This is a genomic window from Kitasatospora sp. NPDC059462 (assembly GCF_042749955.1).
Lineage (GTDB): Bacteria > Actinomycetota > Actinomycetes > Streptomycetales > Streptomycetaceae > Kitasatospora.
Genome location: NZ_JBHYUU010000025.1, coordinates 1 through 57372, shown reverse-complemented (window position 1 = coordinate 57372; position 57372 = coordinate 1). Strand labels below are relative to the sequence as shown.

At 75.1% G+C, this 57372-nt stretch carries 47 protein-coding genes (1 of these 47 only partly in view); 14 read left to right on the top strand and 33 right to left on the bottom strand.

Annotated features, from left to right (window positions below; all coding sequences use genetic code 11):
* Both ACFXAM_RS10085 and ACFXAM_RS10080 read left to right on the top strand, forming a co-directional pair.
* Positions 1-479: the 3' portion of a ricin-type beta-trefoil lectin domain protein gene (locus ACFXAM_RS10085; RefSeq protein WP_380289366.1), read on the top strand. 265 nt of this gene lie to the left of the window's left edge; the window shows 479 of its 744 coding nt (coding positions 266-744); its start codon lies off the left edge, out of view; it ends in the stop codon at positions 477-479.
* A 59-nt stretch (positions 480-538) separates the two neighbouring features.
* Complete coding sequence (locus tag ACFXAM_RS10080) at positions 539-1285, top strand: ricin-type beta-trefoil lectin domain protein (protein ID WP_380289364.1); 747 nt, start codon at positions 539-541, stop codon at positions 1283-1285.
* A gap of 19 nt (positions 1286-1304) precedes the next feature.
* Here the strand turns inward: ACFXAM_RS10080 and ACFXAM_RS10075 are convergent, their stop codons facing one another.
* Entirely contained in the window at positions 1305-1907 is a 603-nt protein-coding gene (locus tag ACFXAM_RS10075) for a TetR/AcrR family transcriptional regulator (RefSeq protein WP_380289362.1), read from the bottom strand.
* Between the two features lie 146 nt (positions 1908-2053).
* Here ACFXAM_RS10075 and ACFXAM_RS10070 point away from each other — a divergent pair, with 146 nt between their 5' ends.
* Together ACFXAM_RS10070 and ACFXAM_RS10065 are read left to right on the top strand one after the other, a co-directional pair.
* Positions 2054-2722 (top strand): FMN-dependent NADH-azoreductase, encoded by a 669-nt coding sequence (locus ACFXAM_RS10070; protein ID WP_380289360.1) that lies wholly within the window; start codon positions 2054-2056, stop codon positions 2720-2722.
* 5 nt (positions 2723-2727) lie between these two features.
* Entirely contained in the window at positions 2728-3051 is a 324-nt protein-coding gene (locus ACFXAM_RS10065) for a DMT family transporter (protein WP_380289358.1), read from the top strand.
* 79 nt (positions 3052-3130) lie between these two features.
* On the opposite strand, the gene ACFXAM_RS10060 is transcribed toward ACFXAM_RS10065, so the two are convergent.
* The 13 genes from ACFXAM_RS10060 to ACFXAM_RS10000 form a co-directional block, all read right to left on the bottom strand.
* Positions 3131-3544: a type II toxin-antitoxin system VapC family toxin gene (locus tag ACFXAM_RS10060; protein WP_380289356.1), complete on the bottom strand. Its 414-nt coding sequence runs from the start codon at positions 3542-3544 to the stop codon at positions 3131-3133.
* A complete protein-coding gene (locus tag ACFXAM_RS10055; protein ID WP_380289354.1) occupies positions 3541-3768 on the bottom strand; it encodes a hypothetical protein in 228 nt (75 codons plus the stop codon). Before ACFXAM_RS10055 ends, ACFXAM_RS10060 begins: the two co-directional genes overlap by 4 nt.
* Positions 3769-3808: 40 nt before the next feature.
* Positions 3809-4600 (bottom strand): sirohydrochlorin chelatase, encoded by a 792-nt coding sequence (locus tag ACFXAM_RS10050; protein ID WP_380289352.1) that lies wholly within the window; start codon positions 4598-4600, stop codon positions 3809-3811.
* Between the two features lie 10 nt (positions 4601-4610).
* On the bottom strand, positions 4611-5522 hold the full coding sequence (locus ACFXAM_RS10045) for an ABC transporter permease (RefSeq protein WP_380289350.1): 912 nt from the start codon (positions 5520-5522) through the stop codon (positions 4611-4613).
* The gene (locus ACFXAM_RS10040; RefSeq protein ID WP_380289348.1) at positions 5509-6312 is read right to left on the bottom strand and encodes an ABC transporter ATP-binding protein; all 804 of its coding nucleotides are present in this window, start codon (positions 6310-6312) and stop codon (positions 5509-5511) included. Before ACFXAM_RS10040 ends, ACFXAM_RS10045 begins: the two co-directional genes overlap by 14 nt.
* A 165-nt stretch (positions 6313-6477) precedes the next feature.
* Complete coding sequence (locus ACFXAM_RS10035; protein ID WP_380289346.1) at positions 6478-7653, bottom strand: aliphatic sulfonate ABC transporter substrate-binding protein; 1176 nt, start codon at positions 7651-7653, stop codon at positions 6478-6480.
* 283 nt (positions 7654-7936) lie between these two features.
* Positions 7937-9262: a sulfate adenylyltransferase subunit 1 gene (locus ACFXAM_RS10030; protein WP_380289344.1), complete on the bottom strand. Its 1326-nt coding sequence runs from the start codon at positions 9260-9262 to the stop codon at positions 7937-7939.
* A complete protein-coding gene (cysD, locus tag ACFXAM_RS10025; protein WP_380289342.1) occupies positions 9262-10200 on the bottom strand; it encodes a sulfate adenylyltransferase subunit CysD in 939 nt (312 codons plus the stop codon). The genes ACFXAM_RS10030 and cysD overlap by 1 nt, the downstream gene beginning before the upstream one ends.
* On the bottom strand, positions 10197-10778 hold the full coding sequence (gene cysC, locus ACFXAM_RS10020; RefSeq protein WP_380289378.1) for an adenylyl-sulfate kinase: 582 nt from the start codon (positions 10776-10778) through the stop codon (positions 10197-10199). The genes cysD and cysC overlap by 4 nt, the downstream gene beginning before the upstream one ends.
* A gap of 57 nt (positions 10779-10835) precedes the next feature.
* Positions 10836-11537 carry a phosphoadenylyl-sulfate reductase gene (locus ACFXAM_RS10015; protein ID WP_380289340.1) on the bottom strand — a complete coding sequence of 234 codons (702 nt, stop codon included), beginning with the start codon at positions 11535-11537 and terminating at the stop codon, positions 10836-10838.
* Positions 11518-11697: a hypothetical protein gene (locus ACFXAM_RS10010; protein WP_350570673.1), complete on the bottom strand. Its 180-nt coding sequence runs from the start codon at positions 11695-11697 to the stop codon at positions 11518-11520. Before ACFXAM_RS10010 ends, ACFXAM_RS10015 begins: the two co-directional genes overlap by 20 nt.
* Positions 11694-13418, bottom strand: coding sequence for a nitrite/sulfite reductase (locus ACFXAM_RS10005; RefSeq protein ID WP_380289337.1), 1725 nt, complete (start codon positions 13416-13418; stop codon positions 11694-11696). The genes ACFXAM_RS10010 and ACFXAM_RS10005 overlap by 4 nt, the downstream gene beginning before the upstream one ends.
* Positions 13419-13617: 199 nt before the next feature.
* Positions 13618-13701, bottom strand: coding sequence for a putative leader peptide (locus tag ACFXAM_RS10000; RefSeq protein ID WP_310593185.1), 84 nt, complete (start codon positions 13699-13701; stop codon positions 13618-13620).
* A gap of 187 nt (positions 13702-13888) precedes the next feature.
* Here ACFXAM_RS10000 and ACFXAM_RS09995 point away from each other — a divergent pair, with 187 nt between their 5' ends.
* Together ACFXAM_RS09995 and rsgA are read left to right on the top strand one after the other, a co-directional pair.
* Entirely contained in the window at positions 13889-15190 is a 1302-nt protein-coding gene (locus ACFXAM_RS09995; RefSeq protein ID WP_380289335.1) for a YihY/virulence factor BrkB family protein, read from the top strand.
* A 278-nt stretch (positions 15191-15468) separates the two neighbouring features.
* Positions 15469-16590, top strand: a complete 1122-nt coding sequence (rsgA, locus tag ACFXAM_RS09990; RefSeq protein WP_380289333.1) for a ribosome small subunit-dependent GTPase A — start codon at positions 15469-15471, stop codon at positions 16588-16590.
* 85 nt (positions 16591-16675) lie between these two features.
* Here the strand turns inward: rsgA and ACFXAM_RS09985 are convergent, their stop codons facing one another.
* Positions 16676-17083, bottom strand: coding sequence for an ASCH domain-containing protein (locus tag ACFXAM_RS09985; protein WP_380289376.1), 408 nt, complete (start codon positions 17081-17083; stop codon positions 16676-16678).
* Positions 17084-17225: 142 nt separating this feature from the next.
* On the opposite strand from ACFXAM_RS09985, the gene ACFXAM_RS09980 reads away from it, so the two are divergent.
* Together ACFXAM_RS09980 and ACFXAM_RS09975 are read left to right on the top strand one after the other, a co-directional pair.
* The gene (locus ACFXAM_RS09980; protein ID WP_380289331.1) at positions 17226-18794 is read left to right on the top strand and encodes a DNA-3-methyladenine glycosylase 2 family protein; all 1569 of its coding nucleotides are present in this window, start codon (positions 17226-17228) and stop codon (positions 18792-18794) included.
* Complete coding sequence (locus ACFXAM_RS09975; RefSeq protein ID WP_380289329.1) at positions 18791-19303, top strand: methylated-DNA--[protein]-cysteine S-methyltransferase; 513 nt, start codon at positions 18791-18793, stop codon at positions 19301-19303. Before ACFXAM_RS09980 ends, ACFXAM_RS09975 begins: the two co-directional genes overlap by 4 nt.
* 109 nt (positions 19304-19412) lie before the next feature.
* On the opposite strand, the gene ACFXAM_RS09970 is transcribed toward ACFXAM_RS09975, so the two are convergent.
* The 6 genes from ACFXAM_RS09970 to eccD all read right to left on the bottom strand — a co-directional run bounded on the left by ACFXAM_RS09970 (position 19413) and on the right by eccD (position 25964).
* On the bottom strand, positions 19413-21653 hold the full coding sequence (locus ACFXAM_RS09970; protein WP_380289328.1) for a hypothetical protein: 2241 nt from the start codon (positions 21651-21653) through the stop codon (positions 19413-19415).
* A gap of 93 nt (positions 21654-21746) precedes the next feature.
* A complete protein-coding gene (locus ACFXAM_RS09965) occupies positions 21747-22160 on the bottom strand; it encodes a hypothetical protein (RefSeq protein ID WP_380289326.1) in 414 nt (137 codons plus the stop codon).
* 5 nt (positions 22161-22165) lie between these two features.
* Positions 22166-22471, bottom strand: coding sequence for a hypothetical protein (locus tag ACFXAM_RS09960; protein ID WP_380289324.1), 306 nt, complete (start codon positions 22469-22471; stop codon positions 22166-22168).
* A gap of 46 nt (positions 22472-22517) precedes the next feature.
* Positions 22518-22871, bottom strand: a complete 354-nt coding sequence (locus tag ACFXAM_RS09955; RefSeq protein WP_380289322.1) for a hypothetical protein — start codon at positions 22869-22871, stop codon at positions 22518-22520.
* 129 nt (positions 22872-23000) lie between these two features.
* Positions 23001-24461, bottom strand: a complete 1461-nt coding sequence (gene eccB / locus ACFXAM_RS09950) for a type VII secretion protein EccB (protein WP_380289320.1) — start codon at positions 24459-24461, stop codon at positions 23001-23003.
* A 129-nt stretch (positions 24462-24590) separates the two neighbouring features.
* Positions 24591-25964 carry a type VII secretion integral membrane protein EccD gene (eccD, locus tag ACFXAM_RS09945; RefSeq protein WP_380289318.1) on the bottom strand — a complete coding sequence of 458 codons (1374 nt, stop codon included), beginning with the start codon at positions 25962-25964 and terminating at the stop codon, positions 24591-24593.
* Between the two features lie 250 nt (positions 25965-26214).
* Between eccD and eccCa the strand changes: the two genes are divergently transcribed.
* Positions 26215-30279: a type VII secretion protein EccCa gene (eccCa, locus tag ACFXAM_RS09940; protein ID WP_380289374.1), complete on the top strand. Its 4065-nt coding sequence runs from the start codon at positions 26215-26217 to the stop codon at positions 30277-30279.
* 95 nt (positions 30280-30374) lie between these two features.
* On the top strand, positions 30375-33347 hold the full coding sequence (locus ACFXAM_RS09935; protein WP_380289316.1) for a hypothetical protein: 2973 nt from the start codon (positions 30375-30377) through the stop codon (positions 33345-33347).
* A 639-nt stretch (positions 33348-33986) separates the two neighbouring features.
* On the opposite strand, the gene ACFXAM_RS09930 is transcribed toward ACFXAM_RS09935, so the two are convergent.
* Entirely contained in the window at positions 33987-34727 is a 741-nt protein-coding gene (locus tag ACFXAM_RS09930) for a hypothetical protein (RefSeq protein ID WP_380289314.1), read from the bottom strand.
* Between the two features lie 688 nt (positions 34728-35415).
* Between ACFXAM_RS09930 and ACFXAM_RS09925 the strand changes: the two genes are divergently transcribed.
* A complete protein-coding gene (locus ACFXAM_RS09925; RefSeq protein WP_380289312.1) occupies positions 35416-38361 on the top strand; it encodes a BTAD domain-containing putative transcriptional regulator in 2946 nt (981 codons plus the stop codon).
* Here the strand turns inward: ACFXAM_RS09925 and ACFXAM_RS09920 are convergent.
* Complete coding sequence (locus ACFXAM_RS09920; protein WP_380289310.1) at positions 38350-38871, bottom strand: hypothetical protein; 522 nt, start codon at positions 38869-38871, stop codon at positions 38350-38352. The two genes, ACFXAM_RS09925 and ACFXAM_RS09920, sit on opposite strands and share 12 nt — an antisense overlap.
* 271 nt (positions 38872-39142) lie before the next feature.
* On the opposite strand from ACFXAM_RS09920, the gene ACFXAM_RS09915 reads away from it, so the two are divergent.
* Positions 39143-40129, top strand: coding sequence for an EamA family transporter (locus ACFXAM_RS09915; protein ID WP_380289308.1), 987 nt, complete (start codon positions 39143-39145; stop codon positions 40127-40129).
* Here ACFXAM_RS09915 and ACFXAM_RS09910 read toward each other — a convergent pair.
* The 3 genes from ACFXAM_RS09910 to ACFXAM_RS09900 all read right to left on the bottom strand — a co-directional run bounded on the left by ACFXAM_RS09910 (position 40080) and on the right by ACFXAM_RS09900 (position 45377).
* Complete coding sequence (locus tag ACFXAM_RS09910) at positions 40080-41528, bottom strand: SMI1/KNR4 family protein (protein WP_380289306.1); 1449 nt, start codon at positions 41526-41528, stop codon at positions 40080-40082. The two genes, ACFXAM_RS09915 and ACFXAM_RS09910, sit on opposite strands and share 50 nt — an antisense overlap.
* Before the next feature lie 121 nt (positions 41529-41649).
* Entirely contained in the window at positions 41650-44223 is a 2574-nt protein-coding gene (locus tag ACFXAM_RS09905) for a BTAD domain-containing putative transcriptional regulator (RefSeq protein ID WP_380289304.1), read from the bottom strand.
* 635 nt (positions 44224-44858) lie between these two features.
* On the bottom strand, positions 44859-45377 hold the full coding sequence (locus ACFXAM_RS09900) for a DinB family protein (protein ID WP_380289302.1): 519 nt from the start codon (positions 45375-45377) through the stop codon (positions 44859-44861).
* A gap of 380 nt (positions 45378-45757) precedes the next feature.
* Between ACFXAM_RS09900 and ACFXAM_RS09895 the strand changes: the two genes are divergently transcribed.
* Complete coding sequence (locus ACFXAM_RS09895) at positions 45758-46570, top strand: class I SAM-dependent methyltransferase (RefSeq protein WP_380289300.1); 813 nt, start codon at positions 45758-45760, stop codon at positions 46568-46570.
* A 108-nt stretch (positions 46571-46678) separates the two neighbouring features.
* Here ACFXAM_RS09895 and ACFXAM_RS09890 read toward each other — a convergent pair whose 3' ends face one another.
* The gene (locus ACFXAM_RS09890) at positions 46679-48679 is read right to left on the bottom strand and encodes a flavin monoamine oxidase family protein (RefSeq protein ID WP_380289298.1); all 2001 of its coding nucleotides are present in this window, start codon (positions 48677-48679) and stop codon (positions 46679-46681) included.
* A gap of 251 nt (positions 48680-48930) precedes the next feature.
* Between ACFXAM_RS09890 and ACFXAM_RS09885 the strand changes: the two genes are divergently transcribed.
* Positions 48931-50367 (top strand): non-ribosomal peptide synthetase condensation domain protein, encoded by a 1437-nt coding sequence (locus ACFXAM_RS09885; protein ID WP_380289296.1) that lies wholly within the window; start codon positions 48931-48933, stop codon positions 50365-50367.
* An 80-nt stretch (positions 50368-50447) separates the two neighbouring features.
* Here the strand turns inward: ACFXAM_RS09885 and ACFXAM_RS09880 are convergent, their stop codons facing one another.
* The 6 genes from ACFXAM_RS09880 to ACFXAM_RS09855 all read right to left on the bottom strand — a co-directional run.
* The gene (locus ACFXAM_RS09880) at positions 50448-51971 is read right to left on the bottom strand and encodes a M1 family metallopeptidase (RefSeq protein WP_380289294.1); all 1524 of its coding nucleotides are present in this window, start codon (positions 51969-51971) and stop codon (positions 50448-50450) included.
* A 176-nt stretch (positions 51972-52147) separates the two neighbouring features.
* Positions 52148-53029 (bottom strand): sulfurtransferase, encoded by an 882-nt coding sequence (locus ACFXAM_RS09875; protein ID WP_380289292.1) that lies wholly within the window; start codon positions 53027-53029, stop codon positions 52148-52150.
* A gap of 97 nt (positions 53030-53126) precedes the next feature.
* Positions 53127-54203, bottom strand: coding sequence for a class I SAM-dependent methyltransferase (locus ACFXAM_RS09870; RefSeq protein WP_380289290.1), 1077 nt, complete (start codon positions 54201-54203; stop codon positions 53127-53129).
* 119 nt (positions 54204-54322) lie between these two features.
* The gene (locus ACFXAM_RS09865; RefSeq protein WP_380289288.1) at positions 54323-55984 is read right to left on the bottom strand and encodes a beta-N-acetylhexosaminidase; all 1662 of its coding nucleotides are present in this window, start codon (positions 55982-55984) and stop codon (positions 54323-54325) included.
* A gap of 213 nt (positions 55985-56197) precedes the next feature.
* The gene (locus tag ACFXAM_RS09860; RefSeq protein ID WP_380289286.1) at positions 56198-56524 is read right to left on the bottom strand and encodes a hypothetical protein; all 327 of its coding nucleotides are present in this window, start codon (positions 56522-56524) and stop codon (positions 56198-56200) included.
* A gap of 153 nt (positions 56525-56677) precedes the next feature.
* A partial coding sequence (locus ACFXAM_RS09855; protein ID WP_380289284.1) for a polysaccharide deacetylase family protein occupies positions 56678-57372 on the bottom strand: 695 nt, incomplete at its 5' end.

Below are 57372 nucleotides of genomic sequence, written 5' to 3'. Positions count from 1 at the left end.
GCGACGGCACCGCGGTCGCGCCCTGCGGCGTCAACGAGACCGTGTCCTTCCCGTACGTCGTCCTCGGCCCCAAGCTCCCGCCGCAGCCCGCCGGCCCGGTCGGCCGGATCACCGGCTACGCGGACAAGTGCGTCGACGTGAAGGGCGCGAGCAGCTCCGACGGCACCCCCGTCCAGATCTACGACTGCAACGGCACCAACGCCCAGCAGTGGAAGATCGCGGTGGACGGCACCGTCCGGGCCTTCAACAAGTGCATGGACGTCACCGGCGCGGGCACCGCCAACGGCACCAAGATCCAGCTCTACACCTGCAACGGCACCGGCGCCCAGCAGTGGCAGGTCCGGGCCGACGGCTCGCTCCTCAACCCGTCGTCCGGCCGCTGCCTGGACGACCTCGGCTTCTCCACCGCCAACGGCAACCAGCTGGGCATCTGGGACTGCAACGGCGCGGCCAACCAGGTCTGGCACGTCCCGGCGTGACGGGCGACGCCGTGACCGCCGCCACGACCGGATCGACCGCCGCCAGAAGGGGCCCCGCCATGCGCCGTACCGCCACGCTGTTCGCCACCGCCGTGCTCGCCGGAGCCGCCGCGTTCGCCGCGCCGGCGGCCGGCGCGCAGCCCGCCTCCGCCGGCCCCGCGCCCACCGCGGGCCCGGCCGACAAGTGTTCCGTCACCCCCGAGGTCTTCGGCGCCCGCGCCACCTGCTCGGGCATCGACCCGATGCAGACCTGGGTGCTCGGGGGCACCTGTGTGACCTACCCGAGTTCCGGACTCCCGGTCTACTCGCAGGCGTGGAGCAGCGGCTGGGTCACCGGCAACACCACCGCCACGGCGAGCTGCCCGCCGATGGCGTTCCCGTGGTGGATCGACATCACCTTCGGCCCCGCACCCCCGGCCGGTCCGGTCGGCCCGATCGTCGGCTACGGGAACAAGTGCGTCGGGGTGAAGGACGGCAACACCGCCAACGGCACCCCCGTCCAGATCTGGGACTGCCTCGGCAACACCGCCCAGCAGTGGAAGGTCGCCGTCGACGGCACCGTCCGGGCGCTGGGCAAGTGCCTGGACGTCCAGGGCGGCAACGGCTCGATCGGCACCCCGGTGCAGCTCTACGACTGCAACGGCAGTGGCGCCCAGCAGTGGCAGCCGCGGTCCGACGGCTCGCTGTACAACCCGATGTCCGGCCGCTGCCTGGACGACTACGCGTACTCCACCACCAACGGCAACCCGGTCCTCATCTGGGACTGCAACGGCGCGGCCAACCAGGTCTGGCACCTCCCGGCCTGATCCGCAGGATGTGTCCTGGCTAGCCCAGGGCGCCGTGGGCCAGGGCGGCGAGGCCGGCCGCGATCCGGGCGGGGGTGACGCCGGCGTCGCGCTGGTGGCGGAAGAGCTCGGGGGCGAGCGGGGCGAGCAGCTGGTCGGCCAGGACCCCGGGGTCCGGCCGGCCGGCCTCGCGCGCCAGGTGGGTGACGTGCAGCCGCCAGAAGGCGTAGGCGCCGGTGCGGTAGCGGGCCGCGCCGGTCTCGGCGCCGAGCACCAGGTGGACGTGGGTCTCCAGCAGCTCGACCATCGCCGCGTAGAAGGCGGCCAGCCGGTCGGCCGGGGCGGCCGCTCCGCCCGGCTCGCCCGGGCCGAGCGGCGGGGCGCCGCGCAGCATCCGCTCCTGGAGGGCGCGTTCGTGCTCGTCGAGCAGGGCGCGGGCGATCGAGGCGCGGTCGGGGTAGCGGCGGTAGAGGGTGCCGCGGCCGATGCCGGCGGCCCGGGCGATGTCGTCCATGGTGACGGCGGCCGGGTCGCCCGCGGCGAAGAGCCGCTCGGCGGCGGCGAGCACCTTGGCCCGGTTGCGGGCGGCGTCGGCCCGTTCGCGGGGCGGCCGGCCGTCGGCCATCGGGAGCTCGGTCGTCATGGGCAGCAACGGTAGAGGGAACTGTGCCCCGGAGGGAAGTGGACACACTGTCCACTTCCCTCTAGCGTGGGGAGGGCCGGCAAGCGGACGCGACGTCCGCTTGTCCGGCCGCTCCGTCCCGCCCAGACCGCCCCCGGGGGTTCACCGTGTCCCACCTCCTGCACCTCGACAGCAGCGCGCGCACCGACTCCTTCACCCGCCGCCTCGGCGCGGCCTTCGCCGACGCCTGGCTCGGCGGCGGTGGCGAGGTCACCCACCGCGACCTCGCCGCCGACCCGGTCCCGCCGATCCGCGAGGGCTGGACCCGGATCTGCGACACCCTGCTGCGCGAGGGCATCACCGACATCGACCGCTACTCCGAGGCGGTCCGCACCGAGCAGGAGCGCGAGGCGTGGGCGGTCGTCCGGCCGCTGCTCGACGAACTCGTCGCGGCGGACGCCGTGCTGATCGGCGCGCCGATGTACAACTTCGGCATCCCGTCCGCGCTCAAGGCCTGGATCGACCAGGTCACCTTCCCGAAGATGGTGCTCGCGCCGCGGAAGTTCGTGGTCGTGGCCGCACGCGGCGGCGCCTACGGGCCGGGCACCCCGCGCGAGCCCTACGACCACAACGGCCGCTACCTGAGCGACTTCGTCCGCGGCCACTACGCGGTCGAGGACACCGAGGTGATCGCCGCCGAACTCGTCAACTCCCTGGTGGACCCGGCCCTCGCCGGGCGCGCCGTCCAGCACCGCGAGTCCGTCTCCGACGCCCTGTACCGGGCCGGCGAACTGGGCTCCAAGCTGGTCGGCTACCGCATCCCGAGGGAGGGCTGAGCGCCGTGCCGTGGATCTGGCTACTGCTGGCCGGGGCGGTGGAGGTGGCCTGGGCGCAGTCCATCAAGCCGACCGAGGGCTTCACCCGCCTCCCGCAGACCGCCGTGTGCTTCGTCCTCATGCTGGGCGCGGTCTACCTCCTCTCCCGCGCCCTCCAGGACCTCCCGGTCGGCACCTCCTACGCCGTCTTCACCGGCATCGGCACCATCGGCACGGTCCTGACCTCCCTCGCCGTCCGCCACGAGGTGCCGTCCCCCGCCGCCCTCACCGGCCTCACCCTGATCACCGCCGGCCTCATCACCGTCCACCTGGGCACGTCCACCCACTGACCCCGTCGCGCCGGCCCCGGGAACCCACGTCGCGCCACGACCCCGGGCCCCGGCGCGACGGCCTGTCCGGGCTCTTTCCTCAGTCGGGCAGGAGACGGAAGGCCGACGTGTGCCGGGGGCGGACGACGCTGAAGTGGCGGCGGTCCAGCGTCGCGATCTCGGTGAGACCAAGCCGTTCGGCGACGGCGACCACGGAGGCGTCGGCCGCGCCGAGCGGGAAGTCGGCGTACGTCTCGACGAGCTCGGCCATGCGCACGAGATCCTCACCGGTGATCTCGGTCTGCCGGAGCTCCCCGGCCGCGACGGCTCGCAGAAAGGCGGCCTCGGCCTTGCTGCTCATGTCGCGCTCGACCAGGTAGCACACCTCGGTGACCACGTACGGGGTGACCAGCAGCTCGCCGGTATAGCTGTCGAAGAACCGGGTGCAGCGCAGGTGGTTCGCGTCGGTGGCCGCCAGCGTGGCCACGAGGGGACCCGTGTCGACCAGGATCACTCGTCGACTCCCCGCAGCTCGGAGCGGATGATCCGCTTCGCCTCGGAGCCGAGGTCGGGGTTGGCACTCACCCCTATCCCGGTGAAGCTCAGACGGTGGCGTGGTGGGGTCTCGTTCTCGCCCACCAGGCGGAGGGCGTGGCGGCGGACTTCTTCGGCCTGTTCCGGGTCCAGCCGGTCGATGAGGTCATGGAGCTCGGGGTAGTGGTCGTGGGCGACACTCATGGCCTCACGATACTGCCGCCGACGTCCGGGCCGGGCGCGTTCAGGCGGTCAGGGCCGGGGGGCGGGCCGTTCGGGCGTGGGCCTCGTCGTAGCGGGTGAGGAGGAGGCGGGCGAGGTCGGGGGCGGGGGCGAGGGGGGCGGCCAGGTGGTCGGCGGCGGAGGCGGTGGCGGCCTCGGCGATGCGGTCGGGGAGCAGACCGGGGGCGAGGAGGTAGGGGGAGACGGCGATCCGGTGGACGGCGGGGGCGCGGCGCAGGGCGGCGACGGCGTCGGGGACGCGGGGGCCGGCGGCGGAGGCGTAGGCGACCTCGACGGCGGCCCAGCCGCGGGTGCGGCGCCACTCGGCGGCGACCGCCCGGGTGGCGGCGTCGGCGGCCGGGTCGGAGGAACCGGCGGCGGCGAGCACGACGCCGGTGCGGGCGCGCGCGGCGGGGGAGGCGAGCTCGGGCGCGGCCTCGATGAGCCGGTGGTCCAGCGCGGACAGCAGCAGCGGCGACGGCCCCAGCACGTCGGCGACGGGCAGGTCGGAGCCGGCCGCGCGCAGGGCGGCGGGGATGTCGTGCTTGGCGTGGAACGCCCGGTTGAGCAGGAGCGGGACGGCCACCGCGGCCGGGCCGAGGCGGTCCAGCACCTGCGGGATGCGCGGGGCGCAGTGGTCGAGGTAGGCGGTGGCGACGTCCAGGCCGGGCCGCAGCGCCCGCACTTGGCCGACCAGCGCGGCGACGACGGCGGCGTGCCGGGGGTCGCGGCTGCCGTGGGCGATCAGCAGCAGGGCGGGGCTGCCCGCCGCCACCGGGGTGGCGGGGGCGGCGGACAGCCGGCGATCGGTCATGCGGGGAGCCTCACTTGCCGCCGGCCAGCAGGCCGCGGTTGCGCAGGACCCGGCGCTCGACCGGGGTGAAGACCAGCAGTTCGATGGCGATGCCGACGAACAGGATGAGGATGATGCCGAGCAGCACGCCCGCCATGTCGGAGAACTCGCGCTGGTTCTCCAGGAACCGGCCGAGGCCGAGGCCCAGGTCGGGGGAGGAGGCGACGAGTTCGGCGGCCATCAGCGAGCGCCAGGAGAAGGCCCAGCCCTGCTTGAGTCCGGCCAGGTAGCCGGGCAGGGCGGCGGGCAGCAGGATGTGCCGGGCGCCGGTCAGGCCGGTGGCGCCGATGGTGCGCCCGGCCCGCAGGAACAGCGGCGGGACCTGGTCGATGCCCGCGACCAGGCCGTTGGCGATGGACGGGACGGCGCCGAGCAGGATGACCGCGTACATCATCGAGTCGTTGATGCCGAGCCAGATCACCGCGGCCGGCACCCAGGCGACCGAGGGCAGCGACTGGAGGCCGGAGAGCACCGGGCCGAGCGCGGCCCGCACCGGCTTGACCCGGGCGACGAGCAGGCCGATCGGGGTGCCGATGACGAGCGCGACCAGGAAGCCGGACAGGCCGCGCCAGACGCTGGTCCAGACGATCGAGAACAGCGTGCCCTGGTACCAGAGGTCCTCGGCGGCGCGCCAGACGTCCAGCGGGCTGGGCAGCTTGTACTCGGTGGTGACGTGGAGGCTGTAGGCGCCCTGCCAGAGGGCGAGCACCAGGACGACGCCCAGCAGCGGCGGCAGCACCTTCTGCCGCAGCGTCTCGGCGGTGGAGTTGCGCTGGGTGACGACCGCGTCCAGGGCGTCCAGCCCCGACCCGACGCCCGCGACGTCGGAGACGGTGCCCGCGTGGGCCGGCCCGGTCTTGGTGGTGGTGTCAGTGCTGGCCATGACGGCGGATCTCCCCACGCAGTTCTTCGGTGATCTCGATGGACAGGTCGGCCACGCCGGAGGACTCGATCCGGCGCGGCTGGGGGAGGTCGATGCGCCACTCGCGGTTGACCCGGCCGGGGCGGGAGGAGAGCAGCACCACGCGCTGGGCGAGCCGGACGGCCTCCCGCACGTTGTGGGTGACGAACAGGACCGACAGCTGCCGCTCGGCCCAGATCCGGGTGATCTCGTCATGCAGGACGTCACGGGTGATGGCGTCGAGGGCGGCGAACGGCTCGTCCATCAGCAGCACCTGGCTGCCCTGGGCGAGCGCGCGGGCCATCGCGACGCGCTGGCGCATGCCGCCCGACAGCTCGTGCACCCGCTTGTCGTAGGAGCCCTGGAGCCGGACGAGTTCGAGCAGGCGCTCGGCCTCGGAGCGGCGCTCGGGGCGGGGCACGCTGGCGAGCTTCAGGGCGAGTTCGATGTTCTTGCCGGCGGTGAGCCAGGGGAAGAGCGCGTGTTCCTGGAACATCAGCGCGGGGCGTCCTCCGGGCACCTCGATGCTGCCCGCGGTGGGCTTGTCGAGGCCGGCGACCAGGTTGAGCAGGGTGGACTTGCCGCAGCCCGAGGCGCCGAGGAGCGTGACGAACTCGCCCGGGGCGACATCGAGGGTGATGTCGTCCAGGACGTGCGTCTGCGCGCCGGGGCGGCCGAAGGACTTGTGCACGTGCGAGATCCGGACGGCGGGGGAGCCGTCGCGAGTGCCGACGCCGGGGGCGTCGTCCGAGGTGGTCAGTGCCGGAGTCATTCCGGGCACCTCCTGCGTGGTGTGGTCTGGCATCTGGTGTCAGGGAGAGGGCCGGGGTCCGGGCCCCCGCCCCACCCGGGCTCGGGGCATCGAGCGGGCATCGTTCCGGGCGGAGCGGGGGCCGGACCGCGGGGTTCCGGGCGCGGTGGTGCGGTCCTGCGGGCGCTACTTGGCGCCGAGTCCGGCGTCCGCGACGGGGCTCTGCCCCTTCTCCTTCAGCACCTTGTTGAGCAGGGTGAGGTCGTAGATGCCGTTCAGGTTCGGCTTCTTGAGCAGGCCGGCGGTGACGGCGTTGTCGGCCTCGGTCTGCAGCGTGGAGGCCAGCGGGTCGTCCAGGAAGTCGATGTCGGCCCAGGCCGGGTCGAGGATGGCCGGCTCCAGGGCGTTGCCGGCCTCCTTCTTGATCGCCTCGTTGGCGGTGGCCTTGGCCTTGTCCGGGTTGGCCTTGATGAAGGCGTTGGTGTTCACCGAGCCGCGCAGCACGGCCTCGACCACGTCGGGGTGTTCGACGAGGAACTTCTGCGAGACGATGATGTTGGTGATCACGAACTTCTTGTCCGGCCAGATGTCCTTCTCGTTGAGCAGGACCTTCGCGCCGAGGGTGACCAGCTTGGAGGCGGTCGGCTCGGGCACCCAGGCGGCGTCGATGGAGCCCTGCTTGTAGGCGTCCGGGGTGACCTTGTTGTCGCTGCGCACCACGCTGACGTCGCCGGCACCGGACGCGGCGTCGACCTTGAAGCCCTTGCCGGCCAGGTAGTTGAGCAGCGCCACGTCCTGGGTGTTGCCCAGCTGCGGGGTGGCGATCTTCTTGCCCTTGAGGTCGTCCAGCGAGGCGACCTTCTCCGGGTTGGCGACCAGCTTGACGCCGCCGGAGGCCGAACCGCCGACGATCTTCAGCGACTTGCCGTCGGACTTGGTGAAGCCGTTGATCGCCGGGGAGGGGCCGATCCAGCCGATGTCGATGGAGCCGGCGTTGAGCGCCTCGATCTCGGCCGGGCCCGCGTTGAAGACCTGGGGCTTGATCTGGGTGGCGCCCAGCTCCTTCTGGAATATGCCCTCCTGGAGGCCCACCAGCGGGGTGCCGTGGGTCAGGTTGGCGAAGTAGCCGATCTTCACCGTGTCGGCGGAGAGCTTGGCGCCGGAGGCGCCGGCCGAGGCGGCGGCGGAATCACCGGCGGGGGCCGCGGTGTTGGACTTCTTGTCGTCGTTGTTGGATCCGTAGCCGCAGGCGGAGAGCAGGGCGGCGGCGGTGAGGCCGGCCACGGCGGCCGTGGCGGAGCGTCTGATCCGGCCGGCGGCGGGGCGCACGGAGGTATGCGAAAGTGCCTGGTTCGGTGCCATGGGGTGAGTCCTGTTCAAGGACGGACCGTCAGGAAGGCGGTCCCGGGCGGACGTTCGGTCAAGGTCGTGCTTGCGGCACCGTGCGGGGTGCCGGGCAAGCCGGGCCGGGGGGCGGCTGCTGCGCCTGCTGTGGGGAGGGACAGCGGCCGGCCGGCCCGGTGACAGGGCGGTTCTCAGCCCTGTCGGCCCACACATCGCGTCAGGCCGCCCTGGCCGCTGCCGAGGACGCCGCTGCCGATGCGGCCGCCTTCCTTGTCCATGCCCGAGAATGCCTCGCTGGGCATCAGACCCAGTCCTCCTCGTCGGGGTCGTTGACGTCGGTGGTCCGTACGGTCTCGAAGGCCTCGCCCGCCATGCCTGCGGTGAGGGTGGTGCCGTCGGCCGGGTCGATCAGCAGGAACGAGCCGGTCCGGCGGTTGTCGCCGTAGCCGTCGAGCGCCAGCGGCTCGGCGGTGCGCAGCACCACGTGGCCGATGTCGTTGACGTTCAGGCCTTCGGCGCCGGAGCGCTGCTCCAGCGTGTCGATGTCGATCCGGTAGGTGATCTCCTTGACCAGCGCGCGGACCGTGCGGGTGGTGTGCTTGAGCAGCACCTTGTCGCCGGCCCGCAGCGGCCGCTCGTTGAGGTGGCTGACGGTGGCCTCGATGTCCTTGGTGGGGACGGGCGTGACGCCGGCCGCGATGAGGTCGCCGCGGGAGACGTCGAGGTCGTCGGCGAGCCGCACGGTGACCGACTGGGGGGCCCAGGCGATCGCGGTGGACCGGCCGAGCGCGTCGATGCCGGCGACGGTGGTGGTGTGGCCGGAGGGCAGCACGGTCACGGCGTCGCCGACGCGCAGCACGCCCGAGGCCAGCTGGCCCGCGTAGCCGCGGTAGTCCGGGTGCTCCTCGGTCTGCGGGCGGATCACGTACTGGACCGGGAAGCGGGCGGGCTCGACGCTCGGGTCGCTGCCGACCGGCACCGTCTCCAGGTGCTCCAGCAGGGTCGGGCCGCCGTACCAGTCCATGTGCGCGGACGGCTCGACGACGTTGTCCCCGGCGAGCGCGGAGATCGGCACCGCGACGACGTCCTTCACCCCGAGCGAGGCCGCGTAGGCGGTGAATTCGGCGGCGATGGCGGCGAAGACGGGCTCGGCGTAGTCGACGAGGTCCATCTTGTTGACGGCCAGCACCACGTGCGGGACCCGCAGCAGGGCGGCGACGGCGGCGTGCCGGCGGGTCTGCTCGACCACGCCGTTGCGGGCGTCGACCAGGACGACGGCCAGTTCGGCGGTGGAGGCGCCGGTGACCATGTTCCGGGTGTACTGCACGTGCCCGGGGGTGTCGGCGAGGATGAACCGCCGCCGGGGGGTGGCGAAGTAGCGGTAGGCGACGTCGATGGTGATGCCCTGCTCGCGCTCGGCGCGCAGGCCGTCGGTGAGCAGCGCCAGGTCGGGCGCCTCCTGGCCGCGGCTGCGGGAGGCGTGCTCGACGGCCTCCAGCTGGTCGGCCAGCACCGACTTGGAGTCGTGCAGCAGCCGGCCGACCAGGGTGGACTTGCCGTCGTCGACGGAGCCGGCGGTGGCGAAGCGCAGCAGCGAGGTGGCGTTGGTGTCCTGAGTGGTGCTCATTAGAAGTATCCCTCGCGCTTGCGGTCTTCCATCGCGGCCTCGGAGAGCTTGTCGTCGGCGCGGGTGGCGCCGCGCTCGGTGAGGCGGCTGGCGGCGATCTCGGCGATGACGGCCTGGATGGTGGTGGCGTCGGAGTCGACGGCACCGGTGCAGGACATGTCACCGACGGTGCGGTAGCGGATCAGCCGCCGCTCGACCGGCTCGTTCTCCTTGGGGCCGCCCCACTCGCCGGCGGTCAGCCACATGCCGTTGCGGGCGAAGACGTCGCGTTCGTGGGCGTAGTAGATCTCCGGGAGCTCGATGCCCTCCCGCTCGATGTACTGCCAGACGTCCAGCTCGGTCCAGTTGGACAGCGGGAAGACCCGCACGTGCTCGCCGACGGCGTGCCGGCCGTTGTAGAGCGACCACAGCTCGGGGCGCTGGCGGCGCGGGTCCCAGGCGCCGAACTCGTCGCGCAGCGAGAAGACGCGCTCCTTGGCGCGGGCCTTCTCCTCGTCGCGGCGGCCGCCGCCGAAGACGGCGTCGAAGCGGCCCTTCTCGATGGCGTCCAGCAGCGGGACGGTCTGCAGCGGGTTGCGGGTGCCGTCGGGGCGCTCGCGCAGCACGCCGCGGTCGATGAAGTCCTGCACCGAGGCGACGTGCAGGCGCAGGTTGTGCTCGGCCGCCACGCGGTCCCGGTAGGCGATGACCTCGGGGAAGTTGTGGCCGGTGTCGACGTGCAGCAGCGAGAACGGCACGGCGGCCGGCCAGAAGGCCTTGAGCGCCAGGTGCAGCATGACGATGGAGTCCTTGCCGCCGGAGAACAGGATCACCGGGCGCTCGAACTCCCCCGCGACCTCGCGGAAGATGTGCACCGACTCGGCCTCCAGCGCGTCCAGGTGGGACAGCGCGAAGGGGGTGTCGTCGGTGTGGAGCAGGCTGTCGGTCGCGGTGGTCATGCCAGGCCCCTCTCGGTCAGGAAGGCGTGCAGCTCGGCGGCCGACTCGGTGACCGCGCGGCCCTGGGTCTGGAGCCGCAGCTCCGGGTGCTCGGGCGCCTCGTAGGGGTCGTCGACGCCGGTGAGGCCGGAGATCTCGCCGGCCGCCTGCTTCGCGTACAGCCCCTTGACGTCGCGCTCGGCGCAGAGCTCGACCGGGGTGGCGACGTGGATCTCCAGGAACTCGGTGCCGTGCCCGGCGTGCCGCTCGCGCACGGCGGCGCGGGAGTCGGCGTAGGGCGCGATCACCGGGGCGAGCACCTTGACGCCGTTGGCGGCGAGCTTCTCGGCGACGAAGCCGATCCGGGTGACGTTGGTGTGCCGGTCCTCGCGGCTGAAGCCCAGGCCCTTGGAGAGGAACTCGCGGATCTCGTCGCCGTCCAGGACCTCGACCTTGTGGCCCTCGGCGCGCAGCCGATCGGCCAGGGCGAAGGCGAGCGTGGTCTTGCCCGCGCTCGGCAGCCCGGTCAGCCACACGGTGGCGCCGCGCTCGCAGGGGCCGGCCGCGCGGGCCGCCTCTGCGGCTCCGGCGGCGGCCAGGGTGTCGGCTGTGGTCACGGTGGTGTCCTTAGAACGGTGGTCGACGGATGGGGTGGTCTAGAGGTGGATGCCGCACTCGGTCTTGCCGGAGCCGGACCAGCGCCCGGCCCGGGCGTCCTCGCCCTCGCCCGGCTTGCGGGTGCAGGAGAGCGGGGAGCAGCCGACCGAGGTGTAGCCCTCCCACAGCAGCGGGTTGAGCAGCACGCCGTTGGCGTTGACGTAGGCGTCCACGTCCTCCTGCGTCCAGCGGGCGATCGGCGCGATCTTGACCTTGCGGCGCCGGGCGTCCCAGGCGACCACCGGGGTGCCGGCGCGGGTCGGGGACTCGTCGCGGCGCAGCCCGGTGGCCCAGGCGTCGTAGCCGCCGAGGCCGCGGTTGAGCGGCTCGACCTTCCGCAGCGAGCAGCAGAGGTCCGGGTCGCGGTCGTGCAGCCGCGGCCCGTGGCGGGCGTCCTGCTCGGCGACGGTCAGCGCCGGGGTGAGCGTGATGACGTTGACCGGCATGGTCGCCGCCACCGCGTCCCGGGTGCCGATGGTCTCGGGGAAGTGGTAGCCGGTGTCCAGGAAGACCACGTCCACGCCGGGGCGGACCGAGGCGGCCAGGTGGGCGACGACGGCGTCCTCCATGGAGGAGGTGACGCAGAAGCGGGGGCCGAAGGTGTCGGCCGCCCAGCGCAGGATCTCCTGCGCGGTGGCCTCCTCCAGCTCCCGGCCGGCCCGGGTGGCCAGCTCCTCGTGGTCAGTCGTCGTGCCGGTCACTTCGATTACCCCCGTTGGTCGGTGACAGCAGGCCGAGGAACTTCAACTGGAAGGCCCGGCGGCACCCGTGGCATTCCCAGGCGCCGTGCCCGGCCTCCGACGGGCGCAGGTCCTCGTCCCCGCAGTACGGGCAGAAGAACGGTGCGGCGCGCTCGCTCACGACAGCTGCTCCTCGCTGGCCCGGGCCGCCCACTGGGCGAAGCGCTCGCCCTCGGTGCGGTCCTCCCGGTACCGGGTCAGCACCCGCTCGACGTAGTCGGGCAGGCCCTCGCTGGTGACCTTGAGGCCGCGGACCTTGCGGCCGAAGCCGGCCTCCAGGCCGAGCGCGCCGCCCAGGTGCACCTGGTAGCCCTCGACCTGGTTGCCCTGCTCGTCGGTCACCAGCTGGCCCTTGAGACCGATGTCCGCGACCTGGATGCGGGCGCAGGCGTTCGGGCACCCGTTGATGTTGATGGTCAGCGGCTCGTCGAAGTCGGGCAGCCGCTTCTCCATCTCGTCGATGAGCGTGCGGCCGCGCTCCTTGGTCTCGACGATGGCGAGCTTGCAGTACTCGATGCCGGTGCAGGCCATGGTGCCGCGGCGGAACGGCGAGGGGGTGACCCGCAGGTCCAGCGCCTCCAGGCCGGCCACCAGCGACTCGACCCGGTCCTCGGGGATGTCGAGGACGAGCATCTTCTGCTCGGCGGTGGTGCGCAGCCGGTCGCTGCCGTGCGCCTCGGCGAGGTCGGCGATCTTGCCGAGCAGCCGGCCGTCGACCCGGCCGACGCGCGGCGCGAAGCCGACGTAGTAGTTGCCGTCCTTCTGCCGGTGCACGCCGACGTGGTCGCGCCAGCGGCCGGCGGGCTGCTGCGGGGCGGGGCCGTCGACGAGCTTGTACTTGAGGTACTCGTCCTCCAGCACCTGGCGGAACTTCTCGGTGCCCCAGTCGGCGACCAGGAACTTCAGCCGGGCGCGGTTGCGCAGCCGACGGTAGCCGTAGTCGCGGAAGATGCCGATGACGCCGCCGTAGACGTCGGCCACCTCGTCCAGCGGGACCCACGCGCCGAGCCGGACGCCGAGCCGGGGGTTGGTGGACAGGCCGCCGCCGACCCAGAGGTCGAAGCCGGGGCCGTGCTCGGGGTGGACGACGCCGACGAACGCGATGTCGTTGATCTCGTGGGCGACGTCCAGCAGCGGGGAGCCGGAGACGGCGGACTTGAACTTGCGCGGCAGGTTGGAGAAGTCCGGGTTGCCGATGAAGCGGCGCTGGATCTCCTCGATCGCGGGGGTGCCGTCGATGATCTCGTTCTCGGCGATGCCGGCCACCGGGGAGCCGAGGATGACGCGCGGGGTGTCGCCGCAGGCCTCGGTGGTGGACAGGCCGACGGCCTCCAGCTTCTGCCAGATCGCCGGGACGTCCTCGATCCGGATCCAGTGGTACTGGACGTTCTGGCGGTCGGTCAGGTCGGCGGTGTTGCGGCCGTACTGCTCGGAGACCTCGGCGACGGCGCGCAGCTGGGCGACCGTCAGCCGGCCGCCGTCGATCCGGACGCGGAGCATGAAGTACTCGGCGTCGAGCTCGTGCGGCTCCAGGATCGCGGTCTTGCCGCCGTCGATGCCCTCCTTGCGCTGGGTGTACAGACCCCACCAGCGCATCCGGCCCCGCAGGTCGGCCGGGTCGATCGAGTCGAAGCCCCGGTGGGCGTAGATCGTCTCAATGCGTGTCCGTACATTGAGACCGTCGTCGTCCTTCTTGAACTGCTCGTTGGCGTTCAGCGGGGTGAAGTGGCCCATGCCCCACTGGCCCTCGCCGCGGTGACGGGTCACCTTGCGAGCGGCGGCGGTGCGGCGCGCGGGGGCGCGGTCGGCCGGGGGCTCGGCGGTCTCGGGAGTGGTGGCCATGGTGAAGTCCTTCGGGGCAGGTGGCTCTGACGCCGGGTTGGTCGCTGGGCGTGCTCGGCGGTGCTGTACTGCTGTGACCTGCGGTTTTCTTGGTTCCGGGAGAGCAGTCGCGGTGGCCGGGCGGGCGCCTGCGCATCCGCTTCAGCGGGGATGGCGGGGGAGGTGGCGCCGGGTGCGGTGGGAGGCGGCGGGGTCGGGCTCAGGTCACCGGACAGATGGCGCTGGACACGCGAAGGAGATCGACGTGCAGTCGACCTACTAGGGTGGTTCCGGCGCTCGGCATGGCAAGAGATTCGCACGACGCACGACTCGCGGTCCACTAACGTCCGTATTGTGGATGCTCGGGTTTCGGATGCTGAGATGCCGGAGCGTTCCGGCCGCTCCCGCCGACCGGGCCCCCGCGAGCCGTCCCGGCGGCGCCCCGACCCGGGAGATCGGCCGGGCGGTCCCGGCCCGATACCGTTACCCCTGTGCAAGCAGCAGGCGAGACGACCAGGCCGAACCCCGAGCGGCCCTCCCGGCGTCGGGGCAAGGGCGCCCGGCGCCGCCGGGCGGCCAAGCAGTTCACCTGGCGGAGCACCGCCTGGGCCCTGGTCAAGGACACCACCAACACCTGTGTCGAGTACCGGGTCACCGGCCTCGCCGCGGAGGCGGCGTTCTTCACCCTCCTCTCCATCCCGCCGCTGCTGCTCTGCCTGGCCGGCACGCTCGGCTACCTGGACGACTTCCTCGGCGCCGGCACCATCGACAAGCTGAAGGCCGACATCGTCAAGGCGGCCGGCACCGTCCTCTCGGACTCCTCCATCACGCAGGTGGTCCAGCCGCTGCTGAAGCAGGTGTTCGACCAGACCCGGCCCGACCTGATCTCGATCGGCTTCCTGCTGTCCCTGTGGTCCGGATCCCGGGCGCTCTACATCTTCATCGACACCATCACCGTGATGTACGGGCTGGACGGCAGGCGGGGCATCGTCAAGACCCGGTTGATGTCGCTCGGCCTCTACCTCGGCGCGCTGGTGATCGGCTCGCTGGTGCTGCCGCTGCTGACGACCGGGCCCGAACTGGTGACCAACGCGGTGCCGGAGAGCGCCGAACTGCTCAACGCCGCCTACTGGCCGTTCGCGATCCTGCTGCTGATCGTCTCGCTGACCACCCTCTACCACCTCGCGGTGCCGGTCTCCACGCCCTGGCGCGAGGACATCCCTGGCGCGCTGGTCGCCCTGGTGGTGCTGGTCTTCTGCAGCGTGGCGCTGCGGCTCTACCTGGTCAGCTCGATCGAGGGCCACTCGGTCTACGGCTCGCTGGCCGCGCCGGTGGCCGTCCTGCTGTGGATCTTCGTGGTGGCGCTCGCGGTGCTCATCGGCGCCGCCATGAACGCGGCCATAGACCGCCGTTGGCCCACCCTGGAGACCGCCGACGCCCGCGCCGAGGTCGAGCGCGCCCACGAGGAGGCCGCCGCCGCGGTGGTCCGCGAGGTGGCCGCCCGGCGCGCCGTCGAACGGGCCCGCCGGGCGCGCGAACTGGGCCTCGCCGAGGGGGGCGAGGAGGAGTACTGGGAGGACGACGGCGAGGACGGCGACGTGCCCTCCGAGTACCCCGAGCGGTGGGCCGACGTGCTCGCCGCCGACAACGTCCGGGGCCGCCTGACCGCCCGCGGCGGCGGCCCGCACCACCGCCCCGCCCCGCCCCCGCCGGACAGCGACCGCCCGACCGCCCCGCCGCCCGAGTACCCGCTGCCGACCCGCCCCCCGCGCCCGCCGTGGGACCAGCGGTGAGCCCCGGCGGGGAACACCCCGGGGAAGAGGCGCAGGCGAAAAACCGGTTGGCAGGGTGGGGCCGGAACGCTAGCGTGTGAGCGTCCGGTTCGGGCGGCGTCGGCGCCGCCCGAGGAGAGAAAGCAGGAGGTGGGTCCCGTGGCCACGACTGTCATGACGGCTGCCCTGGGCAGCACCCGCATCCCCCTCTCCCTGCCGGCCGCCGGCTGACGTAGCCCCTCGCGCACGCAGCCGCAGCAGCCCGGCGGGATCACTTTCCTCCCGAAGGGCCCACTGCGTTGTTCAACGCTGCCTCCGTTTCCGCTTCCTCCGACAACACCGTCGACGCCTCCCCGCTGGCCGGCTACGGCTGGACGGCCGAGCTCGACGAACTGTTCGCGCCGCTCGCCGAGGCCGGGCTGGTCCCGGCCCGGATCGTCCGGGTCGACCGCGGCCAGTGCGACGCCGTGCTCGCCGACCCCGGCACCGGCGAGTTGCGCACCGTCCGGGCCGACACCCGGCAGGTCGGCGACGCCGACATGATCAACTGCCCGTGCACCGGGGACTGGGCGGCCGTCGACCTCTCGGCCGGGCTGCCCATGCCCGCGGTCGCGGCGCTGCTGCCGCGCTCCACCGCGATCATCCGCAAGGTCGCCGGCAAGCGCTCCGACGGCCAGGTGCTGGCCGCCAACGTCGACACCGTGGTGATCGCCGCCTCGCTCGCCGCCGAGCCCGACCTCGGGCGGATCGAGCGCTTCCTCGCCCTCGCCTGGGAGTCCGGCGCCGAGCCGGTGGTGGTGCTCACCAAGGCCGACCTCGTCGACGACGCCGACTTCATCCGGGCCGACGTCGAGGCCGCCGCGCCCGGGGTGACCGTGCTGGTGGTCAGCGCCGGGACGGGCGAGGGGATCGACGTGCTGCGCGCCTGCACGCCCGGCACCACCGCGGTGCTCGGGCAGTCCGGCGTCGGGAAGTCCACCCTGACCAATGTGCTCGCCGGGGCCGAGGTGATGGCCGTTCAGGAGGCCCGCTCCGGCGACCAGAAGGGCCGGCACACCACGACCACCCGTGAACTCGTCCCGCTGCCCGGCGGCGGGGTGCTGATCGACACCCCCGGCCTGCGCGAGGTCGGCCTCTACGGCGGCGAGGGCGTGGCGCTCGCCTTCGCCGACATCGAGGAACTGGCCGGGCAGTGCCGCTTCCACGACTGCCGGCACGACAGCGAGCCCGGCTGCGCGGTCCGGGCGGCGCTCGCCGACGGCTCGCTGCCGGAACGCCGGATGGAGAGCTACCGCAAGCTCCAGCGGGAGAACGACTGGATCGCCTCCCGTTCGGACGCCCGGCTGGCCTCGGCCCGGCTGAAGAAGTGGAAGACCATCACCAAGTCGATGCGCGCCGCGGGAGGTCCCGTGAAGCGGTGACGACCGGGCGTCGGGCGGGCGGGCCCCGGATCCGCCGGCCCGCCCGCCCACGGGCCGCCCGCCCACGGCCCGTCGGGCCGGCGGGTCAGCGGAGGTCGGCCACCAGCCGCAGCCGCTCCAGGACGACGGGCGTGCCGTCGTCGACGGTGAACGCCGGGTCGCCGAGCGCCGCGCGCAGCTCCGGGCCGTGCCAGAACCGCTCGTGCCCGGCCCGCCACTCGGCGACCGACGCGTACCCCTCGCCCTCGTCGAGGGCGTGCCGCAGATCGACCTCGCCGAGCGGGACGACGCGGACCTCCGTGGTCTCGATCACCGCGACGATCCGCCCGTCCGAGTCGGCCACCGCGCCGCGGCTGCCGGCCACGGGCAGGGGCTCGCCCTCCCGCTCGTACTCGGTCAGCAGTCCGGTGGTGCTGGTCTTGGCGCCGGACAGCACGGCGGCGACCAGCCGGTCCCGCAACGGTCCGGGGAAGGCGAACTCCTCGACCCGCAGCGCGGCGACCCGGGGGTCGTCCGCACCGGTGTAGGGCTGCTCGGACACGGGATCTCCTGGGGTTCGGGGGCGGGCCGTGCGCAGGCTATCCGGTCGGGGTGCGCGCGGGCGCGTGAATTCCCGGCCGGCGGCCCCGGCTGCCATGTCCGTTTTCCGCCAGTCCGGGGCCCCCGGGTGCCGCAGACTGGACAACGTGATCGACGACGACATCCGGTACCGCGCCGTGGACAGCAGGGACGCCCGTTTCGACGGCGTCTTCTTCACGGCCGTCACCTCGACGGGCATCTACTGCCGGCCGAGCTGCCCGGCCGTGACCCCGAAGCGCGTCAACTGCACCTTCTACCCCAGCGCCGCCGCCGCCCAGAGCGCCGGCTTCCGCGCCTGCCGGCGCTGCCGCCCCGACTCCGTCCCCGGCTCGCCCGAGTGGAACCACCGGGCCGACCTGGTCGGCCGGGCCATGCGGCTGATCGGCGACGGCGTCGTGGACCGCGAGGGCGTGGCCGGCCTGGCCCAGCGGCTCGGCTACAGCTCCCGCCAGCTCCAGCGCCAGCTCACCGCCGAACTCGGCGCCGGCCCGATCGCGCTCGCCCGCGCCCGCCGCGCCCAGACCGCCCGGCTGCTGCTCCAGACCACCGAGCTGCCGGTCACCGACATCGCCTTCGCCGCCGGCTTCACCTCGGTGCGGCAGTTCAACGACACCGTCCGCGAGGTCTACGACCGCACCCCCAGCGGGCTGCGCGCCGAGGTCACGGCCGGCCGCCGCACCTCCACCCCGGCCGGCGGCCTCGCGCTGCGGCTCGCCTACCGGGGCGCCGTGGACAGCGACCACCTCATCGACTTCCTCGCCCTGCGCGCCGTCCCCGGCGTGGAGGAGGTCGTCCCGGGCGCGCGCCCCGGCGTGCGCACCTACCGCCGCACCCTGGCGCTCCCGTACGGCCACGGCATCGCCGAGGTGGACGGCCTCGCCCCCGAGGACCCGGCCACCCGCGGCTGGCTCGACTGCCGGCTGCTGCTCACCGACCTGCGCGACCTGCCGACCTCCGTCCAGCGTCTGCGCACCCTGTTCGACCTGGACGCCGACCCGGTCGCGGTCGACGAGCAGCTCGGCGCCGACCCGCTGCTCGGCCCGCTCGTGCGGGCCCGGCCCGGGGTGCGCTCGCCGGGCCATGTCGACCCGCACGAACTGGCCGTGCGCGCCGTCCTCGGTCAGCAGATCACCGTGGGCGCGGCCCGCACCCTGGCCGGCCGGCTCGCCGAGAAGTACGGCGCGGCGCTGCCCGAGCCCAACGGCGGGCTGCGGCTGCTCTTCCCGACCGCCGCCGCCCTGGCGGCCGCCGCCCCGGAGGACTTCGCGATGCCGGCCGCCCGGCGCCGCGCCCTCACCGGCCTGTGCGCGGCCCTCGCCGAGGGCACCGTCCGGCTCGACGGCGGCGTCGACCGGGAGGAGGCGGCCGCCCAGCTGCTCGCCCTGCCCGGCATCGGCCCGTGGACCGTCGGCTACCTGCGGATGCGCGCCCTCGCCGACCCCGACGTCTTCCTCCCGAGCGACATCGGCGTCAAGCACGGACTGCTCCGGCTCGGCGCCCCGGGGGACCCGAAGTCCGCCGCCCTCGCGGCGGGGGCCTGGGCCCCCTGGCGCTCCTACGCCGTGCACCGCCTCTGGGCGAGCCTGGCAGACCCCGGTACCGGAACGGAGAACACCGCAACATGAGCACCACCGTCTTCACCTCCATGGAGAGCCCGTTCGGCCGGCTGCTGCTCAGCGGCATCGTGCCGGAGGGCGGCGGCCCGGCCGGACTGGCCACCGTGACCGCCCCCGGCCAGCGGCACGCGCTCGCCGAACCCGCCGACGACTGGGTGCACGACCCGGAGGCGCTCGCGGCGCCGGTCACCCAGCTCACCGAGTACTTCGCGGGCGAGCGCACCGGCTTCGACCTGCCGCTCGCCCCGGTCGGCACCGAGTTCCGCCGCCGGATCTGGGACGCCCTCGACAAGATCCCCTACGGCGGGACCGTCACCTACGGGCAGCTCGCCGACCTGGCCGGCGAGTCCCCGCGCGCGGTGCGCGCGGTGGGCGGGGCGGTCGGCGCCAACCCGCTGCTGATCATCCGCCCCTGCCACCGGGTCCTCGGCGCCAACGGCACCCTCACCGGCTTCGCCGCCGGTGTCGACCGCAAGCGCTTCCTGCTCGACCTGGAGAGCGGCACCTCGCTGTTCTGAGCCCCGGGGCGGGGCGGGGGGGGGGGGGCGGGCGCGCCCCCCCCCCCCCCCGGCGCGCGGCCCCCCCCCCCCGCGGGGGGGGGCGGGGGGGGGGGACCCCGGCCGGCGGTCAGCGTCCGATGACGCCTTCCACGGCACCGGACTGGGTGCCCCACACTTCCTCGTCCTCCGCCAGCCAGGTGGTCCGGCGGCGGTCCTTCTCGTTGCCCGCGCCACCGGCGCCGCCCATGCCGCCGCCCGGCGGCATCATCGGCGGCATCCCGCCGGAGGTGGTGGGCGTCTGCCGGCCGGTCAGGGCGGCCTGCTCCTGGGCCGCGGCGCGGGCGGCCCGCTCGGCGGCGGCGCGCTCGGCGTTGGCCTGGTCGACCGCGGCCTTGGTGGCGGACGGGTCGCCGCCGGCGGCCAGCGCCCGGTTGCTGAGGCCGCCGCCCATGCCGGTGATCATCGGGCTGCCGCCGAGGCCGAGCGAGCCCGCGCCGCCGTAGCCGCCGGAGCCGAGGCCCATCGTGTTGTAGGAGTAGCCGCCGGCGCCGAACTCATTGGGCGTCAGCAGGTCGTCCTCGCCGCTTCCGCTGCCGCTGCTCCCGGCGGAGTAGCGGTCGGCGAGCAGCTGCCGGTACTGCGAGACGGTGTTGCCCTGGCCGTCGCGCAGGATGCCGTCCGGGCCGATGGTGTAGCCGGGGCCGGCCACCATCGGGTTGCCGTTGGAGTCCAGGACGGGGTTGCCGCTCTCGTCGACGATCCGCCCGTCCTTGGTGATCACGGAGGTGGGGGGCACGACCACCGGCCGGTTCGACCCGGTCCCGCCGGGGAGCAGGCTGTCGGGCAGCGGGCCGTTGTTGAGGCCGGGGAAGGGGTTGCCGATCAGGTCGGGGCCGCTGCCCGAACCGGTGCCGCCGCTGCCGAGGTTGGGGCTCGGCGTACTGCCGCTGCCGCTGCCCCCGCTGCCGAGGTTCAGGTTCGGGGTGCTGCCGCCGCCGCTGCCGAGGTTCGGCAGGCTCCCGCCGCCGTTGCCGAGGTTGAGGTTCGGTGAGCTGCCGCCGCCGAGGCCGCCGTTCCCCCCGGTGCCGCTCCCGCCGCTGCCGCCGCCGGCGCCGGTGATGTCCTTGATGTCCGGACCACCGGGGATGTCCTTGGTGCCGGGACCGCCGCCGTCCTTGTCGCCCCCGCCGCTGCCGGTGCCGAACTCGTCGATCTTCTTGTTGATCTCGTCGATCTTCTTGTTCGGGTCGTCCGTGCCCCCATCCTTGGTGGGGTCCTTCGTCGGGTCCTCGGGGGCCTTCGGGTCCGGCATCATCAGCGGGAACGGCTTCAGCGGCCTGGCGGCGTTGGTGATGCCCGCGTAGTGCTGGCCGATCGCGGTCAGCGCCTTGTCGGCCGCGTCGTCCAGGACCTTCACGACCTGGGCGACCCAGATCTCCCGGGCCCGCTTGTCGACCTGCTTCCAGAAGTCGGCCGACGTGGGATCGCCGAACGGCGCCCCGGTCACGGTGATCCGCAGGGAGTTGAGCACGCCGCCGGCCTCGATCTGGCCGTAGGCGTCGGACGCGCCGTTGGCCGGGTCCTCCTTGCTGTGCCAGGTCGGGGTCCGGTCGCTCGAATTCACGATCTTCAGCGTCGCGCCCTTGAGCCCCTCCATCAGCGCCGCGGTGACCGCGTTCGTCGGCCAGGCCAGGGGCGTGTCCCACCAGGCCTTGAAGCCCGTCCACAGTGCCCGGATCTGGGTCTTGAGGGTCTCGTCCACCGGGCGCAGCAGGGCGTCGATCCCGGCCAGGCGGATCATCCTGTTGTCGGCGTCCAGCTCGTTGCGGAACGCCAGCAGCAGGGTCCGCAGGGCGTTCGCCGCACTGCCCTGCCAGTCGCCGTCCTCCTCCCCGATGCCCCTGACCCACACGGTCTCGATCTTGGAGATCCAGCCGTCGAGGAAGAAGCTGAAGTCCCGGAGGTTGTCGGCGGCCTTGGTGAAGAAGGCCGGGTCGAGCCGGTCGTTGGCCTTGACGGAGCCGTCGTAGAACTGTTCCAGCGGCTTGCGGCTGGCCGTCCACCCGGCGAACTTGGCGCCCGGACCGTCGAGGTTCGGGTACTGCACGCTGGTGCCGACGACGTAGCTGCCGTGCTTCACCGCCGAGCTGCCCCGCTCGCTGTAGGTGAAGTACCAGGCCACCCAGCTGTCGAGCTTCACGTCGGTGCCGTCGCCCGCGACGCCCTGCCAGCCGGCGTGGACCACCTGCTTGCGGACGTCGGTGTTGACCCACGGCTTCTCGTCGTCGACCACGTCCCCGCGCTTGGTCGGAGCCTTGTCGGCCGACGACCCGAGGAAGGTCAGCGCGTCCTCCCAGATGTACACCATGGCATCCCTCTCGCGGCCGTGCCCGACCTGGCGTGGCGCGGGGCCGGCCCGTTCCCGGGCCGGCTCCGCGGTGGTGGCGGGGTCCCCGCCCGGTTACTTCGTGCCGGTTCCGGTGCCGGAGCCGGAGCTCAGGGTCCGGTTCGCCACCTTCATGAACTGTGCGTAGTCCAGCGCGTCGTCGAGCGCGTTGTTCAGGTAGCGGTCGGCGAGCTGGAGGTCGACGACCAGGGTCTCGAACTGCTCGACGACCGTCGTCAGCATCTTGGCGATCGAGTCGTCATAGGCCTTGAGCGTGGTGGCCAGGGTGCCCGGGGCGGTGAAGTTCCCGGAGTTGTTGCCGACCAGCATCGGCGCGGTGCCGTCGGCGAGGGCCTTGAGGTCCCGCACCGGCAGCGCCAGCCCGACCTCCCGGAGGAACACCTTGATGGTCTCCTCCGGGAACTTGGCGAGGAAGCCGTCGGTGATCTTGACGGTCCCGCCGTCGCCCTTCTCGTCGTCGTCCGCCACGCCGGTCAGCCCTTGACGTGGTCGAAGTGGGTGCTGGCCCGCATGTCCGCGTCGTGGATCGCGTCACGGATCTCGGTGAGCGCGACCTTGGCGCTGTCGATCTTGGCGGTCATCGCCGTGTCGGAGGCCTCCAGCGTCGTCGCGAGGGCGCCCGCCGCGTCCGAGAACGCACCGACGAGCTCGACGCCGATCTTGCTCCGGAGGTACTCCCTGAGGTCCTTCATCTGGGCCTGCATGGTCTTGGAGTGGGCGTCGAGGTCGTTGATGGCGGTGTCGACGCCGGCGTAGTGCAGTGACATGTGCCCGGTCATGGCGGGTTCCCTTCGGTTCGGGTGGTCGGTTCGGCGGACGGCGGGGTCACTTCGGGTTCAGGACGCCCTCGACGTAGTCCGCGGGGCCGCCGCCGCCGTCGCCGAGGCTGTTGCGCGCGACGTTCAGGGTGTGGTCGCCGGTCGCGGTGAAGATCTGGCTGGTGTCGCCGAACTTGCCGTGGAAGGCGTCGTAGTCGCGGCTGACCGCCGCGTACTGGTCCAGCCAGGCGTTGATGTTGTTCTGGAAGGTGGTGCTGGCCGCGCCCTCGAAGCTGTCCTTGATCGCCGTGTTGATGTCCTCGATGTACATGGCGGTGGCCTTCATCGCCTCGTACTTCGCCTCGACCTGGGTCCTGATGTCCTGAAGGGCCTGCTGGCTGACCGTCGTCTGCTGGACCACGTGAGTACCTCCTCGGTGCCGCCGGCCGCTGCCGGCCGGCGCGATTCGCCGCGGGCCGGCCGGACCGGCCCGCCAGGGTGAACGGGACGGCTCCGCCGGGTGGTTCACCCCCCGCGGAGCCGGGCCGGCTCAGCGCGTGCAGCGCCCCTCGCCGGTGACCGCGGGCTGCACGATGCCGCCCGCGAGCGGCGCCGGGTCGAGGCTGGGCCCGGTGGGCAGCAGCGACAGCACCCGCCCGGGCACCGCCGTCGGCGCGGTCTTGGCGTAGCCGAGCCGTTCGGCCACCGCCGGCGAGGCGAGCGGGTACTTCACGCCGGTGTCGGTGACCAGGTACAGCGTGCTGCCGAAGCCCGCCCCGGACACCGCCCGGACCAGGGCGCCGCCGCCCGGGCGCACCGCGATCCGGTCGGCCGGGGTGCAGCTGGGCAGCACGCCGGGCTGGAGCACCGGGGGCAGGCCGAGGACGGGCGCGGCGTCCAGCACGGACACGTCCAGGTCGCCGCCGTCGGAGGCCGGGCGCAGCGCCGCGCACAGGGCCTGTTCGGACCGGGGCGCCAGCAGCGTCGGCGGGCGGCCGGGCAGGCCCTCGGGGGCGAAGGCCGCCGCCGCGGAGGCCGGCGCGGCGTGCGCGGCGAGGTCGGCCGCGCCGACCGGGCCGGGCGTCACCTGGCCGCCGCCGTAGGCCTCCTGCTGGGTCCGGGCATCGCCCTGCAGCAGGGCGAACTGGGTGGCGGAGACGGCCACCAGGCCCTGTTCCGCGAGCAGGTACCGCTCCTCGCCGGTGCCGGTGAACAGCTGGCCGACCCGGGTGGGCCGGCCGGAGAGCGCCGGACCGTCCTTGCCCCGGCCCGGCACGTCCGGCGCGCGCAGTTCCGGCCCGGCCGGGAAGGCGGCCAGGAAGGAGGCGGTGACCGGGGTGGGCACGGCGGCGGACCAGCCGAGCGCCCGCACCGCGCCGCCCGCCGCGTCCGCCGTGAACCGGCGGCCGTGCCAGAGCAGGTGGACGGCGCCGTCCGGCCCGCTCACCAGGACGCCCTGGTCGCCGGCCGGGCGGCCGGTCCGGCCGGTGCCGATCGCGACCGAGAGCTGCGGTGCGGGCCTGGCCGCCGCGGACCCGGCGCTCGTGGCGCGGATCGTGCAGAGCAGCCAGTCGGCGCCGGCCGCGGCGGTGGCCGCGGGCAGGCCGTCGGGCGCGCCGACGATGCCGACCGGGGTGCCGCGCGGGGCGCCGTCCAGCGAGCGGGCCGACACCTGGTCGACCTTCAACTGGCCGCCGGCGAGCAGCCGGGCGCTGGCCTCGTTGAGGACGGGGTGCAGCAGGCCCTGGGCGTAGACGTAGCGGGCGCCGCTCTCCTTGACCACCACCAGGGTGCCGGACTGCTTCCAGCCGCTCGCGCCGCCGGGCCTGATCAGGCCGTAGACGCCGGCCCCGGCGCCGATCAGCAGGGCGACGGCCAGGCCGATCGCGGCGCCGCGGTTGGTCCGGCCCACGGGGGTGTCGGGGGCGTCCGGCTCGGCGCGCAGGACGCCGGCGGCGACCCGGCTCATCACGAACAGGTGGGCCTGCACCTGGTCGCGTCGGGACTGCATGGCGGTGGTCCTCCTGGGTGCGGGTGCTCGGTACGACGGTTCGGTGGTCCGGCGCAGCGGGACGGGGCCGGGGCGGAGCGGGGCCGGGGGCGGAGCGGAGCGGGGACGGGGGCGGGGCCGGGGCGGGGCTCAGCCCGCCAGGCCGCGCATCGTCGCGTAGAAGCCGAACACCTGGAGCGCGAGCGGCAGCAGGGCGAGCGCGGCGAGCGAGTGCAGCAGGTCCCCGGCCCGGCCCCAGTAGGGCAGCAGCCGGCGGCCGGGGACCGTCCAGGCCGCCACGCAGAGTCCGGTCGCGGCGGCGAGCATCACCACGAACACGACGAGCCGCGAACCCGGCGCGGCGTCCCAGCCGGTGCGCGCGACCAGCAGCGCGAGACCGATCGCACCCGGCAGCAGCAGGGCGAGCCGCTGGCGCAGCCCGCCGATGTCGCGGGCGTGCAACAGCAGCAGCACCGCGAGGTCGGCGGCCATCGTCGTCGGGCCCCAGCCGCCGTCCCGGGCCAGTGCCAGCAGCGCGAGCGTGACCGCGCAGGCGGTGCCGACCGCGATGAAGAACCCGGCCAGGAAGCTGTCCGCGACCAGGCTGCGGGCGAGCACGTCCTCGGCCGGGAACGGCTCGATCTCCTCCTGGAGTTCGTCGGCGTTGCGGGGCAGCGCGGGCAGCCGCAGGCCGGCCAGCTTGAACGCCAGGCCGGGCACGAAGGCGCCGAACAGCACCGCGACGGCGGCCACCGCCGCCGCGATGTGGGTCGTCGGCGCCCCGGAGGCGGCGAGCGCCCCGGCGCCGAGGGTGAGCGAGGACGTCACCAGGAGCCCGGCGAAGAACGGTCCGGAGCCGACCAGTGCCAGTGCCAGCACCGTGGCGCCGACCGCCGCCGAGCCGCCCGCGAGCAGCCGGGCCGGGCCGGTGACGCCGGGGACCAGTGCGGCGGCCGCCGCCGCGTGGAGCACACCGGCGGCGGCCAGCGCCGTGCCCGCCGTCGGGTCGTCGAGCAGCCGGGCCGCCGCCGTCCCCCCGGCCAGCAGCAGCACCGCGGCGACCGCCGCCGCGGCGCAGCGCGGGCCCTCCGGTCCGGGCAGGGCGAGCAGCAGCAGGCCGCCGGCCAGCGTGGCGACGGCGAGGGCGAGCGCGAGGCGCCGGGTGGCGGCGGGCCGCCAGGAGTCGCCCCGGGCCGCGGTGCCGCTGCGCACGCCGTCCACCAGGTCGTCGAAGTGCACCTCGGGCAGCGCCGCGCGGCCCGGGCGCAGGAACAGCTCCTCACCGTCGGTCAGCCCGAGTTCCTCAAGGGTCCGTTCCTCGTCGAGGGGTGCGGCCCCGAGGCGCTGGAGGACCCAGCCGGAGTGCTCGGTACCGCTCTCCGCGACCTCGGGGCCGGCGTAGCCGAGGACGGCCGGCAGCAGGTCGGCGAGGACGACGTCGCCGGGCAGGGCGAGTTCGAAGGCGGCGCCGGGGGCGCGGAACCTCAGCCGTACCAGTCCTGTCGCCGCCGTGGTGGTGCTCACCTGTCGCGTCCTCCCGTGGAATCGGCCTGCCGGTTCTCCCGTCCCACAGGTACGGCCCGCGGCGTGCCGCCGGTTCACCCGCCCCCCGGGGCGCGGTGAACCGACGGGGTCCCGCGGGCCGTAGGCCCGAGTGCGGTGCGACCCGAGCCGTCGGGCCCGCCGCCACCGGCGCCGGCGGCGGCGCCGCGAGAGGAGAGCCCCCTTGAGCGTGGTCCTGGTCGATCGTCCGCCCCGGCGCCCCGGACCGGCGATGCCGGACGGCGAGCTGCAGTTGCAGGAACCGCCGGTGCTCCCGGAGCAGCAGAGCGGCATGTCCAACATGATCGCCATGGCGCCGATGGCGCTGAGCTCGCTCTCGATGGTGATGATCTTCCTCAACCCGCAGTCCGGCGGCGGGCCGCTCACCTACGTGGCGATGGGCATGATGGGCCTGTCGGCCGTCGGCATGCTGGTGACCCAGCTGATCCGCGGTGCCAGCGACCGCAAGCGCCAGCTGCGCGGCGAACGCCGCGACTACCTGCGCTACCTCTCCCAGGTGCGCCGTCAGGTCCGCCGCCACATCGTGAACCAGCGCCTGGCGCTCGCCTGGCGCCACCCCGCGCCGGACGCGCTCGGCACGCTGGTGCGGACCTCGCGGCTGTGGGAGCGGCGGGCGGCCCACCCGGACTTCGGCGACGTGCGGATCGCCACCGGCGCCCAGCGCCTCGCGGTCAAGCTGGCCCCGCTGTCCACCCAGCCGGTCGAGGACCTGGAACCGCTGTGCGCGCACGCGCTGCGCCGCTTCATCCACGCCTACGGCTCGATCGCCGACCAGCCGATCGCCGTCCACGTGCGCGGCTACGCGCACATCCTGCTGCGCTGCGAGCACCCCGCGCCGCCGGCCGACCCGGCGGACGGCGAGGAGCCGGACGTCCCGCCCGCGCCCGCCGGGACGGAGCCCGCCGAGGCCGCCGACCCCGGCCCGGCCCGCGCGCTGGCCCGGGCGATGATCGCCCAGCTCGCGTTCTTCCACGCCCCCGACGAGCTGCGCATCGCGGCCGCCGTCGCCCCCGGGCTGCGCGAGGAGTGGACCTGGCTGAAGTGGCTGCCGCACGCCCTGCATCCCACCGAGACGGACGGCGCCGGCCCGGTGCGCCTGGTCGCCGACTCGCTGCTGGAGCTGGAGCAGGTGCTGGGCCCGGAGTTCTCCGACCGCCCGCCCTTCGAACCGGAGACCCAGCCCGGCCGGGACGAGCCGTTCACCCTGATCGTGCTGGACGGCGTCAAGCTGCCCGCCGGCAGCCGCGCCCTGCTGGCCGGCTACCGCAACGCCGTGCTGCTGGACGTCTCCGGGGCGGTGGAGTGGAAGCACGCGCCGTTCCGGATGCGGCTGCGGATCACCGGCGACCGGCTGGACCTCGTGACCGCCGACCGCAACCGGCGCGACGAGATCACCCCGCTCGGCCGCCCGGACGCCCTGAGCACCCCGGCCGCCCGCCGCTACGCGACCACGCTCGCCCCGTACCGGCTCGGCGACGCGATGGACGTCTCGGAGCCTCTCAGCACCGACTTCGACCTGACCTCGCTGCTGGGCGTCAACGACCTGTACCAGCACGACATCGCCCGCAGCTGGGCCGAGCGTCCGCGCGGGCGGCGGCTGCGGGTGCCGATCGGCGTCGGCGCGGACGGCAAGCCGGTGGAACTCGACATCAAGGAGTCCGCGCAGGGCGGCATGGGCCCGCACGGCATGCTGATCGGCGCCACCGGCTCCGGGAAGTCCGAGCTGCTGCGCACGCTGGTGCTGGCGCTCGCGCTCACCCACTCCTCGGAGACGCTCAACTTCGTCCTGGTCGACTTCAAGGGCGGCGCCACCTTCCTCGGACTGGACGCGCTCCCGCACACCTCCGCGGTGATCACCAACCTCGCCGACGAGGCCGCCCTGGTCGACCGGATGCGCGACGCCCTGCACGGCGAGCTGAACCGCCGCCAGGAGCTGCTGCGCGCGGCCGGCAACTACAGCTCGCTGCTGGACTACGAGACGGCCCGGGCCGGCGGCGCCCAGCTCGACCCGCTGCCGACGCTCTTCGTGGTGGTCGACGAGTTCAGCGAACTGCTCACCGCGCACCGCGACTTCATGGAGCTGTTCATCATGATCGGCCGGCTCGGCCGCTCGCTGGGGGTGCACCTGCTGCTCGCCTCGCAGCGCCTGGACGAGGGCCGGATGCACGCGCTGGAGTCCCACCTCTCCTACCGGATCGGCCTGCGCACCTTCTCCGCCATGGAGAGCCGCGGCGTGCTCGGCGTGCCCGACGCCTACCAGCTGCCCTCCCAGCCCGGCAACGGCATCCTGCGCAGCGACATCGCCACGCTCACCCGCTTCAAGGCCGCCTACGTCTCCGGCCCCTACCGCCGCCGGCGGGGCGCCGTCCAGCAGGCGGCCGTGGCCGGGCAGATCGTCGCGTACGGAACCGAGTACATCGCGCCGCGCGACCCCGACCCGGAGGTGCTGGCCGCCGAGGAGGCCCGGGAGGCCGCCGAGGAGGACGCCCCGAACCTGCTGGACCTGGCCGCCGCGCGGATGCTCGACGCCGGTCCGCCCGCCCACCGGGTCTGGCTGCCGCCGCTGGACACCCCGCCCACCCTGGACGAGCTGCTGCCGCCGCTGACCCCCGGGCCCCGGCACGGCCTGGCCCCCGACGGCCGCCCGGCCGTCGGCACGCTGACCGTCCCGGTGGGCGTGGTGGACCGCCCGTTCCAGCAGATGCGCGAACTGCTCACCGCCGACCTGTCGGCCGCCGGCGGTCACGTCGGCGTCGCGGGCGGCCCGCAGAGCGGGAAGAGCACCCTGCTGCGGACCCTGATCACCGCCCTGGCGCTCACCCACACCCCGCAGGAGGTCCAGTTCTACTGCCTGGACTTCGGCGGCGGCACGCTCTCCTCGCTGCGCGGGCTGCCGCACGTCGGCGGCGTCACCGGGCGCCACGACCCGGAGCGGATCGGGCGCACCGTCGCCGAGGTCAACGGCATCATCGCGCGCCGCGAGGTGCGCTTCGCGCAGTTGGGCGTCGACTCGATGGCGACCTTCCGCCGCCGCAGGGCCGCCGGCGACCCGGAGCTCGCCGACGACCGCCACGGCGACGTCTTCCTGGTCATCGACGGCTGGGGCACCCTGCGCCAGGAGTTCATGGACCTGGTGACCGCGCTGGCCCCGATCGCCGCCCGCGGCCTCAACTACGGCGTGCACCTCGTCGTCTCGGCGGCCCGCTGGGGCGAGATCACCGCCGGTGTGCGCGACCAGTTCGGCACCCGCTTCGAGCTGCGCCTGGGCGACCCCATCGACTCCATGATCAACATGCGCGCCGCCGAGACCGTCCCGCACAGCCCCGGCCGCGGCCTCACCAAGGAGCGGCTGCACTTCCTCGGCGCCCTCCCCCGGATCGACGGCCAGGGGGACTCCGACGACCTCGCCGACGGCATCGCCGACCTCGTCGACGCCGTCAACGAGCACTGGAGCGGCCCGCGCGCACCCGAGGTGCGGATGCTGCCGCTGCTGCTGGACGCCGCCTCGCTGCCCGCGCCCGAGGGCCGGCTGCGGGTCGCCCTCGGCCTGGAGGACACCGCGATCGCGCCGCTCTGGCACGACTTCGAGGAGTCGCCCCACCTGCTGGTGGTCGGCGACAGCGAGAGCGGCAAGACCAACCTGCTGCGCCTGCTGATCGCCGGGATCACCTCCGCCTACACCCCCGCGCAGGCCCGGATCATGCTCGTCGACTTCCGGCGCGGGCTCTACGAGAGCGTGCCGGAGGAGTACCGGCTCGGCTACGCCGTCTCCGTGGACGTGCTGCGGCAGGTCGTCACCGGCGCGGCCCGCGCCATGGAGGCCCGGCTGCCCGGCGAGGAGATCAGCCCGGCCAGGATGCGGCTGCGCGACTGGTGGACCGGGCCGGAGCTGTTCGTCGTCGTCGACGACTACGACCTCGTCCCCGGCGCGGCGGGCCCCGGCCCGTTCGGCCCGCTCCTCGAACACCTGGCGCAGGGCACCGAACTCGGCCTGCACCTGATCGTCGCCCGTTCGGCGAACGGCATCGGCCGGTCCTACAGTGACCAGCTGCTGCGCCGGCTCCAGGACGTCAACACGCCGATCACGCTGCTGTCCTGCCCGCCCAGCGAGGGCACGCTGTTCGGCAGCGTCAAGCCCCGGGTGCTGCCGCCCGGCCGGGGCCTGCACATCACCCGGCGCCGGACGGTGCAGGTGCAGACCGGGCTGATGCCGGAGCCCGAGCCGGAGCCGGAGGCCGGGGCCGAGCCGGAGGCGGCCGGGGCGGCGGGGGCCTGACGGGACGGGCGCGCGGGCGGGGGTTCGGCGGATGCTGCGGCAGGGGTTCGGCGGGCGGTGAACCGGGGGCGCGGTGGGGGCCGTAGTCCAGGACGATGAGCCTCTCCCGCACCGGTGCGCGCTCCGGCGAGCCCGCGCCCCCGGCCGAGCCCCGCCGCCGCTTCGGATTCCGGCGCGGGCCGCAGCACGCGCTGCCCGCCGGGCCCGCGCCCGCCGAGGTGCCCGCGCCCGCCCCCGGACCGGCCCGGCCCGCGCTGCCGGCCACCGTGTCCGGCAACGGGTCCGGCGTCGGGTCGGCCACCGCACCCGCCGTCGCGCCGGGCCCGGGCCCGTCGGTGCTCCGCGCGCTCGGGCCCCACTTCGTGATCGCGGCGTCCACCGCCCGCGAGGACGAGCTGACCGCGGCGATCGGCGCCCTGCGGCCCGTCCCGGACGCCGTCGTCGTGGTCGCCGCCGCCCCCGACTCGGCCAAGGTGCTGCGCGACCGGATGGCCGACCTCGGGGTGATCGCCCGCGCCCGCGGCGCCGCCCACCTGGTGCTCGCCGCCTCCGGGCTGGCCGCCCTCGCGCCCAACGGCCGGCGGCCCGCCGAGGTGGTCGCCGAACGCGCGGGCGTGCCGGTCGTCGCCCCGGACGGTCTGGTGGAGATCACCCCGGCCGGCAACCTCAAGGTCACCGACCCGGCGGGCGCGGTCGAGGCGTCCTCGTGGTGGCGGTGCGAGGCGGGCCAGGCGCCCCGCCGGCTGCACAGCACCCTGGGCACCGCCGCCCCGGTCGAGGCACCGCCCGGCCCCGCCCCGGCCGGCGTGGCCCCCGTCGCCTCCACGCCCGCTCCGGCCTCCGGGGCCGCTGCGCACTCCGCGGCCGCCGTCAGGGGCCGGGCCGAGGCCGTACGGGTCCTGCGGCTGCCCGCCGGCTTCTGGCTCACGGACCCGGCCGACCCGTCCACCGCACCGCTGCCCGGCCTCCGGCTGGCCGCCGCGCCGCCCGGCAACGCCGTGGTCCTCATCGGCACCCCGGCCCGGCCGGTCCTGCTGCCCGAGGACTTCACCGAGGCCGTGCTCGCCCTGCCGCTCGGCACCGACCGCCCCCTGGTCAGCGCCCCCTGGGCGGCCCCCGACCAGCTCGCCGCGCTCAGCGGAGCACTGGCCGCCCGCACGGCCCGGCCGGTGCAGGCCGCCATCGGCCTGCCCGTGCTCGGCCCCGGCGGCCCCACCTCCCGGGTCCTGGACCGCGACGGCCGGGAGGGCTGGGAGCCGTTCCTGCTGCGTCTGGCCACCGCCCCCGGCGCCCCCACCAGCCCCGCCGCCTGGCGCAACGGCGGCGCCGACTGGCGGACCGACGGGCCGGCCGTGTTCCGGGCGTTCCCGTACTGGGCGCTGGAGGCCGTCCCCGCCGGACTCTGGCTGCGCCCCGAACCCCCGCACGTGCTCACCCCGCGCTTCCGGCGCCCCGAGGCGGCCCGCCCGCTGCTGATCGTCGGCGAGCGCGACCGCCCGGTGCCGGCCGACGCCTTCGAGGAACTCGGCGCCCTGCTCGACCGGCTCCCGGCGGCCGGCGCGGAGGGCTTCGGCCTGCTGGTGCACGGGCTGCTGGAGCCCGCCGCCGAACGCGTCGGCCGCTTCGTCGCGCGGATGCACGAGCTGGAGTGGCTCGGCACCGAACAGCCGCTGAACGGGCCGCCCGCCGTGGCCGCGGTCTCGTACGGCATCGGCCGGCCGACCGCCGCCGCGATGCGCCCCGCTCCGATGGCCGCCCCGACGCTCCCTGCCCCGACGCTCCCCGCCGCGATGCGCCCCGCTCCGGCCGCCCTCCCCGAGGCGCGCACCGAGATCCCGGCCCCGCACCGGGTGCCGCCCGTGCCGGAGGCCGAGGCCGAGCCGCCGGTGCGCCACCAGGTGCCCGCCGTCCCCGAGCCCCAGGCCGAACCCCAGGCCGAGCCCGAACCCGCGCCGCGGCCGGTCCCGCTGCCCACGCCCGTCCGGGCCACCGCCGCCCCCGCCACCGGCAGCACCGCCGGCGCCACCCCGGCACCCCGCCGGACGCCCGCGGCCGCCCCTGCCGTCGCCACCGCCGGCGGGGGCACCGTCGGCGGCGAATCCCGTCCCTTCCGCACCCCGGAGGTCCCCCCGGCGGCCCCGGTTCCTCCAGCACCTCCGGTCGAGCCCGCCGAGGCGCCCGAGCCCCTCCCTTCCCCGTCCCCTCCCCCGGCGGCACCGGCTGCCCCGGCTCCGCCGCCTCCGCCGGTTCCCTCCCCGACCGCCCGCGTGTTCGGCCCCGACGACGGCCCCGCACCGGTGACCGCGACCGGCGCCGCCGAACGCGACGCCGTCCGGACCCTGCTCGGCGACCACTACCACCGCTGCACCGGGCGCCTCGAACAGCTCGCCACCCGGCTCCCCGGTCTGCGCTCCACTGCCCAGGACGACTTCAAGCCCGACCTGGCCGCCGTCCTGCTCCACCACACCGACACCGGCGTCCCCACCACCCGCGCCGGCCTCGTCGCCGCCGCACGGTCCGGCGACGAGGCCCTGCAACCGTTCCTGCGCTGCCTCGGTGCCGGCCTGCGCCGCCTCCCGAGCCACCACGGTGCCGTCCTGCTCGGGGCCGATGCGGCGCTGGACCCGGAGTCGGTCCTCTCCCACTACCCCACCGGCCGTCAGTTCCGCGAACCCGCACCCCTGGCCGGCCTGACCGCCCCGGGCTCCGAAATCCCCGGCTCCTCGGTCGAGTTCCTCATCTGGTCGGCGACCGGCCGACGCACCTCCGTCTTCGACTCCACCGACAGCCCGCCCCAGGCCGCATTCCCCCCGGGAACCGCGTTCACCGTGGTCGGCGTGGTCCCCTCCGACGGCGACCGCCCGCCCTGCGTCCTCCTCCGCGAATCGGGCGGCGACCCGTCCGAACGCAACCGCAACGCCCTCTCCCGCCTCCGCGCCTGGCTGGAACGCCGCGCCGCCATGCCCCCGGCCGAACGCCCCCGCGCGGACTCCCCCGCCCGCTTCCACCTCACCCCGGGCCTCGCCCTCACCACCCCCGAGCCGCCCGAGGATCCCGACCCGCAGTGACGCCGGCCCGCTCGTCGGCCGGCGTCCCCCCTCCTCCCCCCACAACCGCCCGATGCCACCCGGCGACACGACATCGGGCCGCCCTCGGAAGCCTTCACCACGAGTGCGGCCGCCGGGTTGGCCGGCCACCACCCGCTCAAGAGGCGACGGGCCTCCGACGAGGCCCTTACCAACCCTTAGGCCCGGCGCTCAACGGCCGACCAGCCACAGCCGCCGAACGCCACCTCGCCCTACCGGCCGACCACCGCCCGGAAGCCGTCACCACCGCCAGAAGGGCGAGCGTGGCGGCCATCCACACCACCACCTCACCACCCCGCTCGGGCCTCGGAAGCCGCCACCACCGGCGAGAGCGAACAGGACGGCCACCCCGACCTACCGGCCGACCGCCCAAGCCTCGCAAGCCGCCGCCACCGGGGCGACCCGGCCCACCACCACCGCCGGGAGGGAGGCGCGGCAGCCAACCCCACCGCCGACCCCCCAACCCCACTCAACCAGCCAACCACCCCGCCTCAGGCACCGTCACCACCGCCGGGAAGGCGCGACCAGCGGCTACGGGTACCACCCCCCACCCCACCCCACCCCACCCGGGCCTCAGAAGCCGCCGCCACCGGCGAGAGCGAACAGGACGGCCACCCCGACCTACCGGCCGACCGCCCAAGCCTCGGAAGCCGTCGCCACCGGGGCGACCGGGCCCGCCGCCACCGCCGGGACGGCGGGCATGGCGGCCACGGGTGCCGCCGGTTCGGCCGGCAGCACCCGGCCCATCGACAGCCGGGCCGGCTGGGGCTGGACGTTCCCGCAGGCCCTGAGCACCGCCGGGACGACGCCCACGTGGTGCCCGGCGGCGACGGCCGGCACCTCGCCCCCGCCCGTCACCGGGCGCCCGGCCTGGGCGGGGACGCCGGGAAGCGCAGTCACGCCGTGCGTCGGCACCGCCGGGGCCCGGCCCCCCACCGCTCCGAAGTCCGTGCCGGAACTGGTCCGCGTCTCCCCGCGCGTGCCCGGCGCCGGCCCCGCCGCGGGGGACGCCGACTCGCCCGTGCGGTCGGTGACCGTTCCGGACAGCCGCAGGATCAGGTTGCGTTCGGTGGGGTCGCCGTTCGGCCAGTCGCAGTCCTTGCTGCGCACGATCCGGCTGCGCGCGCCGCTCCGCGAGGTCTGCCACGGGTACGGCAGCACGCGGACGTTGGGCCGCCAGCCGACGCCGGGGACGCAGTGCTGGAGCTCCAGCTCCCACTCCTCCGCCCGCACGTCCAGGGAGGCTCCGATCCGCCCCTCCAGCACGAAGGTGCCGTACGGGGTGTGCACCACCACGCGCTGCTCGTAGTAGGCGTCCTTGTCGAGGACCGTGATCCGCAGCGGCCCGTTCATTCGCAGCATGATCGCCCTTCCCGGCGGTCGAAGACCCGCGGAACCGCCACAGCCCCGCCACCCTGGTCGACGGCGCATCCGGAGGCCCGGGTTCACGGGCCGTCGGCCGCCGCACCGGCCGGTGAACCGGCGGCCGCACCCCGGCCGTTGAACAGCGGACACGGGTCGTTCCCGTCCGGTGCGCCGCACCGGGGCGAGCGGCCACGGAGCCCTGCGCACCGGTTTCCCCTTCGGGCAGGCGGGCCCTCCCCATCGTGCACACCTCCCGAACCGCCGGGCAGGCGCCCGGCACCGGACGGCCGGCCACGGTTGGGACCCTGGTCCCAGGCCGGACCACTGCCCGTCCACCGCGAGGCCGCCCGCACCACCCGTCACACCCGCCACAGCGCTTCCCGACGGGCGGACCCCCGGGCCGGGCCCCCTCTGGTTTGCACCCGGAACACACCTGCCCGGCCGTGCCCCGACGCCCGGGGCCGCAACCCCGGCCCCCCGGCCCGTCGTCCCCGACCAGGAGGACCGCCGCCGACCCGTCGCCGCGGGGACGACGGACCGGCTCCCGTCAACCCCCTGACGGTCCGATCCCCACCATTCCCGAAACCGTGCACCGAACGTCACAAACCGCACTTTCAGCGTGGCTAGACTGCGCCCCGCACAGGGACGGAGACCCTCGTCCACCCGCTCTCACCTGGGAGAATCCGTGTTCGTTCGGCTGCTGGGCCCGGTGGAACTGCGGACCGCCGACGGCCGGTCCGTCGAGCCCGCCGCCGCCAAGCGGCGCGCCACGCTCGCCCTGCTGGCGCTCGAACTCGGCCGCACCGTCCCGGTCGGGCGGTTCTTCGAACTGCTCTGGGGGGACACGCCCCCCGCCCAGGCGCGGGCGGCGCTCCAGGGCCACATCGCCGCGTTGCGCAAGCTGATCGCCGGCTCGGACCTCGTCCTGTCGACCCGTCCGCCCGGCTACCGGCTGGACGGCCCGGACCACGCGGTGGACTCGCTGCTGTTCGGTCAGCTGGTGGCCCGGGCCGCGTCGGAGAGCACCCCCGCCGGTGACGAGGCGGCGGCGGGGCTGCTGCGCCGGGCGCTCGACCTGTGGCACGGTCCCGCCGCGCTCGCCGACCTGCCGGAGACCGACCTGCGCGACGCGCTCGCCGACCGCCTCCGCAAGGACCGGGCGCTGGCACTGGAGGCCTGGGCCGAGCGGCTGCTCCGGCTCGGGCGGGGCGCGGAGGCGGTGTCCGAACTCGACCGCGCGCTGGAGGCGGAGCCGTGGAACGAGCCGCTCGCCGCCCTGCTGGTGCTCTGCCTGAGCCAGGCCGGCCGCCCCTGGGACGCGCTGAACACCTACCACCGCACCCGCCGCCGGCTCGCCGCCGATCTCGGCGTCGGCCCGGGCGCCGCCCTGCGGTCGGCGGTGTCCGGGCTCCTCTCCGACGATCCGGCCCGCCGCCCGAGCGGCGCCGCGCCCGCGGGCATCATCGGCCTCCCCCTGCCGGACAGCACCACCGCGGCCGCCCCGCGCTCGCCGCGTGCGACGTCGACGCCGACCCTGTTCCCGAGCTGCAAGCCCGGCCTCCGCCCCGCGGCCGCCCGACCGGCACCTGCAGCCGCACCCGCACCCGCACCGGCAGCGGCAGCGGCACCGGCACCGGCACCGGCACCGGCACCCGATCAGCTTCCGCGCCCCGCCGCCGGATTCGTCGGTCGCACCGCCGAACTCCGGCGCCTCGACGAGCAGCTGAAGGGCGGAGGAAGCGCCGGTGCACGCGTCGGCGTCCTGGTCGGCCCGCCCGGCACCGGAAAGACCGCCACCGCCGTGCGGTGGGCGCACGGCGCGGCCGCAGCCTTCCCCGACGGGCGGCTCTTCGCGGACCTCAACGGCTTCGGCCCCGGCCGCCCCGTCGACCCCTCCGCCGCGCTCGCCCGGTTCCTGCGCGCCCTCGGGGTCCCGGAGGCCGAGTTGCCCGGGGAACGGGCGGCCCGGGCCGCGCTCTACCGGTCGCTGACCCGCAACCGCCGCCTGCTGGTGGTGCTGGACAACGTCCGCGACGCCCGGGACCTCGCCGATCTGCTGCCCTCCGGCCCGCACGGCGCGGCCCTGATCACCAGCCGCAGCAGCCTGGAGGACCTGGTGGTCACCGAGGGCGCCGCCCCGCTGCGGCTCGGCCCGCTGCCCGCCGAGGACGCCCGCCGCCTGCTGGAACACCTGCTCGGCGACGCCCGGGTGGCCGCCGAGCCCGAGGCCGCCGACCGGCTGGCCGAGCTCTGCGGCCGGCTGCCGCTCACCCTGCGGATCGCCGCCGCCCGGCTGGCGACCCGTCCGGCCTGGGCGATCGGCGATCTGGTGCCCGAACTCGCCGACGAGCGCACCAGGCTGCAGGCCCTGGAGACGCGGGGAAGCACCAGCATCCGCGCCGCACTCGATCTGACGCTCCGTCATCTACCCGGCACCGCGGCCCATCTGCTGGCGCTGCTCGCCGTCCACCCGGGCACGGAGACCGACGTCCCGGCGGCCGCCGCGCTGCTCGGCGCCGACCCCGCCGAGGCCGGCGGCGCGCTCGCCGCCCTCGCCGCGCACCACCTGCTCACCGAGATCGCCCCCGGCCGCTACCGCCGCTGCGACCTGGTCCGGTTGTACGGCGCCGAACTCCTCGACGCCCGGCCGGTGGCGGAGCGGACCACCGCCACTGCAGCCCTGGCCGACCACTACCTCGCCGCAGTGGCCCACGGCGCCGCCCTGCTCCAGCCCGCCCCCGGACGCCGCACCGGCCCCGCCGCCCGGCCCCGCTTCCCCACCGTCCGCTCGACCCTGGACTGGTTCCAGGCCGAGGAGCCCGCCGTCCGGGGCCTGGTCGCCGCCACCGACGAGACCGGCGACCCGCACCGCGCCTGGCAGCTCGCCTACCGCGCCGACGGTCTCTACTACAGCGTCGGCCGGCACACGGACCGGCTGGCCTGCCTGCACACCGGGCTCCACGCCGCCGGCCGCACCGGCGACCCGGCGGCCGTCGCCGCGATGGAGGCCGTCACGGCCCGTGCCCTGAGCGGCCGGGGCCGGACGGCGGAGGCGCACCGGCTGGCCCGGCGCGCGGTCGACCGCACCTCCGGGACCGACGACACCGTCCGGGTGCAGGCCCTCACCGTGCTGGCCGTGACCACGGCGGCCGGCGGGCGGCCGGCCGAGGCGGTCCGGCTGGGCGAGCAGGCGATCGCCCTCGCGGAGGCGCACGGCCACGCCGAGCACGCCCCCTACGCGCTCAGCAACACCGCCGGCCTGTACGGCCTCGCGGGCGAGCCGGCACAGGCGCTGCGGCGCGCCCGGGAGGCCCGCGCGCTGCTCGCCGAACATCCGATGGCCGTCTTCCACCTCTCCGCGATGATCAACGAGGCACACGCCCTCCAGCTGCTCGGCCGGTCCGCCGAGGCGGAACGGGCCTGGCGGCAGACCCTGGAGCGCTGCCGCCTCGCCGGGGCCGTCCATCTGCACGCGGTCGCCGAACGGCACTTCGCCGACTTCCTGCTGGCGGCCGGCCGCGCCCCGGAGGCCGTCGGCACGCTGCGCGCGGCCCGCGGCCTGTACGGGCGCCTCGGTGACACCACGGTCGTCCGCGAGCTGGACGAGCGGCTGGCGACGTTAGCGGGCTGAGGGCGCTCCGGGGTCCGCCTCCCGGTCCGCCCGGTCCGCCGCCGGGGAGTCCGCCGCCACCGCCGCCCCGGCCGGAGCGACGACCGCCGCCCCGGGCTCCCCCAGCAGTTCCGCGGTCAGCACGGCCACGCCGTCCTCGCCGAAGCGGTGCAGCAGCAGCGCCACCCACTCCACCGCCTGTGCCCGCTCCAGCGCCGTCCACCGCGCCGCCGAGGGGTGCTCGTCGACCACCAGCGCCTCGGCGATCATCCGCAGCCCGTCCGGGACCACCGTGCGCGGACCGCGCCGCCCCAGGCCGTCCACGGCCAGCCGCCGGGCGGCCGCGACCACCACCGCCCCGTCGGCCGGTGGCACCGCCCACCCACCGCCGGGCCCACCTCCGCCGGGCCCGCCGTCGTCGTCCTCGGCCGGCTCGGCCGCGAGCCACCCCGCGACCAGTTCCCGGACCCCTGCCTCACCCGCCGTTTCCGCCATGGCCGCCAGCTTGCCAGCACCTCGTCCTGTGGTCATCACCGTCACGGTGACGAGTACGGCTGCCGCCCCGCCCCGCGTTCACCACCGGTCGCGGGCCGGGACGGCGCGGACGGTAGCATCGCCGCATGACCTCGTACTGGCACGTCGTGCTGCCACCGCTGTCCGCCTGACCGGGCGCACACACCGGCACGCCTGATCCCGCGACCCCGGCCGGCCCGCAAGGGCGCCGGGGGTCCGTGTCGTGCGCCCGTTCCGAATCCAGTCCGCCTGCCGGAATCCCGGAATTCGACAACGGAAGTCCACGACTGTGCCGAACCGCACCTCCACGCCCGCACCCGCGGGCGGCTCCCGCACCGCGCCCGCCACCCCCGCACCGGCCCGCCGTCCCGGCGCCCTCGCCGGTCCGCTGCCCGTCCTCGCCGCCGCCGTGCTCTGGGGCACCACCGGCACGGCCGGTTCCCTCGCCCCCGCCGGCGCCCCGGCGGCCGCGATCGGCTGCGCCGGACTGGCCCTCGGCGGGCTGCTGCTCCTGCTGTCCGACCGCACCGCCCGCTCCCTGCCCAGGACGTGCACGCCCCGCGAACGGCGGCTGCTGCTCCTGGGCGCGCTGGCCGTGGCCGGGTACCCGGTCACCTTCTACCCCGCCGTGGCCCGGACGGGCGTGGCGGTGGCCACCGTGATCGCCCTGGGCAGCGCCCCGGTCTTCACCGGCCTGCTGGCCTGGCTCACCGGCGGCCCCCGGCCCACCGCCCGCTGGGCGGGCGCGACCTCGACCGCCGTGCTCGGCTGCACCCTGCTGGTCCTCGGCCCGCAACTCGGCGGCGGCGGCACCGCGATGGACCTCCCCGGCGTCCTGCTGGCGGCCCTCGCCGGTCTCTCCTACGCGGTCTACTCGCTGGTCGGCGGCCGGCTGATCGCCCACGGCCACCCGTCGGCCGGGGTGATGGGGGCGATGTTCGGCGCGGCCGCCGTGCTGGTGCTGCCCGTGCTGCTGACCGGCGACCCCCGCTGGGCGGCCACCCCGCGCGGCGCGCTCGTGGTGCTGCACCTGGGCGTGGTGACCACCTTCCTCGCCTACCGCCTGTTCGGCCGGGGCCTGCGCCACACCTCCGCCCAGACGGCCACCACCCTGACGCTGGCCGAACCCGCGGTCGCCGCCGTCCTCGGTGTCGCCGCCCTCGGCGAACGCCTCACCGTCGTCTCCTGGACCGGCCTCGCCGTCCTCGTCCTCGCGCTCGCCCTCCTCACCGCCCCCCGCCGCCGCCCCCGCCGTCGTCCCCGTCCCCGCCGCTGAGCGATCGGCCCTCGGCCGCGGACGGGCCGAGGCGACCCTCGACGGTGGTGCGGGTGATCAGCGGCCGGTCCCACAGCGCGAGGACGGCGTTGGCCACCGCGACGAGTTCCGACGGCCGCTCGTCGCCGCGCACCTCGACCGCGGCGGCGGACAGCCCGGGCGGGACCGCCCCGGCGTCCAGGAGCACGCGCCACTCGTCCGGCCCGAGGGCGAGGTACTCCAGCCCCGGCAGGCCGGCGACCTCCAGCGGGTCGGCGAGCGTGCCGGGGCCGGCGACGAGGGTGCGCACCCTCGGCAGCCCGGCGATCGGCGCGAGGCCGAGGGGCGTGCCGCCCGGCCGGCCACCGCCGCGGATCCGCACGACCTCCAGCTCGGGGTGCGCGGCGGACCCGAGCGCGTCCGGCCCGTGCCCGCCACCGGTCACGGCCGTCACCTCGGCCGTCACCTCGGCCGGCCGCGGCTCCGGCGGGCCGGCCTCCCGGACACCGCGCTCGAAGCGGTTCAGGACCAGCCCGGTCAGGGACTCGCCGTACAGCTCGGCGCCGATGCTCTCCTCGTGGCCGATCAGGACGACCTGGCCGAGGTGGCCCCCGGGGCCGGGCGTCAGGTCGACGGCGAAGGTGTCACCCCCGTTGCTGCCGAAGGCGATCCAGCCGGGCGATCCGACGAGTCCCTGGACCGCCGCGCCGGGCGGGGTGGCGACCGCCGTCGTCGCCGCGTGCCACCACTCGCCCCTCCGGAAGGTCGGGCCGAAGGTGAACAGGTGCTCCAGGGAGGAGAGTTCGCATCCGACGGCGGACTCGGCGGCCTGCTGTTCCGCGAAGTCGGCCTCCCAGTCCCCCGATCCGTCCGGTCCGGGCGGGAAGACCCTGGTCACCCGGTAGAGGGCTTTGAGCTCCTCGGGCAGGGCGACGCCGAGCCGTTCCTCGGTGGCGGCGATCTCCTCCTCGGTCACGCCGACGGCGTCGGGGAGCCGCTCGCGCAGCGTCCGCTCCAGCAGCTCCGGGTCCGCGGACGCCGCCGACACCGCGCCGGGCACCGGTTCGGGCCGGCGGCGCCAGGGCTCGGCCACGGCGCCGTCGACCAGGACGAGCGTGCCCCGGCCCGGGCTCCGGGGGCCGGGCGGGAGCTCCACGGCGGGGCCCGTCTCGCACACGTGCAGCACGGTCCCGCCGTCCGGTGCGGTCTCCGCCGCGAACACCACCTCCCGCACCCCCGCCTCCACGAGCGCACGCTGCACCGGCGCCGCCGCCCGGTCACCGGACTCCCGGTCGAGGGGCAGACTCCAGGACGCCACCGCGACGCTTCCCGTCATCGCACCGGTACGGGCGGCCGGGCGGCCGGCCCGCAGGAGCGTCAGCAGCGGCTCCCAGGTGGCGAAGGCGTGGAGCGCGAGCACAGGAGTCCTCCGGGGCGTCCGACGGCCGTCGGCGACGGCCACGGTGACCGTACCGGCCGCCACCGACAGCCGTCCGCCGTCCGCCGTCCGCCGTCCGCCGTCCGCCGTCCGCCGCCGACCCTCACGGCTCCAGCGCGGCGAGGCGGCGCGCCAGCGCCGGGTCGGTGCGGCCCTCCGCGGTGTGCAGGGCGAGGGCGCGCCGCCAGCAGTCGGCGGCGGCCCCGGCGCGGCCGAGTTCGGCGAGGACGGCCCCGTTGAAGTCGAGGGCGAGGAGGGCGAGCCGGGTGTCGCCGCGCTCCTCGGCGACGGCGAGTGCCTCGCGCGAGGCGGTGAGCGCCTCCTCCACCCGGCCGAGGACCCGCAGGGCCTCGGCACGGCTGAAGCGGAGGGTGCCCTGGAGCGGGTCGCCGGGGTGGTCGCGGACCAGGCCGAGGGCGCGGTCGATGTGGGCGAGACCGCGCTCCGCCTCCCCCGCCCGGTACAGGCAGTGGGCGAGGTGGTCCAGGGCACGGGCGGTCGCCGGCCCGTCGCCGCCGGCCTCGCAGGAGGCGACGACGCGCTCCAGGACGGCGATGGCGTCGTAGTTGCGGCCGGACGCGGCGAGGGTGCCGGCGAGCGCGGTGAGGCAGCGGTCGCGGACGGCGGCGTCCTCGACGTCCCCGGCGTCCGCGACGGCCCGTTCGGCGACCGCGGCGGCCTCGGTGAAGCGCTTGCGGGACACCAGGGCGAGGCCCAGATCGGTGCGCAGCCGCAGCCGGGCGGCCCGGTCCCCGAGGCGCTCGGCCGCGGCCAGGCCCTCCCGGGCGAGTTCCTCCCACCCGTCCAGGTGGGCGCCGTCCTGGTAGTGCAGCGGCCCGCAGCCGTGGGCGAGCCGCCAGACGCCGGCGTCCAGCCCGTCCGCGGCTCCGGCCCTGACCAGGGCGGGCAGGGCGGGTCGCACCCGGCGGAACCAGTCGGCGGCAGCGGCCCGGTCCCCCGCCGCGCCCTGTCCGCCGGAGACGGCCCCGGCGGTGTCCGCCCATGCGTCCAGCAACCGGCGCAGCGCGGCGGTCCGCTCCACGGCCGGGAGCCCGTCGGCGAGTTCGGCCGCGTACCGGCGCACCGGCCCCGGCCGCACGAACCACTCCGGCCCGGCCTCCTCCACCAGCCGGGCGGCCGCGAGCGCCGCCAGCACCTCGCGCGCCCGGGGCGCCGCCAGCTCCCCCAGCGCGCCGACGTCCCCCGCGTCGATGCCCGACCCCGGCAGCAGGCCGGTCAGCGCCAGGACCCTCGCGGCGTCCGGCGGCAGGGCCCGCCGGGCGACCCGCAGGGCCGCCGCCACCCCGTCGTGCCCCGCCCGCCGCTCCCGTTCCAGCTCCGCCGCCAGCGCGGCGACGCTCCCCCCGCCGGCCGCGAGCCGGGCGCCCACCACCCCGACCGCGAGCGGACGTTGGTCGCCGAGCGCGGCCAGCCGGGCGGCGGCCTCCGGCTCCCGGGCGATCCGCCCGGATCCGGCGGTCGCGGCGAGCAGGCCGGCCGCCTCCGCGGGGGCCAGCGCGCCGAGCGGCAGCGGGACGGCACCCTGCCGGGCGACCAGGCCGGCGGCGAGCCGGGCGCGGCCGGTGACCAGCACCAGCACCTCGGGATGACCGGGCAGCAGCGGCTCGACCTGCTCGGCGGAGCCGGCGTTGTCGAGCAGGAGCAGCAGCCGGCGTCCGGCGGTCAACGCGCCCAGCAGGGACGTGCGTCCGGTGGTGTCGCCGGGGAGGTCGTCCGCGCCGAGGTCCCGCAGCAGCACGGCCAGGGCGGCGCCGGGGGCGAGCGGGGCGGTGTCGTCGTCGCCGTGGAGGTCCACGGTGTGCCGGCCGTCGGGGAAGCGGTCGGCGTGGCGGTCCGCCCAGGCGCGGGCGAGCCGGGTCTTTCCGACGCCGGCGGGGCCGGTGAGCAGCAGGGGACGGCCGTCGGCGGTGTCCACGGCCGCGTCCAGGCGGGCGAGTTCACCGTCACGGCCGATGAATTCCCGTGATTCGGACGGGGGTTCGCCCTCCGGCCCGGAACGCTCCAGGCACCGGGCGAGCAGCACGGCGGCGGTCCTCCGGCGCGGCTCGGCGGCCAGCAGCGCCGTCAACTCGGCCACCGCCTCCGGCATTCCGCCGTCACCCGCTCCGGGCCGGGCGAGCGCTTCGACCGCGAGCCGTTCGACGGCCCGCCACCGGGCGGCGGTCAGCCGTGGCCCGGCCTCGGCGGCCAGCCGGGCGGAGCCGCAGCCGTCGAGGGCGGGGCCGCGCCACAGCGCGAGCGCGGTGCGCAGCAGGCCCGCGGCGTCGGCGAGCGGCTCACGGTCGACGGCGGCGCACAGCCGCGCGAAGCGGTGCGCGTCGACGGCGTCGGGGTGGCCGAGCAGCGCGTAGCCGTCGCCCCGGGAGACCAGGTGGAGGCCGTCCGGGTCCTCGGCTATCGCACCGGCGGACGCCGCACCGTCGGCGGCGGCCGCGAGCAGCCGGCGCACCCCGGTGACGTGCCCCTGGAGCGCGGACCGGGCGGTGGCCGGCGGCGCGGCGCCCCAGAGCAGGCCGGTCAGCCGCCCGGCCGGAACGGTCCGGCCGAGCTCCAGGGCGAGCGCGGCGAGCAACGCGCGCCGCTTCGGCCCGGGTTGCGGCAGTGCCCTGCCGTGGTCGTCCTGGAGCTCGAACCGTCCGAGCAGATTGATGCGCACTGCCGCTCCCCACCGCGTTCCGATCAGTCGATCAGGGGGAGAGCATAGGGAATGTCTGGATTGGTCCACACCTCTCCTGGTGAGCGCCCGTTGTCCCGAACTGCGCCGCCCCTGGAGCCCCATGACGAACCGTCGTCTCATGCGTCACCCCGGCGGGAGCCGGCGGGGCGGTGTGCGCGACGGCCCGGCGCGGGCACCTGCACGTCGCCGAGAGGACCCGGGCCCCACCCGGCACCCCTCCACGGCCTCCCGCACCGAAGCCCTCCGGCGAGCACGGCACCAGCCCCGCCACCGGGCCGAGCCCGGCGCCGGGCGGCCGGGGGAGGCCGGCCCGCAGGCCGACGACCAGGAGGTCGTCGGAGACCCGGCGGATCCGCCGGTCGGGCCCGGCCGCGACCGGCCGCTCGACGTCCGCCCCGGTCCGGCAGCCGTCGAGGCCGTGCAGGGTAGGGACCAGCGCGACCGTGGCGGGCAGGTCGGCGGTCCGGGTGACGGCGCTCCCGGCGCTCCCGGCGCTCCCGGCGTTCACGGGGGCGATCCTCGCAGCGGCCACCGACACCCACCGCCCGGCGCACCCGCACGTCCTGACCGCCGGTCACCAGCGGGGTGCGCTCGGCCCGGTACCCGGCGGCAGGTCAGGCCCCGACCGAGCCGTCGACGGCCTCGCGCAGGAGGTCGGCGTGCCCGTTGTGCCGCGCGTACTCGTGCATCAGGTGCAGCATCACCAGCCGCAGCGAGACCTCCGCCTGCCAGCGCGGCTGGTACCCGGCGACGTCCAGCGACGCCGCCTCCCGCTCGATCCGCCGGGCGTGCTCGACCTCGGCCTCCCAGGCGGCGAACGCCTCGGCCCGGTCGGCGCCGCTCGCGTCGTACGCGGCCTGGTAGTCGCCCTCCGGGGACCAGAGCAGCGGGATGTCCTCGCCGTTGATCACCCGCCGGAACCACGTCCGTTCGACCTCCGCGAGGTGGCGCACCAGGCCGAGCAGCGTCAGGGTGGACGGCGGGCTCGACGCCAGCCGCAGCTGTTCGTCCGTCAGCCCGGCGCACTTCATCGCCAGCGTCGCCCGGTGGAAGTCCAGGAACGCCCGCAGCGTCTCCCGCTCGCCGCCGGTCAGCGGTGGTGCGATCCGTCCGTCCCCCGTGTCCGTCCCCATGCCGCTCCCCGTCCCACTCGTGTCCGAACGATCCGGCGAGCAGTCTCCCAGGGCGCACGGCCGCCGCGCCGGTCAATTTCTCCGGCGCGTAGGGCCCGAAGGGGGTACGGCGGGGGCACCGGGCACGCCGCGCAGCGGTAGGGTGCGGGGGCGAGGGAGCCGATGCCACGACAGCAAGCATGCTCATCATCCCGTATCACTCACCACCCGATTGGCCTGCGTGTTGTCGCGCGAAACCCCTTCCTTCGGGTAGTTCCGTTCTGGGCATGTTTGGGTACGTACAGCGGCGCGCGCCCGCGGAGCCCGGAGCACCGGCTCTCCCGCCCGTCGCCACCCCCCCATCGGCCGCCGCCACTACACACGAGGAGCCCGAGCGAGCCATGAGCCAGGACCGCATCCCCGGACCGGTACGCCAGACCTACGGTGCCGACGATCTGTCACGGGCCGCCGGCTTCGGCGGTGGATTCATCAACTTCGGTGACTGGAGCGGCATCCGCACCACCGCGCCGACACCCGAGGACCGGGTCCGCAGCCAGGAGGACCTCTACCGCCGGGTGCTGCGCGCCTTCCCCGGTCCGCGGGAGTCTCTGCGGCTGGGCGAGGTGGGCTGCGGGCGCGGGCTGGGCGCGGCGCTCGCGCTCTGCGAGTTCCGTTTCGCGGCGGTCACCGGCGTCGACATCCACCCGGACCAGATCGAGCGCGCCCGCGCGGTCAACGCCAAGGCGCTGGCGACGTTCCCGGACCGGCTGGCCTACTCGCTGGGCTCGGCGGACGACCTGCCGTTCGCGGACGCCTCGCTGGACGGCGTGTACTCGGTCGAGGCGGCGCAGCACTTCCGGGAGCTGACCGGCTTCGCCCGCGAGACGGCCCGGGTGCTGCGGCCGGGCGGGCGGCTGGTGGTCACCACGTTCTTCACCGCCGCGGGGCCGGACGTCGCCGAGCGGCTGAGCATCCTGCTCGGCAGCTTCGCCAACGGCCTCGACGTCGCCCACCCGCTCGACGCGTTCACCGCCGACCTCGCGGCCGCCGGGTTCGGCGACGTCGCCACCGAGTCGATCGGGACGGACGTGTGGCCGGGGCTGGACCGCTTCCTGGAGGGCACCGTCCCGCCCGGCCACTGGACCCGCAACTTCCTCGGCGCCTGGCGCGACGGCCTGCTCGACTACCACCTGGTCACGGCCACCCGCCGCTGACCCGCGGCCCCACCGCCACCCCCACCCCCCACTCCCCCGTCCGTCGTCCCTCGCCCGGAGCGATCCCCGCACTCCACGGGGATCGCCCCGCCCCGGAGGGCCGCCGGCTCAGCCCTGGTGGACCAGCAGCGCCGTCCGGACGGCCGATTCGAGCGCGCCCTCGACCCAGGCCGGCTTGGTCGAGGTGTGGTCCCCCGCGAAGTGCAGCGGCCCCTCGGAGCCCGGGATGTCCGGGAACAGCTCGGTGTGCTGGCCGGGCAGCAGCACCGAGGCCTCGCCGTACGCGTAGTGGTCGCGCACCCACGACTGGGTCTTGGCCTTGGTGGTGAAGAAGACCTCGCAGCGCCGCCCGAAGATCGCCTGCACCCCCGCGAGCGCCCGCAGGTAGCGCTCCTCGTCGGCGTACGCGTCCCACTTGAGCGCGTCGTCCGACCAGCTGTAGCTGGCGAGCACCACGCCGCCGTCGCTGCCCTCCATCGGGTGGGCGTGCTCGAAGTAGACGAACCGGTTGGCGTTGTCGCTCACCGACCCGCCGCCGCGGATGTGCGAGGCCGCCGGGTCGGCGCCGAGCGGGCGGAAGTCCGCGAAGCACGTCCTGAGGTCCTCCGGGACGGTCACCCCCAGCTGCCGCACCGAGGCGTGCGCGCCCAGGTAGCGGCCGTCGGGGACCAGTCCCGCCCGGTAGCGCTCGTAGAGCCCGGCCTCGATGCCGTCCAGCGACGCCTTCCACTCCTCCTCGGTGAACTCCCACCAGCGGCGGGAGAATTCGAGCAGTACCTTGGTGGCGGCGTCGTAGTGCAGTTCGGTGATCGCCCGCCGCTTGCCGTAGCCGAGCGGTGGGTCGAAGGCCACGTGCCGCAGCCCGGCGAACGGGACGGTGATGATCGCCTCGTCGCCCTCGAAGACCTCGGTGACCCCGCCCCGGCCGCTCTGGCAGTCCTCGGAGACGGTGTGCACCCGGACCCTGCCGTCCTGCCGGTCGACCCGCACCGCGCGCCGGTCGACCCGCACCTTGCCCTTCACCGCCGCGTAGAGGGCGTCGACGAGCCGGGCCGTGCCGCCCTTGATCTCCCAGAACTTCGTCCTCGGGTCGATCAGCGCGGCGGACAGGAAGCTGTGCACGAAGGAGAGGTGCAGCCGTGAGGTCACGTTCTGGATGGTGCCGACGAGGTCGATGGTCCGGATGTCCAGCCCGGCCCCCTCGGTGAGGTACCGGTACATCGACCAGTGGCCGTACTGCCGCAGCACCTCGGCCCAGCCCTCGACGAGCGCCGCGCCCTCCTTGCCCCGGACGAGCCGCAGCGCGGGTTCGAGGGCGTCGGCGTAGATGGCGGCGGCGGTCCTGCCGAGGTCGGGGCCGGTGACGCCGAAGCTCCCGTTCACCTCCCTGGGGTCCGCCTCGTAGTCGGCGCGGCGGACGTGCAGGCCGTTGACGTGGATCCAGGCCCGGTTGGCCCGGACCGTCGGGTTCTCCACCTCCACGTCGACCAGCAGGAACTCCTGGCGCGGAAGGTCGTACTTGTCGAGCAGCGCCATCACCAGCGGGTGGCTCTCCGGCAGCCGCATCGCGCCGGCCTCGGCGTACTGCTTGGGGTCGGCGAACGGCTGCTGCCCGTTCTCGTGGCCGCCGCCGCGGAAGGTCTTGATCCGGCCGCCGACCCGGTTGCCGTTGGCCTCGATGACGACGACGTCGTGGCCGGCCCGGTTGAGCAGGTCGGCGGCGAGCAGCCCGGCCGGTCCGGCGCCGACGACCAGGACGCGCTTGGTGGCCCGCGCGCGTCCCGTCGGCAGGCCGTCCCGGACGATCTTCAGATAGCCCGGGACCAGCGGCCGGTCGTGCTCGTCGTAGACGGCGATCGCGCGGGCCACCGTCGTGTACGCCTGCTCGTCGGTGCCCGGCGGCGCGGCGGCCGGGGCGAGGGCCGGCGCCGCGGCCGGGGCGAGCGCGCCCGCCGGCACGGCGGAGGCGGCGGTGAGCCCGGCGGCGAGCACCGAGGCGCCGGTCACCGTGACGACGGAACGCCGCGAGGGTCCGGCGGGGAGCGCCCCGCCGTCGGGGGTGGTGGTCGTGCTCTTCGTGGCGCGAACGCTCACGTCTTCAGTGGTCATGACGCACCACTCTTGGTGCCCACACGACGCGACGGAACCGACATCACCCGGACGAGAACATCAACCACTCGATCGGATTCGGACTCATCTGTTGCATTGACGGCCGGCCGCACCCGCCGGCCGGGGTCTCGACGGGTGTCGGGGCGGTGCAGCAGACTCTCCGGGACGGCTCCCACCGCGCCCCATCCACACCATCCGAACCATCCGCATCGCCCACCGAGTTCGAACCAGCGCATCGGAGAACCACCACGGTGACCACGAGTCGACAACTGGAGATCCCCTTCACCGCCGGCCGCCGCGGCAGCGGACCCGCCACCTGGGGCCAGCGGGCCATCTGGGGCGTCGTCAACCGCGCCGCGCCCGCGGACCGGCCCCGCTTCAACATCACCACCGCCGCCCCGCTCGATCCGGGACTCCCGCTACCGGCGGTCCTGGACGCCCTCGGGCACCTGCTCCACCTGCACGACTCCCTGCACACCCGGCTGCTGCCCGGGCCGGACGGCACCGGCCTGCGCCAGCAGGTCGATCCGGAGGGCCGGCTCACGGTGCACGTCCGGGACTGCGCGGCCGGCACCGGGCGGGAGGAACTCACCGCCGTCGGCGACGCCTTGCACGAGGAGCTGGCCGGGCTGCCGTTCGACTGCGCCACCGAGTGGCCGGTCCGGGCCGGCCTGGTGGTGGCCGACGGCCTGGTCCGGCACATCTCGCTGGTGCTCTCCCACACGGCGGTGGACGGCACCGGCATGGGTCTGCTGGTCCGCGACCTCAGCGAACTCTCGCTGGGCGCGGGCCCGGAGGACATCCGGGCCGCCCGCTCGCCCCAGCAGCCGCTGGAGGAGGCCGCGTTCCAGACCTCGGAGCGCGGCCTGAAGCGCGACGCCAACGCCCGGGCGCACGCCCTGCGCAAGCTGCGCGCCGCCCCGGTCCGGCTGTTCCCGGAGCGCGGCGCGGGCCACCCGGCCGGAGGTACGGCCGGGGACACGGCCGGGGACACGGCCGCAGGTGCGGCCGGGACCGGCTCCGGCGAGCGGTTCCCCAACGCCGTGCTCAGCTCACCCGCCCTGCTGCGCGCGGTCGAGACGGTCGCCGCCGCCCACCGGACCGGCTCCTCCACGGTCCTGCTCGCGGCCGCCGCCGCGATGACGGCCCGGCTGGCCGGCCGCCCGGACGCGGTGCTCCAGGTCGTGGTCAACAACCGCTTCCTGTCCGGCCTGACCGACGCCGTCAGCGTGGTCGCCGGCGACGCCCTGTTCCATCTCCACGACGCCGACGGCGACTTCGGCCAGGCGGTGGGCCGCACCCACGCCGCGTCGATCGCCGCCTACCGGCACGCCTACTACGACCGGGACCTGCTGGACGCGGAGATCGAGCGCCTCACCGCCGAGGAGGTGCCGCTCGCCGACCGCTCCTGCGTCTTCAACGACACCCGCGACCTGCTCCCCAGTTCCCTGGCCGCCCGGGCCGCACCGGTCCCCGACGAGGCCGGGCCCACCACCCTCGACTGGCCCGTCGACTTCGACCCGCGCCCCGGACTGACCTACGCGCTGGACGCGCTGAACACCCCCACCGCCCTGCAACTCGCCATGACCGCCGACCCGGCGGTGCTCCCCAGGCCCGCGATGGAGCGGTTCCTCCGCGGCATCGAGGAGTTGATCCTCACCGAGGAGAAGCGCACCGCCCAGGCCTGAACCGAGCACCGGGGCCCGTCCGTCCGCTCACGTCCGGACGGCCGGGCCCCGGTACCGCTAGCGGGTATGACGGGCGGTCATCACCGGTGCTCGTGCTCGTGCACCGTGTTGGTCTCCTGGATCTTCTTCCAGGACTTCGGCTCCGGCCGCGCACCCGGCCGGGCGCCCGGCGCGAGGCTCGCCGCGGCCGGCGCGGCCCCGATGCCCGAGGTGCCCGCCGCCGGCTTCCCCGGGGTGTACAGCCAGGTGTTGAAGAGCGCACCCAGCGGCTTGCCGGAGATCCGCTCGGCGTACGCCTGGAACTGCGGGATCGTGGCGTTGCCGTACTTGCGCTCGGTCGGCCAGCCCTTGAGGATCCTGAAGAACGCGTCGTCGCCGACGGCGTTGCGCAGCGCCTGGATCGCGATCGCGCCCCGGTCGTAGACGGCGCCGGCGAACTGGTGGTCCGGCCCCGGGTCGCCCGGCTTGATCGTCCAGAACGGGTCGTCGGCCGGGTAGATGTCGTAGATGAAGTCGGCCAGCTCCTGGGTGGTGCCCTCGTTCTCGTGGTCCGACCAGAGCCACTGCGAGTACCGGGCGAAGCCCTCATTGAGCCAGATCTCGCTCCAGCGCTGCACGGAGACGCTGTCGCCGTACCACTGGTGGGCCAGCTCGTGCACCACCACGGAGGTGTTGGAGCCGCGGGCGAACTGCGCGGGGCTGTAGAAGATCTGCCCCTGGGTCTCCAGCGCGTACCCGGTGGGCACGTTGGGCACGTAGCCGCCGACCGTGTCGAACGGGTAGGGCCCGAAGACGCCGCTCAGCCAGTCGACCAGTTCGCCGGTGCGCTCGACGCTCGCCCGCGCCGCACCCGCGTTGGCGCCGAGGTCGGGGCTGTAGGCGGTGATGACGGGCAGGCCGCCCGGGGTGGTGTCCTGGCGGAGGTCGAACTTGCCGACCGCCAGGGTGGCCAGGTAGGTCGCCTGCGGCTTGGTCTGCCGGTAGTTGTAGCGGGTCCAGCCGGGCCGCTGACTGGTGGTCAGGGTGCCGTTGCTGATCACCTGGGTGCCGTTCGGCACCAGCACCGAGACGTCGAAGGTGGCCTTGTCGGTGGGGTGGTCGTTGCTCGGGTACCACCAGGCGGAGCCCTCGGGCTCGTTGGCGGCCACGCCGCCGTCGGCGGTGCGGATCCAGGCGGAGTAGCCGCCGCGCTCGACCTCGCCGGGCTTGTCGGCGTAGCGGACGACGACGGTGATCGGGCTGCCCTTGGCGATCGTCCGGGCGGGGGTGATCTGCAGCTCCTGATCGCCGGAGGTGGCGAAGGCGGCGGTGCGCCCGTTGACCAGCACCTCCTTGACCTGGAGCACGAAGTCCAGGTTGAACCGGGTGAGGTCCTGGGTGGCGGTGGCCAGGATGGTGGTGGTGCCCTCCAGTTCGTCGGTCGCGGGCTGGTACTTCAGCCGAATGTCGTAGTGCGACACGTCGTAACCGCCGTTGCCGGCGTACGGGTAGTAGGGGTCGCCGATGCCCGCGGCGCCCGGGCCGGCCTGGGCGGCCGAGGCGGGGACGGACAGGAGCAGGGCGAGCGCGCCGGCGGCGGCAGAGACGATCAGCCTCTTGCGCACGGGGGTCCTCCACAGGGTCACTGGGACAACGGGTCGGATCGATCCTTGTCCCAACGGCCCCTGCCCTACGCCTGAACAATGAGATGTTCATAAGAAGATACAGGCCGACATCAGGGCGCCGCCGAACGGTGACGGCCCGTCATGAACTTCCGGCGGGCCGTCATACACCGTATGGTTCAGGACCTCTGCTCCCCCAGCGCGACCGGCGCCCGCACCAGCGAACCGTACTCGGTCCACGAGCCGTCGTAGTTCTTCACGTGCGGGTACCCCAGCAGCTCGCTCAGCGCGAACCAGGTGTGCGCCGAGCGCTCGCCGATCCGGCAGTAGGCGATCACCTCGCGCTCCGGCTCCACGCCCTGCCCGCCGTACAGCGCCCGCAGCTCCTCCGCCGAGCGGAAGGTGCCGTCCTCGTTGGCCGCCCTCGACCAGGGGATGTTCACCGCGCCGGGGATGTGGCCGGGCACCTGTGCCTGCTCCTGCGGCAGGTGGGGCGGGGCCAGCGCCTCGCCCCGGTACTCGGCGGGCGAGCGGACGTCCACCAGCACCGCGTCCGACCCCGGCTTGGCGAACACCTCCGCCTTCGCCAGCACCTCGTCCCGCAGCGCCCGCACCTCCGGGTGCTCGGGCCCGGCCAGTCGGTAGGGGCTGTGCTGGTAGTCCATGACCTCCTCGGTCAGCTCGCGCTCCTCCAGCTCCCACTTCTTGCGCCCGCCGTCCAGCAGCCGCACCGGGCCGAAGCCGCGCAGCCGCAGCAGCCAGTAGGCGTAGGCGGCGAACCAGTTGTCGTTGCCGCCGTAGAGGACCACCGTGGTGTCGCCCTCGACCCCGGCGGCGCGCAGCAGGTGCTCGACGCCCTCGCGGTCGGCGTAGTCGCGGCCGACCGGGCTGTGCAGGTCGGTGGTCCAGTTCCAGCCGACCGCGCCGGGCAGGTGGCCGCGGGCGTAGGCCCCGGTGTCCTCGTCCACCTCGACGATCCGGACCGTGCCGTCGTCCAGGTGGTGCGCCAGCCACTCGGTGCCGACCAGCGCCTCGGGGTGTGCGTAGCCGTTGCCGGTCATCGCCGCCCTCCCTTCACGCGGGGACCCTTCGAACCTACGTCCGCACCCCCGCCCCCGGCCACCCGTGACCGGGGCCAGCGGTACGCGGTCAGTACATCTAGGCCGCGACCGGCAGCCGGGCCACGTAGTACTGGTTCAGCGGGTCGCCCTCGATCCGTTCGACGTCCACCGAGCCGAAGCCCGCCTCGGCCAGCATCCGGCGGGCGGTCTGCTCGCCCCACACGGTGCCGAGCCCGGCGCCGCCCTCGCCGAGCGAGACCGTCATGCAGTAGAAGGTCGAGAAGGTGTACAGCGCCGGGGCGAGCGGGTGGCCGATGTTCTCCTCCAGCCGGCTGCTGGCCGCGATGTCGCCCATCAGGAAGACGCCGCCGGGCCGCAGGACGGCCGCGACGGCCCGCATCGTGAGGTCCGGGCGGGCCAGGTCGTGGATCACGTCGAACGCGGTGACCAGGTCGTAGGAGCCGGTCAGCGAGGCGGAGTCGGCGAGCTCGAAGCGGGCGTTGTCCAGGCCGTGCGCGGCGGCCTCCGCCTTGGCCGTGCCGATGCCCTGCTCGGAGATGTCCAGGCCGGTGAACCGGCTGGCCGGGAAGGCCTCGGCCAGCACGTTCACGGCGTGGCCCTGCCCGGTGCCGAGGTCGACCGCGTCGATGCCCTCGCGCAGCCGTTCGGTGAGCCCGGGCACCAACGGCACGATGACGTCCGCCAGCGCCTGGTCGAACACGGCGGCGGTCTCCTCGCCCTGCAGCGACTGGAACCTCGGGTAGGCGGAGTACGGCAGCCCGCCGCCCTTGTGGAACACCTCGACGATCCGCTCCTCGACCTCGCCCATCAGGGCCAGGAACTGCATCATGCCGGCCAGGTTGTCCGTCCCGGCGGCCCGGGTCAGTGACGCGGCGTGCTCGGGCGGCAGCAGATAGGTCCGCCGCTGCGGGTCGTAGTCGACGAACCCGCCGACCACCATGGCGCCCAGCCACTCGCGGACGTAGCGTTCGTCCAGCCCGGCGGCCCGGGCGACCTCCTCACTGGTCGACGGTGCGAGGCCGGCCATGGTGTCGAAGAGGCCGGTCCGGTGGCCGATGCTGGCCATGAATCCCAGGCAGGCGTCGTTGAGCACCTGCACCACACGACCCGCGAACTCCTCCTGTTCCGCCGGGTCCGGTTCCCGTTCGGACATCGTTCCTCCTGCGCCGTCTCGGGATCTGCGCGAACCCCCTCTCGTCACGCTACGCCGCCACCTGCCGATTCCCCACCCCGTTCGCCGTCCCCGTTCACCGCCCCGTTCACCGCCCCCGTTCACGGCGCGGGCCAGGGCACCTCCCGGCGCTTCTCGTAGCGGTACCCGGCGGCCTCCCAGCGCGCGCCCTCCTCCGCGAGGCGGCTCTTGAAGCCGTCCCAGGAGTGACTCTCCCTGCTGGACCAGCCCAGCTCGGCGAGGGCGGGCAGCCGGGGCAGCAGCATCAGGTCGAGGTCCTCCGGGGTGTCCAGGGTCTCCGTCCACAGCGGCGCCTCGACACCGAGCACGGAACCTGCGGGCAGCGGCAGCAGGGTGTCCGGGTCCCACGAGTAGGCGGTCCAGACGTCGATGGTGCCGGCCCAGACCAGCCCCAGCGGGTAGCCGGCCTCGTACTTCATGTCCAGGTAGCTGCGGCCGGACGGCGACATGATCACCTTGGCCCCGCGCTCGGCGGCCTCCTGCAGCTCGACGTCGCGCCCGGCCCGGCCGTCCCAGAACTGGAGCACCCCGACGCCGCCCGGCGCGGCCTGGTTCCAGCCGACCGGCGTCTTCCCGGCGGCCACCACCTGGTCGTTCACCCGCCGCACGAACGCCGCGTACTCGGCCGGGGACATCTTCTTCACCTCGTCGCCGCCGAGGTGCAGGTAGGGACCGGGGGTGAGCCGGGCCAGCTCGGTGACCACGTCCTGGGTGAAGGAGTGGACGGCGTCGCCGGTCGGGCAGAGCGTGGAGAAGCCGACCTCGATCCCGGTGTACGGCCAGGGGCGGGCGCTCCGGGTGCAGTCCAGCTCGGGGTAGGAGGCGAGGATCGCGTTGCTGTGGCCGGGCAGGTCGACCTCCGGGACGACGGTCAGGTACCGCTCCTGGGCGTAGCGGACGATCTCCTGGTAGTCGGCGGCGGTGTAGAACCCGCCGGGGGTGCCGTCGACCTCGCTGATCGCGCCGACCTCGGTCAGCGCGGGCCGGGACGGGATCTCGATCCGCCAGCCCTGGTCGTCGCTCAGGTGCAGGTGGAGGTAGTTGAGCTTGTAGAGGGCCAGGCGGTCGATGAACCCCTTGACCTCGGCGGGGGTGAAGAAGTGCCGGGCGACGTCGAGCATGGCGCCCCGGTAGCCGTAGCGCGGGTGGTCCTCGACGGTGACCGGCGCGACCGTCCACTCCGGGCCGCCGGTGACCGGGCGCGGGCTCTCGATCTGCGGGGGCAGCAGCTGCCGGAGGGTCTGGGTGCCCCGGAAGAGGCCCTCGGGGGCGCGGGCGGTGATCCGCACGCCGGTGTCGTCGGCGGTGAGCCGGTAGCCCTCGGTGCCGGTCGCCTCGGGGAGCGCGGGGTCGAGCAGCAGGCTGATGCCGTCGGCGCCCGGGTCGGCGGCCACCGGGAGCGGCAGCCCGGTCGGGCGGCGCAGCGCCTCGGCGAGCTGCTCGGCGATCCGCCGCACCTCGCCGGCCTGCCGCTCCACGGCCTCGGCCCCGGGCACGGTGCGCACCACGGTGCGCTCGGTGATCCGGTAGCCGAGGCCGGAGCCGGCGGCGACGGAGACCGGTACCGGGACGATCCGGTCGGCGGTGCGCGGGCCGGCGGGTACCGCGACGGCCCCCGGCTCGGCGTCCTCGCCGCCCACCGCCCGCTGCACCCCGAAGCCGATGGCGGCGAGCAGCAGGACGACGGCGAGGACGAGCACTCTGCGGGCCCGGGCGGAGAGCCCGGCGGTTCGAATCGGCACGGTCGCTCCCGGTGTCATCACGCGCTCCACCGGCCGGTGTTCACGGCCGGTTCACCGGAATGGTCTCAACCAATCGCCGGCTTGTCCCGTGCTTCGTACGAAATCGCTTCGCAGACCGCCGGAAGGCCGGACGCCGGGCGGGAGCGGAGGCCGGGACCGCAGGGCGGGAGCGGAGGCCGGGACCGCAGGGCGGGACGGGATCGCCCGCGGGGATCAGGAGAAGACCACCGACCGGACCAGCAGCCGGTTGCCCGCGCGCCCGCCCGGCCGCAGCGCGAAGTAGGTGGCTCCGGTGCAGCCGGCTTCGAGGAAGGCGGTGGCGGTCGAGGCGGTCCCGTTCGCCGGCGCGTACGCCGGCTCCTCCTCGGTGGCCTCCGGCAGGTCGATGCACGCGTGGCTCTTCGGGTCGATCAGCGCACCCGTGAAGTCGGAGCCGTACTTGTAGCGGAATTCGCCGTCGGCGGCGTTGGCGGAGACCGGGACGGCGAGGACGAGCATGATCGCACTGACGGCGGCGAGCAGGGCGTTGCGCAGACGCATGACGGGTGGCCCTTTCAGGCGGTACTCGGTGGCACCTGGGGAATTGGTGCGAGATCACCCTAGAGGCCCAAAAACAGGGGAAACGGTTCTGCTAATCCATCCTTTCGGGTGGTTTAAGCGTATTTCCCGCGACTTTTCCATTCGACCATTTGCTCACCCCGGCGGGGCGGTGAAGTGGTAGCCGGAGTCGATCAGCACCGGGAGGTAGGTCTTCAGCGCCGCCACCGTCTGCGACCGGTCCCCGCCGCCGTCGTGGTTGAGCACGATCGCCCCGGGGCGGACGTCCCGGAGGATCCGGTCGGTGATCACGCCGGTCCCCGGCCGGGCCCAGTCCCGGGGGTCGACGGACCAGGCCATCGGCCGCATGCCCAGTTCGGCGCTCACCCGCAGGGCCGTGGAGGACCAGTCGCCGCCCGGCGCCCGGAACCAGCTCGGCACCTTGCCGGTGGTCCGGTGCAGCAGGTCGGAGGTGCGCTCCAGTTCGTCGCGGACCTTGCCCTCGGAGAGGCTCCGCAGATCGGGGTGGGTCCAGGTGTGGTTGGCGATGTGGTGGCCGCGGGCGGCGATCTCGCGGACCAGGCCGGTGTGCTCGGTGGCGTTCTCGCCGATCAGGAAGAAGGTGGCCCGGATGCCGTACTGCTCCAGCAGGGCCAGGACGGTCGGGGTGTGCCGGGGGTCGGGTCCGTCGTCGATGGTGAGGGCGACCACCCGCTGCCCGGCGTCCAGCTCGTACACCGGCCGGCTCTCGCCCCCCGTCGGCGCCCGCGCGGGCGACGGAGCGGCCGGGGCGGGGGCCGAGGGGGCGGCCGAGGGGGAGGGCGAAGGGGCGGGCGCCACCGCCGTGGGGG

What these genes read in the sequence shown, in the direction of transcription:
- ACFXAM_RS09975 (WP_380289329.1), top strand. Translation starts at nt 18,791, where the DNA reads ATGAGCACCACCGTCTTCACCTCCATGGAGAGCCCGTTCGGCCGGCTG.
- ACFXAM_RS10045 (WP_380289350.1), bottom strand. Translation starts at nt 5,522, where the DNA reads ATGGCCAGCACTGACACCACCACCAAGACCGGGCCGGCCCACGCGGGC.
- ACFXAM_RS09870 (WP_380289290.1), bottom strand. Translation starts at nt 54,203, where the DNA reads ATGTCCGAACGGGAACCGGACCCGGCGGAACAGGAGGAGTTCGCGGGT.
- ACFXAM_RS09920 (WP_380289310.1), bottom strand. Translation starts at nt 38,871, where the DNA reads ATGACCACAGGACGAGGTGCTGGCAAGCTGGCGGCCATGGCGGAAACG.
- ACFXAM_RS09895 (WP_380289300.1), top strand. Translation starts at nt 45,758, where the DNA reads ATGAGCCAGGACCGCATCCCCGGACCGGTACGCCAGACCTACGGTGCC.
- ACFXAM_RS10035 (WP_380289346.1), bottom strand. Translation starts at nt 7,653, where the DNA reads ATGGCACCGAACCAGGCACTTTCGCATACCTCCGTGCGCCCCGCCGCC.
- ACFXAM_RS09960 (WP_380289324.1), bottom strand. Translation starts at nt 22,471, where the DNA reads ATGACCGGGCACATGTCACTGCACTACGCCGGCGTCGACACCGCCATC.
- ACFXAM_RS10000 (WP_310593185.1), bottom strand. Translation starts at nt 13,701, where the DNA reads ATGCCGAGCGCCGGAACCACCCTAGTAGGTCGACTGCACGTCGATCTC.
- ACFXAM_RS10005 (WP_380289337.1), bottom strand. Translation starts at nt 13,418, where the DNA reads ATGGCCACCACTCCCGAGACCGCCGAGCCCCCGGCCGACCGCGCCCCC.
- ACFXAM_RS09980 (WP_380289331.1), top strand. Translation starts at nt 17,226, where the DNA reads ATGTCCGTTTTCCGCCAGTCCGGGGCCCCCGGGTGCCGCAGACTGGAC.
- ACFXAM_RS09875 (WP_380289292.1), bottom strand. Translation starts at nt 53,029, where the DNA reads ATGACCGGCAACGGCTACGCACACCCCGAGGCGCTGGTCGGCACCGAG.
- ACFXAM_RS09900 (WP_380289302.1), bottom strand. Translation starts at nt 45,377, where the DNA reads ATGGGGACGGACACGGGGGACGGACGGATCGCACCACCGCTGACCGGC.
- ACFXAM_RS09890 (WP_380289298.1), bottom strand. Translation starts at nt 48,679, where the DNA reads ATGACCACTGAAGACGTGAGCGTTCGCGCCACGAAGAGCACGACCACC.
- ACFXAM_RS10040 (WP_380289348.1), bottom strand. Translation starts at nt 6,312, where the DNA reads ATGACTCCGGCACTGACCACCTCGGACGACGCCCCCGGCGTCGGCACT.
- ACFXAM_RS10030 (WP_380289344.1), bottom strand. Translation starts at nt 9,262, where the DNA reads ATGAGCACCACTCAGGACACCAACGCCACCTCGCTGCTGCGCTTCGCC.
- eccCa (WP_380289374.1), top strand. Translation starts at nt 26,215, where the DNA reads ATGCCGGACGGCGAGCTGCAGTTGCAGGAACCGCCGGTGCTCCCGGAG.
- ACFXAM_RS10050 (WP_380289352.1), bottom strand. Translation starts at nt 4,600, where the DNA reads ATGACCGATCGCCGGCTGTCCGCCGCCCCCGCCACCCCGGTGGCGGCG.
- ACFXAM_RS10075 (WP_380289362.1), bottom strand. Translation starts at nt 1,907, where the DNA reads ATGACGACCGAGCTCCCGATGGCCGACGGCCGGCCGCCCCGCGAACGG.
- ACFXAM_RS10080 (WP_380289364.1), top strand. Translation starts at nt 539, where the DNA reads ATGCGCCGTACCGCCACGCTGTTCGCCACCGCCGTGCTCGCCGGAGCC.
- ACFXAM_RS09935 (WP_380289316.1), top strand. Translation starts at nt 30,375, where the DNA reads ATGAGCCTCTCCCGCACCGGTGCGCGCTCCGGCGAGCCCGCGCCCCCG.
- ACFXAM_RS09970 (WP_380289328.1), bottom strand. Translation starts at nt 21,653, where the DNA reads ATGGTGTACATCTGGGAGGACGCGCTGACCTTCCTCGGGTCGTCGGCC.
- ACFXAM_RS09860 (WP_380289286.1), bottom strand. Translation starts at nt 56,524, where the DNA reads ATGCGTCTGCGCAACGCCCTGCTCGCCGCCGTCAGTGCGATCATGCTC.
- eccB (WP_380289320.1), bottom strand. Translation starts at nt 24,461, where the DNA reads ATGCAGTCCCGACGCGACCAGGTGCAGGCCCACCTGTTCGTGATGAGC.
- ACFXAM_RS10055 (WP_380289354.1), bottom strand. Translation starts at nt 3,768, where the DNA reads ATGAGTGTCGCCCACGACCACTACCCCGAGCTCCATGACCTCATCGAC.
- ACFXAM_RS09930 (WP_380289314.1), bottom strand. Translation starts at nt 34,727, where the DNA reads ATGCTGCGAATGAACGGGCCGCTGCGGATCACGGTCCTCGACAAGGAC.
- cysD (WP_380289342.1), bottom strand. Translation starts at nt 10,200, where the DNA reads ATGACCACCGCGACCGACAGCCTGCTCCACACCGACGACACCCCCTTC.